This is a genomic window from Arthrobacter sp. efr-133-R2A-63, assembly GCF_030209795.1.
GTDB lineage: Bacteria > Actinomycetota > Actinomycetes > Actinomycetales > Micrococcaceae > Arthrobacter > Arthrobacter bambusae_A.
In genome coordinates, this window is the sequence record NZ_JARVRG010000017.1 from 172,203 (window position 1) to 229,398 (window position 57,196).

The 57,196-nt window shown below is 65.1% G+C and carries 51 protein-coding genes (2 of these 51 only partly in view); 25 read left to right on the plus strand and 26 right to left on the minus strand.

Annotated elements, in window-relative coordinates:
• The 5 genes in view from QRN45_RS08905 to fdxA are tightly spaced (at most 59 nt apart) and all read left to right on the plus strand, a layout consistent with a single transcriptional unit that may run on beyond the window.
• Window positions 1-96, plus strand: partial view of an enoyl-CoA hydratase-related protein gene (locus QRN45_RS08905; RefSeq protein ID WP_502870704.1) — the final stretch only. The gene continues 705 nt to the left of window position 1, outside the view; only the last 96 of its 801 coding nucleotides appear in the window; its start codon lies off the left edge, out of view; the stop codon is at window positions 94-96.
• Between the two features lie 57 nt (window positions 97-153).
• Window positions 154-1,086 carry a dihydrodipicolinate synthase family protein gene (locus QRN45_RS08910; RefSeq protein ID WP_241708537.1) on the plus strand — a complete coding sequence of 311 codons (933 nt, stop codon included), beginning with the start codon at window positions 154-156 and terminating at the stop codon, window positions 1,084-1,086.
• Window positions 1,086-1,871 carry an SDR family oxidoreductase gene (locus tag QRN45_RS08915; protein WP_284763013.1) on the plus strand — a complete coding sequence of 262 codons (786 nt, stop codon included), beginning with the start codon at window positions 1,086-1,088 and terminating at the stop codon, window positions 1,869-1,871. The genes QRN45_RS08910 and QRN45_RS08915 overlap by 1 nt, the downstream gene beginning before the upstream one ends.
• Window positions 1,872-1,930: 59 nt before the next feature.
• Entirely contained in the window at window positions 1,931-3,406 is a 1,476-nt protein-coding gene (locus tag QRN45_RS08920; RefSeq protein ID WP_284763015.1) for an aldehyde dehydrogenase family protein, read from the plus strand.
• Window positions 3,407-3,412: 6 nt separating this feature from the next.
• Window positions 3,413-3,730, plus strand: coding sequence for a ferredoxin (gene fdxA / locus QRN45_RS08925; protein WP_059389976.1), 318 nt, complete (start codon window positions 3,413-3,415; stop codon window positions 3,728-3,730).
• 2 nt (window positions 3,731-3,732) lie between these two features.
• Here fdxA and QRN45_RS08930 read toward each other — a convergent pair whose 3' ends face one another.
• The 5 genes from QRN45_RS08930 to QRN45_RS08950 form a co-directional block, all read right to left on the minus strand.
• Window positions 3,733-4,044, minus strand: a complete 312-nt coding sequence (locus tag QRN45_RS08930; RefSeq protein WP_284763016.1) for a hypothetical protein — start codon at window positions 4,042-4,044, stop codon at window positions 3,733-3,735.
• A 31-nt stretch (window positions 4,045-4,075) separates the two neighbouring features.
• On the minus strand, window positions 4,076-5,083 hold the full coding sequence (locus tag QRN45_RS08935; RefSeq protein WP_264636396.1) for an isopenicillin N synthase family dioxygenase: 1,008 nt from the start codon (window positions 5,081-5,083) through the stop codon (window positions 4,076-4,078).
• A gap of 53 nt (window positions 5,084-5,136) precedes the next feature.
• On the minus strand, window positions 5,137-5,475 hold the full coding sequence (locus QRN45_RS08940) for a VOC family protein (RefSeq protein WP_241708547.1): 339 nt from the start codon (window positions 5,473-5,475) through the stop codon (window positions 5,137-5,139).
• Between the two features lie 83 nt (window positions 5,476-5,558).
• On the minus strand, window positions 5,559-5,849 hold the full coding sequence (locus QRN45_RS08945; protein ID WP_284763017.1) for a hypothetical protein: 291 nt from the start codon (window positions 5,847-5,849) through the stop codon (window positions 5,559-5,561).
• A gap of 102 nt (window positions 5,850-5,951) precedes the next feature.
• Window positions 5,952-6,344, minus strand: a complete 393-nt coding sequence (locus QRN45_RS08950; protein ID WP_284763019.1) for a nuclear transport factor 2 family protein — start codon at window positions 6,342-6,344, stop codon at window positions 5,952-5,954.
• 220 nt (window positions 6,345-6,564) lie between these two features.
• On the opposite strand from QRN45_RS08950, the gene QRN45_RS08955 reads away from it, so the two are divergent.
• Both QRN45_RS08955 and QRN45_RS08960 read left to right on the plus strand, forming a co-directional pair.
• The gene (locus tag QRN45_RS08955) at window positions 6,565-7,248 is read left to right on the plus strand and encodes a hypothetical protein (protein WP_284763020.1); all 684 of its coding nucleotides are present in this window, start codon (window positions 6,565-6,567) and stop codon (window positions 7,246-7,248) included.
• Window positions 7,249-7,359: 111 nt separating this feature from the next.
• Window positions 7,360-7,830, plus strand: coding sequence for an Hsp20/alpha crystallin family protein (locus tag QRN45_RS08960; protein WP_284763021.1), 471 nt, complete (start codon window positions 7,360-7,362; stop codon window positions 7,828-7,830).
• 14 nt (window positions 7,831-7,844) lie between these two features.
• On the opposite strand, the gene QRN45_RS08965 is transcribed toward QRN45_RS08960, so the two are convergent.
• The 5 genes from QRN45_RS08965 to rhaI all read right to left on the minus strand — a co-directional run bounded on the left by QRN45_RS08965 (window position 7,845) and on the right by rhaI (window position 14,645).
• On the minus strand, window positions 7,845-9,329 hold the full coding sequence (locus QRN45_RS08965) for an MFS transporter (RefSeq protein WP_284763022.1): 1,485 nt from the start codon (window positions 9,327-9,329) through the stop codon (window positions 7,845-7,847).
• A gap of 168 nt (window positions 9,330-9,497) precedes the next feature.
• Complete coding sequence (locus tag QRN45_RS08970; protein ID WP_284763023.1) at window positions 9,498-9,896, minus strand: hypothetical protein; 399 nt, start codon at window positions 9,894-9,896, stop codon at window positions 9,498-9,500.
• A gap of 46 nt (window positions 9,897-9,942) precedes the next feature.
• A complete protein-coding gene (locus QRN45_RS08975) occupies window positions 9,943-11,439 on the minus strand; it encodes a rhamnulokinase (protein ID WP_284763024.1) in 1,497 nt (498 codons plus the stop codon).
• Window positions 11,436-13,475, minus strand: a complete 2,040-nt coding sequence (locus QRN45_RS08980; protein ID WP_284763025.1) for a bifunctional aldolase/short-chain dehydrogenase — start codon at window positions 13,473-13,475, stop codon at window positions 11,436-11,438. The genes QRN45_RS08975 and QRN45_RS08980 overlap by 4 nt, the downstream gene beginning before the upstream one ends.
• A 3-nt stretch (window positions 13,476-13,478) precedes the next feature.
• Window positions 13,479-14,645 (minus strand): L-rhamnose isomerase, encoded by a 1,167-nt coding sequence (gene rhaI, locus QRN45_RS08985; RefSeq protein WP_284763026.1) that lies wholly within the window; start codon window positions 14,643-14,645, stop codon window positions 13,479-13,481.
• A 198-nt stretch (window positions 14,646-14,843) separates the two neighbouring features.
• On the opposite strand from rhaI, the gene QRN45_RS08990 reads away from it, so the two are divergent.
• The gene (locus QRN45_RS08990; RefSeq protein WP_284763027.1) at window positions 14,844-15,860 is read left to right on the plus strand and encodes a LacI family DNA-binding transcriptional regulator; all 1,017 of its coding nucleotides are present in this window, start codon (window positions 14,844-14,846) and stop codon (window positions 15,858-15,860) included.
• Here the strand turns inward: QRN45_RS08990 and QRN45_RS08995 are convergent.
• Window positions 15,857-16,492, minus strand: coding sequence for a TetR/AcrR family transcriptional regulator (locus QRN45_RS08995; protein WP_284763028.1), 636 nt, complete (start codon window positions 16,490-16,492; stop codon window positions 15,857-15,859). The genes QRN45_RS08990 and QRN45_RS08995 overlap by 4 nt on opposite strands.
• Before the next feature lie 134 nt (window positions 16,493-16,626).
• On the opposite strand from QRN45_RS08995, the gene QRN45_RS09000 reads away from it, so the two are divergent.
• Genes QRN45_RS09000 through QRN45_RS09015 form a run of 4 tightly spaced genes read left to right on the plus strand, consistent with a single transcriptional unit; the run spans window position 16,627 to window position 22,071 of the window.
• Window positions 16,627-18,543, plus strand: a complete 1,917-nt coding sequence (locus tag QRN45_RS09000) for a primary-amine oxidase (protein ID WP_284763133.1) — start codon at window positions 16,627-16,629, stop codon at window positions 18,541-18,543.
• Complete coding sequence (locus tag QRN45_RS09005) at window positions 18,540-20,054, plus strand: APC family permease (RefSeq protein WP_284763029.1); 1,515 nt, start codon at window positions 18,540-18,542, stop codon at window positions 20,052-20,054. The genes QRN45_RS09000 and QRN45_RS09005 overlap by 4 nt, the downstream gene beginning before the upstream one ends.
• Before the next feature lie 18 nt (window positions 20,055-20,072).
• Entirely contained in the window at window positions 20,073-20,609 is a 537-nt protein-coding gene (locus QRN45_RS09010) for a hypothetical protein (protein WP_241708574.1), read from the plus strand.
• 52 nt (window positions 20,610-20,661) lie between these two features.
• Window positions 20,662-22,071, plus strand: coding sequence for an aldehyde dehydrogenase family protein (locus QRN45_RS09015; protein ID WP_284763134.1), 1,410 nt, complete (start codon window positions 20,662-20,664; stop codon window positions 22,069-22,071).
• Here QRN45_RS09015 and QRN45_RS09020 read toward each other — a convergent pair.
• Window positions 22,061-22,933, minus strand: a complete 873-nt coding sequence (locus QRN45_RS09020) for a low temperature requirement protein A (protein WP_284763031.1) — start codon at window positions 22,931-22,933, stop codon at window positions 22,061-22,063. The genes QRN45_RS09015 and QRN45_RS09020 overlap by 11 nt on opposite strands.
• Window positions 22,934-23,139: 206 nt before the next feature.
• On the opposite strand from QRN45_RS09020, the gene QRN45_RS09025 reads away from it, so the two are divergent.
• Complete coding sequence (locus QRN45_RS09025; RefSeq protein ID WP_241708576.1) at window positions 23,140-23,364, plus strand: hypothetical protein; 225 nt, start codon at window positions 23,140-23,142, stop codon at window positions 23,362-23,364.
• 75 nt (window positions 23,365-23,439) lie between these two features.
• Entirely contained in the window at window positions 23,440-23,631 is a 192-nt protein-coding gene (locus QRN45_RS09030) for a hypothetical protein (RefSeq protein WP_241708577.1), read from the plus strand.
• 151 nt (window positions 23,632-23,782) lie between these two features.
• Here the strand turns inward: QRN45_RS09030 and QRN45_RS09035 are convergent, their stop codons facing one another.
• Genes QRN45_RS09035 through fdh form a run of 10 tightly spaced genes read right to left on the minus strand, consistent with a single transcriptional unit; the run spans window position 23,783 to window position 33,159 of the window.
• Window positions 23,783-25,609: a complex I subunit 5 family protein gene (locus tag QRN45_RS09035; protein WP_284763034.1), complete on the minus strand. Its 1,827-nt coding sequence runs from the start codon at window positions 25,607-25,609 to the stop codon at window positions 23,783-23,785.
• 4 nt (window positions 25,610-25,613) lie between these two features.
• Window positions 25,614-25,961 (minus strand): sodium:proton antiporter, encoded by a 348-nt coding sequence (locus QRN45_RS09040; RefSeq protein ID WP_078105144.1) that lies wholly within the window; start codon window positions 25,959-25,961, stop codon window positions 25,614-25,616.
• Entirely contained in the window at window positions 25,958-26,746 is a 789-nt protein-coding gene (locus tag QRN45_RS09045) for an MnhB domain-containing protein (protein ID WP_284763036.1), read from the minus strand. Before QRN45_RS09045 ends, QRN45_RS09040 begins: the two co-directional genes overlap by 4 nt.
• Entirely contained in the window at window positions 26,743-27,036 is a 294-nt protein-coding gene (locus QRN45_RS09050; RefSeq protein ID WP_216353759.1) for a Na(+)/H(+) antiporter subunit B, read from the minus strand. Before QRN45_RS09050 ends, QRN45_RS09045 begins: the two co-directional genes overlap by 4 nt.
• Window positions 27,033-27,338 carry a monovalent cation/H(+) antiporter subunit G gene (locus tag QRN45_RS09055; RefSeq protein WP_241708581.1) on the minus strand — a complete coding sequence of 102 codons (306 nt, stop codon included), beginning with the start codon at window positions 27,336-27,338 and terminating at the stop codon, window positions 27,033-27,035. The genes QRN45_RS09050 and QRN45_RS09055 overlap by 4 nt, the downstream gene beginning before the upstream one ends.
• Entirely contained in the window at window positions 27,335-27,625 is a 291-nt protein-coding gene (locus tag QRN45_RS09060) for a monovalent cation/H+ antiporter complex subunit F (RefSeq protein ID WP_264636378.1), read from the minus strand. The genes QRN45_RS09055 and QRN45_RS09060 overlap by 4 nt, the downstream gene beginning before the upstream one ends.
• Window positions 27,626-28,168: a hypothetical protein gene (locus QRN45_RS09065; RefSeq protein WP_284763039.1), complete on the minus strand. Its 543-nt coding sequence runs from the start codon at window positions 28,166-28,168 to the stop codon at window positions 27,626-27,628.
• A 1-nt stretch (window position 28,169) separates the two neighbouring features.
• The gene (nrfD, locus tag QRN45_RS09070; protein WP_284763040.1) at window positions 28,170-29,102 is read right to left on the minus strand and encodes an NrfD/PsrC family molybdoenzyme membrane anchor subunit; all 933 of its coding nucleotides are present in this window, start codon (window positions 29,100-29,102) and stop codon (window positions 28,170-28,172) included.
• Window positions 29,099-29,917, minus strand: a complete 819-nt coding sequence (locus QRN45_RS09075) for a 4Fe-4S dicluster domain-containing protein (RefSeq protein WP_241708595.1) — start codon at window positions 29,915-29,917, stop codon at window positions 29,099-29,101. Before QRN45_RS09075 ends, nrfD begins: the two co-directional genes overlap by 4 nt.
• Window positions 29,914-33,159, minus strand: a complete 3,246-nt coding sequence (fdh, locus tag QRN45_RS09080) for a formate dehydrogenase (RefSeq protein ID WP_284763041.1) — start codon at window positions 33,157-33,159, stop codon at window positions 29,914-29,916. The genes QRN45_RS09075 and fdh overlap by 4 nt, the downstream gene beginning before the upstream one ends.
• 293 nt (window positions 33,160-33,452) lie before the next feature.
• Here fdh and QRN45_RS09085 point away from each other — a divergent pair, with 293 nt between their 5' ends.
• The 3 genes from QRN45_RS09085 (at window position 33,453) to QRN45_RS09095 (ending at window position 37,505) form a co-directional block, all read left to right on the plus strand.
• On the plus strand, window positions 33,453-34,508 hold the full coding sequence (locus QRN45_RS09085) for a zinc-dependent alcohol dehydrogenase family protein (protein ID WP_241708599.1): 1,056 nt from the start codon (window positions 33,453-33,455) through the stop codon (window positions 34,506-34,508).
• A 112-nt stretch (window positions 34,509-34,620) separates the two neighbouring features.
• A complete protein-coding gene (locus tag QRN45_RS09090; RefSeq protein ID WP_241708601.1) occupies window positions 34,621-36,489 on the plus strand; it encodes a glycoside hydrolase family 15 protein in 1,869 nt (622 codons plus the stop codon).
• Between the two features lie 17 nt (window positions 36,490-36,506).
• Entirely contained in the window at window positions 36,507-37,505 is a 999-nt protein-coding gene (locus QRN45_RS09095) for a zinc-dependent alcohol dehydrogenase family protein (RefSeq protein ID WP_284763042.1), read from the plus strand.
• Window positions 37,506-37,681: 176 nt separating this feature from the next.
• Here QRN45_RS09095 and QRN45_RS09100 read toward each other — a convergent pair whose 3' ends face one another.
• Window positions 37,682-38,044, minus strand: a complete 363-nt coding sequence (locus tag QRN45_RS09100; protein ID WP_078105154.1) for an SPW repeat protein — start codon at window positions 38,042-38,044, stop codon at window positions 37,682-37,684.
• A gap of 394 nt (window positions 38,045-38,438) precedes the next feature.
• Between QRN45_RS09100 and QRN45_RS09105 the strand changes: the two genes are divergently transcribed.
• The 4 genes from QRN45_RS09105 to QRN45_RS09120 all read left to right on the plus strand — a co-directional run bounded on the left by QRN45_RS09105 (window position 38,439) and on the right by QRN45_RS09120 (window position 43,329).
• Window positions 38,439-39,659 carry a sugar ABC transporter substrate-binding protein gene (locus QRN45_RS09105; RefSeq protein ID WP_078105155.1) on the plus strand — a complete coding sequence of 407 codons (1,221 nt, stop codon included), beginning with the start codon at window positions 38,439-38,441 and terminating at the stop codon, window positions 39,657-39,659.
• A gap of 7 nt (window positions 39,660-39,666) precedes the next feature.
• Window positions 39,667-41,784, plus strand: coding sequence for an ABC transporter permease subunit (locus QRN45_RS09110; RefSeq protein ID WP_264636371.1), 2,118 nt, complete (start codon window positions 39,667-39,669; stop codon window positions 41,782-41,784).
• Window positions 41,785-41,920: 136 nt separating this feature from the next.
• Window positions 41,921-42,397 (plus strand): SRPBCC family protein, encoded by a 477-nt coding sequence (locus QRN45_RS09115; RefSeq protein ID WP_241708609.1) that lies wholly within the window; start codon window positions 41,921-41,923, stop codon window positions 42,395-42,397.
• A 17-nt stretch (window positions 42,398-42,414) separates the two neighbouring features.
• Window positions 42,415-43,329: an SDR family oxidoreductase gene (locus tag QRN45_RS09120; RefSeq protein WP_502870705.1), complete on the plus strand. Its 915-nt coding sequence runs from the start codon at window positions 42,415-42,417 to the stop codon at window positions 43,327-43,329.
• Here QRN45_RS09120 and QRN45_RS09125 read toward each other — a convergent pair.
• Window positions 43,326-45,821 carry an ATP-dependent Clp protease ATP-binding subunit gene (locus QRN45_RS09125; protein ID WP_284763045.1) on the minus strand — a complete coding sequence of 832 codons (2,496 nt, stop codon included), beginning with the start codon at window positions 45,819-45,821 and terminating at the stop codon, window positions 43,326-43,328. The two genes, QRN45_RS09120 and QRN45_RS09125, sit on opposite strands and share 4 nt — an antisense overlap.
• Window positions 45,822-45,992: 171 nt before the next feature.
• On the opposite strand from QRN45_RS09125, the gene QRN45_RS09130 reads away from it, so the two are divergent.
• From QRN45_RS09130 to QRN45_RS09145, 4 genes are all read left to right on the plus strand, one after another.
• Window positions 45,993-46,457 carry a GatB/YqeY domain-containing protein gene (locus QRN45_RS09130; RefSeq protein WP_284763046.1) on the plus strand — a complete coding sequence of 155 codons (465 nt, stop codon included), beginning with the start codon at window positions 45,993-45,995 and terminating at the stop codon, window positions 46,455-46,457.
• 28 nt (window positions 46,458-46,485) lie between these two features.
• Entirely contained in the window at window positions 46,486-47,349 is an 864-nt protein-coding gene (locus QRN45_RS09135) for an HNH endonuclease (protein WP_284763047.1), read from the plus strand.
• 204 nt (window positions 47,350-47,553) lie between these two features.
• Complete coding sequence (locus QRN45_RS09140; protein WP_284763135.1) at window positions 47,554-47,934, plus strand: YegP family protein; 381 nt, start codon at window positions 47,554-47,556, stop codon at window positions 47,932-47,934.
• 113 nt (window positions 47,935-48,047) lie between these two features.
• The gene (locus tag QRN45_RS09145) at window positions 48,048-49,640 is read left to right on the plus strand and encodes an AMP-binding protein (protein WP_284763048.1); all 1,593 of its coding nucleotides are present in this window, start codon (window positions 48,048-48,050) and stop codon (window positions 49,638-49,640) included.
• 12 nt (window positions 49,641-49,652) lie between these two features.
• Here the strand turns inward: QRN45_RS09145 and QRN45_RS09150 are convergent, their stop codons facing one another.
• Both QRN45_RS09150 and QRN45_RS09155 read right to left on the minus strand, forming a co-directional pair.
• A complete protein-coding gene (locus QRN45_RS09150) occupies window positions 49,653-51,809 on the minus strand; it encodes a bifunctional polysaccharide deacetylase/glycosyltransferase family 2 protein (protein WP_284763049.1) in 2,157 nt (718 codons plus the stop codon).
• A 622-nt stretch (window positions 51,810-52,431) separates the two neighbouring features.
• Window positions 52,432-57,196: the 3' portion of an NAD-glutamate dehydrogenase gene (locus tag QRN45_RS09155; RefSeq protein ID WP_284763050.1), read on the minus strand. The gene runs 65 nt beyond the window's last position; the window shows 4,765 of its 4,830 coding nt (coding positions 66-4,830); its start codon lies off the right edge, out of view — the gene reads right to left on this strand; its stop codon occupies window positions 52,432-52,434.

Genomic DNA, 57,196 nt, shown 5'->3' on the forward strand with positions numbered 1-57,196 from the left:
CTGCCGGCCCTCATGGCCGCACTGGACAGCGAAGACTCCGCCGAAGGCGTGCGGGCTTTCCAGGAAAAGCGTCCGCCGGTGTGGCCGGCCCGCTGAATGCAGGACGAACAGATGCAAGACACCGAACTTCAGCAGGAACGGAAGGACAATCCAATGCGGGAATCACTGACACCCGGCGTGTGGGGCGTCGTCGCCACGCCATTCCACGGCAGCACCCTCGATCTGGACACGGACAGCCTGGCCCGGCTGGTGGAGCACTATGAAACCATCGGCGCCACGGGCCTGACTGTCCTGGGTGTCTTCGGCGAAGCCGCTGCCCTGACCGCAGCGGAGCGCATCCTGGCGCTGGAAGTGGTGGTCGAAGAGACCCGTTTGCCGCTCGTGGTGGGTGTGACCTCGCTCTTCACGGGCACTGCCGTCGAAGAAATCCGTGCTGCCCAGGCCGTCGCGGGAGACCGGCTCGCAGCCGTCATGGTGCAGGCCAATTCGGCCCGGCCGGAGGTGGTCATCGCGCACCTGAACGCCATCCACCAATCCACCGGGGCCAAAGTTGTCCTGCAGGACTACCCCGTGGCCAGCGGTGTCAGCATCAGCACGGAAGACCTTATTTACGTGGTCCAGGCCTGCAAGTTCATCGTCGCGGTAAAAGCCGAGGCCCCACCCACCAGCGTGGCCATCGCCCAACTGGCGTCCGCCGTCGACGTCTCCGTATTCGGCGGGCTGGGCGGTCAAGGGCTGTTGGATGAGCTGGTGGCCGGCGCAGCCGGCGCCATGACCGGATTCTCCTACCCGGAAGCCCTCGTTGCCTGCGTCCGTGCCTGGCAGTCGGGCGGCTACGACGCCGCCCGGGACGCGCTGCTCCCCTACCTGCCGCTCATCAACTTCGAGCAGCAGGCCCGGATCGCCTTGGCGGTCCGGAAGGAGTGCTTCCGCGAGCGGGGCTTCATCAAGGACTCCGGTGTCCGGCCGCCCGCGGCTCCTTTCCCGGAGGTCCTCAGGAACGGAATGCTGACGCATCTGGCTGAAGCCGCCCAGGCATTGAATCTCTCGCTCACCCCCGCAGCCCACACAGCAGGAGGGATCTAATGGATCTCGGAATCAGCGGAAAGACCGCATTCGTCGCCGCCTCCACAGGAGGGCTGGGACTGGCCGTCGCGCGCGGCCTCGCCGCCGAGGGCGTCCGGGTGGCCATCACGGGCCGACGTGGCGAACTGGCCGAGAAAATCGCGGCGGAGCTGCAGGCAGACGGCCACAGCGCCGTGGCCGTCGAGGCGGACCTGAGCACCCTGGACGGGGTGACGGCCGCCGTCGAACGCGCCGTGGAGCTGCTCGGTCCCATCGACATCCTCGTCCTCAACGGCCCCGGCCCCAAGCCCGGCGCTGCCGCGAGCCTTGGCTCCGACGACATCGCTGCGGCCTTCGAGTTGCTGGTGAAACCGCACCACGCCCTTGTCTCTCACATCCTGCCGGGAATGCGGGAGCGGCGCTGGGGACGGATCCTGGCCATTGGATCCAGCGGAGTCGTGGCGCCCCTGCCCAACCTCGCCGTCTCCAACACGGGCCGCGCTGCCTTGGCGGGCTACCTCAAGACCCTTGCGGCGGAAGTGGCCCTCGACGCCGTCACGGTCAACATGCTCTTGCCTGGCCGCATAGCCACCGAGCGCGTCGCCGAACTGGACCGGGCGGCGGCCAAACGCCGCGGCACCACACCGGAGGAAATCCAGCTCGAATCGCGCAAGACCATCCCTGCCCGGCGTTACGGCGAACCGGAGGAGTTCGGCGCTGCCGGCGCCTTCCTCTGCAGTGCCCGGGCTTCCTACATCACGGGCGTCGCGCTTCGCTGCGACGGAGGCCTGATCCGCAGCCTCTAGGCCCGGTCACCTCCCGACCAGCAGCCGCCCATCCCAACCGCACAAGCCAAAGGATTACCATGACTTCCACCGCCACCGAATCTGCAACGTGCACCCACAGGGATGTTGCCGCAGCGCAGCATCTGATCAACGGCGAATGGACCGGAGAGCCCGACATCCGGCGAACCAACCCGGCCCGCCCGGACGAACTCGCTGCCCTCTCCCCGCGAGGCACCGCCGACGACGTCGACGCGGCGATCACAGCCGCTGCCGCCGCGCAACCGGCGTGGGCAGCCCTTCCCGCTCCCGCCCGTGGCGCCATCCTCATGACGGCCGGCAACCTGCTCCTTGAGCGCCAAAGCGCGATCGCCGAGGACCTCGTCCGTGAGGAAGGCAAGACCCTCGCCGAAGCCAAGGGAGAGGTCAAGCGCGCCTCGGACGTGCTGCGCTTCTTCGGCTCCCTCGGCTGGGCCGCCACCGGCGAAGTACTTCCCAGTGGCCTCCCGGACACCACCATCACTACAAGGCGCGAGCCGCTCGGCGTCGTCGGGCTCATCACCCCGTGGAACTTCCCCATCGCCATCCCGGCATGGAAGGCAGCCCCCGCACTCATCAGCGGCAACGCCGTGGTCATCAAGCCGGCCGAACTTACCCCCCTCTCGGCGACTCACCTCGCCCGCGCCCTCAAGGACGCCGGGCTTCCCGCCGGAGTCTTCAACGTGGTCCACGGCAAGGGCCGCGTGGTCGGAGACGCTTTGGCACGCGATCCCCGCATCGCCGGGTTGTCCTTCACCGGGTCCACCAAGGTGGGGCTTGGACTCCAGGAAATCCTGAATGGCCGCCGGGCCCGCGTCCAGCTTGAAATGGGCGGCAAGAACGGCGTGCTGGTGCTCGACGACGCCGATCCGCAAAAGGCCGCCGCGGTCGTCGCAGCCGGCGCGTTCGGACTCACGGGCCAGGCGTGCACGGCAACCTCCCGCGTCTACGTCACCCCGGGTGTCCGCGACGCGTTCCTCGATGCCCTTGTTGCCGAGGCCGCCAACTACACCGCCGGTGACGGGCTCGACGGCGCCAAAATGGGCGCAGTGGTGAGCAGCCAGCAGTTCGAGCAGGACCAGGCCGCGGTCCGCACCGCCGTCGAACGCGGCGCCACCCTCCTCCACGGAGAGTACGACGGCGACCCTTCCGGCGCGCTGCTCTTCCCGGCCGCTGTCCTCACCGATATTCCGTTTGACGACGCCGCTGTGACGGAGGAAATCTTCGGTCCGGTCGTCGCAGTCCTGGAGGTCCCGGACTACGAGGCCGGGCTGGCCGCGATCAACGACTCGCGCTACGGACTCACTGCAGGGATCTGCACCGATTCCCTGGCCCTGTCCACGGACTTCGCCGCGCGGGCGCAGGCCGGCGTGATCAAGGTCAACCGGCCCACGGCCGGCCTGGACCTGAATGTCCCGTTCGGTGGCGTGAAGGACTCCTCCACCAACACCTTCCGCGAGCAGGGCAAGTCCGCACTGGACTTCTTCACGTGGGGCAAGACCGTTTACACCGGTGTGTAGCGCGTCATGACTTACGTGATCGCGCAGCCATGCGTCGACGTCAAGGACAAAGCCTGCATCGACGAATGCCCCGTGGACTGCATCTACGAAGGCGAACGCTCGCTCTACATCCACCCGTCCGAATGCGTGGACTGCGGCGCCTGCGATCCGGTCTGCCCGGTCGAGGCGATCTACTATTCGGACGACGTTCCGGATGAGTGGGCGGACTATGTCCGGGCCAACGTCGAGTTCTTCGAGGAACTCGGATCCCCGCAAGGAGCATCGGCGCTGGGAAACCTGGGCCGGGACCACCCTGTGGTTTCAGCGGCGCACGTCCCGGGCTGATCCTAAGCAGCCAGCCTGGCCTCGATCGCTTGTCGAAGCGATTCCAGGCTGGGCAGGCCCGAGAGGCCCCCGGCTGTGCGGTAGACCCGACACGTCATGGCTGGTTCCGCGGTGGACGGGAAGAGATCCTTCCCGTCCACCAGGAACGTGGGGGATCCGTGGAATCCGGAGGCTTCGGCCTCTTCGTCGCTCACGATCTCCCGCGCAGCAATCAGGACCGGGTCCTGTCCTTCCAATTCCACGGCCCTGGAGAACAGCTCCCGGGCGGCCGAGCCGTGCGGACAGCCCTGAATGGTGAGCAATTCGAAATCCATGGCCCCATTATCCGGCGCCGTGAAGTCAACCTCACAGCAGGTCGGCGTGGTGCTCTGCGACGACGTTCGGGTGGGCCCGAAGCCTGTACCGGAGAGCGTTGTCACCGTAGGTTTCCAGAATCGGACTGTTCGTCGGGTCAACCGACAAGCCACGTGCTTTTGCCTGGAACTCCGGGCTCACGGCAAGCTGCGGCATGGTCGCGTCAAGTGCAGGGTTGTAGAAGAAGGGAAGGGAAATCCGGTCCGTGCCGCGGAGCGGTGAAATGACGCGGTGCAGGGTCGCTTTGAGGTAGCCGTTGGTGGCCAGTTCGAGCATTTCGCCGATATTGACAACGAAGGTCCCGGGCACTTGGGGCGCGTCGATCCACTTCCCTTGGTACTCGACCTGGAGACCGCCTTTCCCTGGCTCAACCAGGAGGAGCGTGAGTACTCCCCCGTCGCGGTGCGACCCCACGCCCTGTTTGGGTTCCGGGTTCGATTCCCCCGGATAACGCACAATTTTGAGGACCGGGAAAGCCCGTGCGGCGAATGCCGCATCAAAGGTGTCCTCAGGTGCCCCGAGGGAAACTGCCAAGGCCCGCAGCAACGCCAGCGAGATGGTGCTCAGCCGTTCCGTCCACTCCGAGACAATCTCCCGCATTTCCGGCAACGCATCCGGCCACAGGTTCGGCCCCTCCAGGCGCCAATATTCGGCGACACCCGGGCCCGGTTCAACAGCATCCCGTTCGACGCCGATGTCGATCTGCTCGCGCCAGTCGATTCCGCCGTCGGTGAGCTCGCCGCCAACGCGGGTGTAGCCGCGGAACTGGGGGCTGTGCACATTCTCGATGGCGAGCTTTTCCTCTTCCGGGAGCTCGAAAAAGCGGCGCGACACATCGAGAATGGCGTCGGTCAACTCCTGCGGAATACCGTGGCCCGCCAAATAGAGGAAGCCAACTTCGTGCATCGCCTCACGCAGTTCGTCACGGAACCGGCCTGCCTCCTCCGGTCCTGCAGTCAGTCGGGAGAAATCGATCACGGGCAATGTATCGAGTGTCAATGCACTTCGTCCTTTTCATTGAGCGTCGCAAGTGTCCGCATTGTCCCGTCGCTTCAACGCGGCTGTTTCGGACGCCACACACCGAAACGGTTGCCGTGCGGGTCCAGCAGGTGCGCGAACTCGATGGCGCCGTTGTCGACGAACGGGATAGCTACGCTTGCACCGAGAGACTCGGCCTTGGCGATCGCGGCTTTAACGTCGTCGACCTGGACGTAGAAGATCGCCCACGACGTCGCCTCGAGCGAGGAGGTGTCCCACAGCCCGCCCTTGTCGCCATTCACCATCTGGTAGCTGGCAGGCGAGGACTCACCGAAAGTCCAGTCGAAAAGCGAACCGTAGAAGGCCCGCGAGCCCTCGGGATCGGGGGAACCGACTTCGAAGTAGTTCACCATGTCGACCAAAACTGTTCCTTTCCACTGCCCCCGCTGATAACCGAAGGCCGCCCGCGAGACCTGGGGGCGGCCTTTTCGAATAGCTAGGGCATCACCTTGTAGAGATCGACGACGGTCTCTTCCGGGGGTGATTCGAATCCGCCCTCGATGCCTGCCTGCATGCGGGGCATGAGAATGCCGTCGCGGAACTTCTCCCAACTTTCTTTCGACTCGTGGACGGCCATGATCGTCCAACCGCGGGCCGACGGGCCTGCGGCGTGGAAAGTCTGGCCCTCGGGCAAGAGCCCTTCTCCTGGGTGAACGGCGGCTATTGACGCCTCATATTGGTCCTTCGTGCCTCCCGGGAAGAAGTGCACGACTCCATACAGCTCCATATCTGCTCCCTGCTGGTGTTGACGGGTGTGGACATGCCAAGCAATAGACCCCGCAGCCCGGGATGTCAATGAGTTTTCAGGTGCGGGATCCGCCTCCGGGATTCAGGTCCAGAATTCGTCTGCCTTGGCTGTGTTCTCGAAGAACTCCCGGCCCTCTACAACCTTTCCGTCGCGGAGAACGAAGGAGATGGCCGTTGCAATGTCCAGGGTCTTTCCGTCGCTTTCGGCGTGGCTTTGCTGGAGCCCGATGGTGTGGTTTTCTCCGCCGACGATGTCCTGGACCGTCGCTTGGAACGTACCTTGGGAACGCGCTCCCAACTCGCCGAAATACGCCAGGATCGCGTCGCGTCCTTGCTTCGTCCCGGACAGCACGCCGCTTCCTGCTACGTGCCAGACTGCGTCTTCCGCGAACAACTCGCTGAGTGTCGCCAGATCACCGGCGTTAAACGCCTCGTATCCCCGCCGGACCAATTCAGCGTTTTCTGTAGCTCCCATGTTCGGATACCTCTCCGTCATCCTTGTCGGTCAATGGGACGGCTTAAGGCTATTCCTGGGCAGGGTGCCTGTCGATGGGAAGCCGTGAGTTCGCGGACCGCTCCAAGGGGCCCTGTCGGCAATGGCGTGGCAAGCTGGACCACAAAGGGCGGCATCGATTAGGCCTGCATGTAGTCACGAGACCCTTGAGACGCATCGGGGCCGGTGGGACGATGAAGCCGTGAATCCCTTCCTCGAATTTGTCAGCCACTTCTGGTGGCTGGTCTTCCCCCTGAGCGGATTGGCCGGCGGTTGGGCGCGGTCGTGGTCCAGGGCCAGCGAAAGGCGGCACCGCCGTCGGGTGGAGCTCTATCAGCTCAAGAACCGCGCGGCAGAAGCGGAGCACGCCAGCCAGGCCGAGGTGGTGCGGCTGCAAGAGGCACACGACGCACTGAACCGGCGGTGGCTTGACTACGAACTTGACGTCGGCAAAATCATAGACCTTCCGGTCATGTCGGATGTCCGCGAGCCGCTCACCGTGGCGTTTCTTCGGGCCAAACGGGAGGCTGACGGCCTGCGCCCGGCAACGCCGGAAGAAATCACGACGGCGGCCCGGCTGGCCGAATATCGAACGGCCGTCCGCAGCTACGAACTGGCATTCGATGTGGCGGAGCGGGAAGCCAAACGCATCAAGGACAGCAATTTCACTGAGCCCGAGCGCCAGCGGCTGGCGACCGCCAGGAAGCTGCTCAGGATCGCTTCGGACAGTGCAGCGACGCCGGCAGAGCGCCAGACAGCCTACAAGCGCGCCCGGCGCGAACTGGATGGCCTGATTGTCCTGCCCGAAGCGACCATCGCAGCGTTGGAGGAGAAGATCGCCGGGATGCTCGACGCACCCAAGGCTCCCGACTTCCACCAAAGCTGACACGCGCAATCGTCCCGAGGGGGCTACCCACGGGACGTTGCTTGGCGTAGCTTTCTTTTCATCCCGGCACTTCTGTCTTGACCCGCAGCCGGTACCTACCAGGAGGTCATCATGGACAACCTATTCGGACGCGGCGGTCGCGGCGGACTCGGTGGACTCGACGTCCCGGAGCCGCTCCGACGCTTCCTTCAAGGCGAATCCGACTCGTCGCTCCGCATCGAGCAATACCAAGAGGGGGACACGCTCGTCGTCAGGGTGGATCTGCCGGGAGTCGACCCCGAGAGCGACGTCGACATCAGCGTTGCCGACGACACCCTGCATATCCAGGCGCGACGCGAAGAGGATGCCGAACACGTGGACAAGAAGGGTTACCGTACCGAAGTCCGCTACGGCGAACGGTCCCGCAGCATCCCGCTGCCCCGCGGCGTGAGCCAGGACGGCATCATCGCAACGTACGAGGATGGCGTCCTCGAAGTACGCATCCAACTCCCCGAACAGTCAGAGCCGCAGACCACGAAAGTCCGCGTTGTCCGTAAGGGTGGCCGCGAAGCCAACCCGCCTTCGGAGGCGACGGGTTACTAGCCGGGGGCGCAAGCCTAAGGACCGTCGTCCCGCCCGTTTGGTCGGCGTACTTTCTGGAGCCGCGGGGCCGGCTCCTTGCCCTGCGGAACAGTCGCCTCCACGGGCGTGGGGGGCATTGCGAGGACGGCGACGACGGTCAGTGCGGCGCTGACAAGCACGGCGAGAAAAACCGCTGCAGAGGCGAACACGATCGCCTGCGAACTCTTTCCGCCATCCGGGCGGTCGGCGTAGATTGCGTTGGCGACCGCCCCGAAAACTGCCACACCAAGCGAACTGCCGATGGACCGGGCGAAGAGGTTGGTGCCCGTCACCACACCGCGCTCGTGCCATTCGACACTGGACTGCGCTGCGATCAAGCTCGGGGTTGCAAGGAGGCCGAGACCGAGCCCCGCCACAAAGCAGCTGCCCGCAACGAAGACGAGGTTCGGTGTGTAGGCGGTGATCGCGAGGGCCGCCGAACCGATGACGGTGACCGAGATCCCGATCAACGATGTGGTCCTGAATCCGATCCGCAGGTAGAAGCGGCCCGACTGCGAGGCGCTGATCGGCCAGCCGATTGTCAGGGCTGCCAAGGAGAGCCCCGCCGTGATGGGCGAGACTGAAAGCGCGCCCTGAAGGAACGTTGGAACGTACGACGTGAGGCCAAGCACGACCGCCCCGGCACCGAAGGAAATCAGTGCGGTCGTGGCGAGGAGGCGCCTCGAAACGACCCACGGCGGCAGGACGGGTTCAGCTGCTCGTCGCTCCACCAGGATGAACGCAACAAGCAAGACGGCACCAATGGCGAACACTGCGATGCTGATTGGAGAGTCCCAGGCCCAGGCCTGGCCACCTTCGAGGGCCCCGAGGATGGTCAAGGTCAAGGTGAACGTGAGAAGGGCGGCTCCAAGATAGTCGACGCGATGCTTTACCCGTTCGATGTTCTCGTGGAATCTTTGGACCAACATCCAGGCAGCCACGAGGCACAGCGGAATGTTGATCAGGAAGATCCCGCGCCACGCTCCAAGCGAAGAGAACACCCCGCCCAGGGTTGGGCCGACAACCGACGAGGTTGCCCACACGCTGGCGAGGTAGCCTTGCACCTTCGCGCGCTCGGCCAGGGTGTAGATATCGCCCGCGATGGTAATGGCCACAGGCAGGACGGCGCCGGCACCCAGGCCCTGCACCACGCGGAAGGCGATGAGCGCGGGCATGCTCCACGCAAGCCCGCAAAGGATGGATCCAAGCAGGAAGAGTCCGATGCCAGTGAGAATGATTGGCTTCCGGCCCGCCATGTCGGAGAGTTTCGCGTAGACCGGGACCGAGACGGCCTGTGCGAGCAGGTACGCGGAGAAGAGCCATGGGAACGAGGCGAACCCGCCGATTTCATGAACGATCGAAGGCACAGCGGTCGCCACGATGGTTGCATCGATCGCGACAAGGCCGCTTGAGAGCATCAGGGCTATGAGTATCGGGCCCCGTGTGGAACGGAAGCCTACGCCGTCGCTTTGAGTTGCCATGTCTGGGCCCGTCTTTCCCCTATGCCGCGGCGTATCCTCATCACGTTTCCGGCACCGACCTCGGCCGGCATACTTCTCTGCACCCACCATTTATCCCTGCACCCATTCAGTTAGGCGCCATCCATGGACATGAATGTCAGGGACCATTGGCCGAAGTGATCGACCCGGTCATTCGTCGCCGTCGTCATCCGCTGGCGCCGGTGGATTTGCTGCCTCACGCAGCGGTCCCACTGCCCCGTCCTTGCCGTAGTCCCCTTCGGCGTACTGTCCGATTTCCGACTCGGCTGTTCGCCCCGGAACGGCTCCTGCGTTGCCGAGGTCGGCTTCTGCGTAGCGCCCGGATTCCTTGGCCTTCTTACCCAACGGTTCGGGCAAGCCGCCTTGGCTACCTGCTGAGCCGTAGTCGCCTTCGCTGTATTGGCCCTCTTCGTCTTCGGAGTGCCGCCCGGGCTCCATTCCCGTCTTGCCGTAGTCGCCCTCGACGTACCGGCCCCGAAGTTCCGGTTCCTCGGGAGCTTCGGCTTTGTCGTCTTCAGTGGGTTCTTCGACGCCGCTGCTATCAGTCATGATCTTGCCTTTCGCGCAACGTACCTCGCGTCTCTTCGGCGCCCCTTCAGTTTATCGAGGGGCTTTGCGGGGCAACAGGGCGATGGCCATAGGGACTCTGATCTACCAGGCCCGTTTCGTAGCTTTCAAGGCCGACACTTGCCCTCACGAGTGCCCGGAGTCCGGACAGGCCTCCCGTAACCACTCCGGCCGCCCGGGCCTGGACCAGGACGTTTCCGAGCGCCGTGGCTTCCACGGGACCGGCCACAACCGTCTTGCCGGTGGCATCAGCGGTGAGTTGGCACAGGAGCCTGTTCTGCGATCCGCCGCCCACGATGTGGACCACCGACGTCTGCTTGCCGGACAGTTCTTCGGCACGCGCCAGGGTCCTCGCGTAAGCGGCCGCGAGGCTGTCCAGGATGCAGCGCACGACGGCGCCCGGACGGTCCGGGAGGACGGCACCACCGGCGCGAACCGCGGATCTGATGCGCTCAGGCATATTGTCCGGGGCGATGAACGCCGGATCGTCGGCATTGATTTGCGGGCCTCCCGTGGGCAGTGCCGCCGCGGACTCGAGGAGCGCGGCCAGATCCTGCCGGTGACCCTCGGCGGCCCAGGTGCGTTGGCATTCGCTGAGCAACCACAGGCCGCCGACGTTGCGCAGGTACCGGATGGTGCCGTCGACTCCCCGCTCGTTGCTGAAGTTGGCCAAGCGGCTTGTTTCATCCAGGACCGGGTTGCCCAATTCCACGCCCACGAGGGACCAGGTGCCGGAGGAAATGTAGGCGAAGTCCTCCTGCTGCGCGGGTACGGCTGCCACTGCCGAGGCGGTATCGTGCGATCCCACGGCAACCACGGTAGTCTCCTGCGGCAACCCCGTCCGGGCTGCCACTTCCTGTAGCAGCGTGCCTATCGTCTCGCCCGGCTGGATGATGGCCGGGAACAGGTTCTTGTGCAGCCCCAGTACCTTGAAGAATTCTGAGGCCCACTCCCCCGCGACGGCGTCAAAAAGCCCGGTGGTGGAAGCATTCGTGGCCTCGGTACGGCGTTGCCCCGTGAGCCTGAACGCGATCAAGTCCGGAATGAGCAACGCCTGGACGCCGAGCAGTTCAGGTTCGGTGGCGAGCTGGTAGAGCGTATTGAACTGCAGGAACTGCAGTCCGGTGGTCGCATAGAGCCGTGCCGGGTCCAGCACCTTGTGGACGTCCGCGACGGCGGTGCGCCCGCGCTCGTCGCGGTAGCTGAACGGCTGGGCCCGGAGGGCACCGGCGGGATCCACGAGTCCGTAGTCGACGGCCCACGTGTCGATCCCGATACTGGCGATCCGCTCCCCGCTTGCGGCGGCCGTTTCCGCGGCCGCCGCAAGTCCCGTGAGCACCTCCTCGAACAGGGCGTCGAAATCCCAGTGGAGTCCGCCGTCGAGCTCTACGACGCCGTTGGGGAAACGGTGCACTGTTTCGAGGGAGACGCGCCCGCCGGTGACCCGGCCGAGCATGACACGCCCGGACGAAGCACCGATATCGACGGCGGCGAAAACGCCGCCGTCACTGGACTGTCCCCTCATCGCAGGAAAGCGGCCGCGACGCCCGCGTCCACGGGAATGTGCAGGCCCGTGGTGTGCGAGAGCTCGTTGCTGGTGAGCACGGCGGCCGCGTTGGCCACATGCTCAGGCAGGACTTCGCGCTTGAGCAGGGTGCGCTGGGCGTAGTACTTGCCCAGTTCCTGCTCCTCGACGCCGTAGACGGCGGCGCGTTTGGCGCCCCAGCCGCCGGCGAAGATGCCGGAGCCGCGGACCACTCCGTCGGGGTTGATGCCGTTGACGCGGATACCGTACTCCCCCAGCTCAGCGGCCAGCAGACGGACCTGGTGGGCCTGGTCTGCTTTGGTGGCGGAGTAGGCGATGTTGTTCGGCCCGGCGAATACCGAGTTCTTCGAGGAAATGTAGACGATGTCCCCGCCCATGCCCTGCTCGATCATGACCTTCGCGGCGGCCTTCGAGACCAGGAACGAGCCCTTGGCCATGACGTTGTGTTGCAGGTCCCAGTCCTTCTCCGTGGTTTCCAGCAGGGGCTTGGAGATCGACAGGCCCGCGTTGTTCACCACCAGGTCCAGTCCGCCGAACGCGAGCACCGCGTCCTGGATCGCGGCTGCGACCTGGGTTTCGTCGGTGACGTCGGCCTGCACGCCGATGGCGACGTCCGCGCCGCCAAGCCCGGCCGCGACTGCCCGCGCGTTGTCCAGGTTGAGGTCGGCGATGACCACGCAGGCACCCTCCGCGGCGAGGCGGGTGGCGATCGCCTTGCCGATGCCCGACGCCGCGCCGGTCACCAAAGCGATGCGCGTGGCGTGCGATTTGGGCTTGGGCATCCGCGCGAGCTTGGCTTCTTCAAGGGCCCAGTACTCGATCCGGAACTTCTCGGATTCCTCGATCGGGGCGTAAGAGGAGATGGCCTCGGCGCCGCGCATGACGTTGATGGCGTTCAGGTAGAACTCGCCCGCCACCCGGGCGGTCTGCTTGTCCTTGCCGTAGGAGAACATTCCGACGCCGGGGACCAGGACGATGGCCGGGTCCGCGCCGCGCAAGGCGGGGCTGTCTTCGTCTGCGTGGCGGTCATAGTAGGCCTGGTAGTCCTCGCGGTACGCGGCATGCAGTTCCTTGAGGCGTGCGATGCTTTCCTCGATGCCGGCGTCGGCGGGCAGGTCCAGGACGAGGGGCTTGACTTTGGTGCGCAGGAAGTGGTCCGGGCAGGAGGTGCCCAGCGCTCCAAGGCGCGGGTGCCCGGCGCCTTCGAGGAATTCCAGGACACGCGGATCGTCGCTGAAATGACCCACCTGCGGCTTGTCGGCCGACGCGAGGCCGCGGATGGCGGGAGCCAACGCGGCCGCTTTGGCGCGACGCTCGGCTTCCGGGAGCGGGGCGTAGCCGGGGAGTTTGGCGCCGAAAGGCTCGGCTTTGCCGTTCCGGGCGATGTAGCCTTCGGCCTGCTCGATGATCCAGAGGGAGTTGGCCTCGGCTTCCTCGCTCGTTTCGCCCCACGCGGTGATGCCGTGTCCGCCCAGGATGGTGCCGATGGCTTGCGGGTTGGCTTCCTTGATCGCGGCGATGTCCAGTCCCAGCTGGAATCCGGGCCGGCGCCAGGGAACCCACACGACCTTGTTACCGAAGATCTTGGACGTCAGCGCTTCGCCGTCCACCGCCGTCGCGATCGCGATGCCCGAGTCCGGGTGCAGGTGGTCCACGTGAGCGGCGTCGACGAGTCCGTGCATGGCGGTATCGATCGACGGCGCAGCGCCACCCTTGCCGTGGAGGCAGTAATCGAAGGCGGCCACCATTTCGTCTTCGCGCTCGACGCCGGGGTAAACGGACTTGAGTGCCTGCAGCCGGTCCAGGCGCAGCACAGCCAGGTTTTCGGCCTTCAGCGTGCCCAGATCGCCGCCGGAACCCTTGACCCACAACAGCTCGACGCCCTCCCCGGTGACGGGGTCCTTGTCCGTTCCCTTCGCGGAGGTGTTCCCGCCGGCGAAGTTCGTGTTCCGCTTGTCCGCACCGAGGCGGTTGGAACGGGTGATCAGTTCTTCAACAGTCTTGTTGTTGCTCATGCTCTATGCGCCCCATCCGGCTTGCTGGCCGCCCACGCGGTCCTCGTTGATCTTCTTCTGGTAGCCGCTTGCCTTGAACGCCCTCATCGGGTCGGCGGGCAGGCCACGCTGTTCACGCCATTGCGCCAGCATCGGCCGGACGTCCGTGTAGAAGGCATCGTTGAAAATGCCGTTTGCAGCCAAGACATCCCCTTCACGCTGGGCTTCGGCCAGTGCATCGGTGTCGATGAGCAGTGCGCGGGCCGTCATCTCCTGGACGTTGAGCACGGACCGGATCTGGCCGGGGATCTTCTCCTCCAGGTTGTGGCACTGGTCAAGCATCAGGGCAACCCCTGACTCTTTCCCGAAGCCGCCGCCGCGGATGACCTCGTGCATGATGCGGAACAGCTGGAAGGGATCCGCGGCACCGACGATCAGGTCGTCGTCGGCGTAGAAGCGCGAATTGAAGTCAAAGGAACCGAGCTTCCCTAGGCGCAGGAGCTGCATGACGATGAACTCGATATTGGTTCCCGGGGCATGGTGGCCGGTGTCCAGGCAGACGAAGGCCTTCTCCCCCAGTGCCAGGGTCTGGGCGTAAGAGGTACCCCAGTCCGGAACATCGGTGTGGTAGAAAGCCGGCTCGAAGAACTTGTACTCCAGGACCAGGCGCTGGGTTTCGGCGAGCCCGGCGTAGATTTCCTGCAGGGATTCCGCGAGGCGGTCCTGGCGGCCGCGCATGTCGTCCTGGCCGGGATAGTTGGTGCCGTCGGCCAGCCAGACCTTCAGGTCCCGGGAGCCGGTGGCGTGCATGATGTCGATGCACTCCAGATGGTGGTCGACCGCCCGGCGCCGCACAGCCGCGTCCGAGGACGTCAGGGAGCCGTACTTGTACTCATCGTCCTGGAACGTGTTCGAGTTGATCGTCCCCAGCCCCACGCCAAGGCTCTCTGCATACTCGCGCAGGGCGGAGTAATCATCCACCTTGTCCCACGGGATGTGCAGTGCCACCGTGGGCGCAAGGCCCGTCAGTTCGTGGACTTTCGCGGCGTCGGCCAGCTTCTCCTGGATAGTCCGCGGGGTGCCGGACGTACCGAACACCTTGAATCGCGTGCCCGAGTTGCCATAGGCCCACGAGGGAACCTCGATGGCCAGTTCCCCGAGGCGGCCCAGGGCCGTTTCAGTGGTGTTCATGATTGCTCCTTCTGTTGCCTGTGCGTCGTCTTTGAATGGGAGGCCCAAGCCATGTTTTGAATCGATTCATTTAAGAACCTACTCACACGGTAGGGCCTGCTTCCATGGCGTGTCAATAGTCAATCCAGGAGATCGCCGGTTGAGCCACGTAACATTGACGAAACGGATTGATTCGATTCATCGATTGGGAGGTTCAGCGTGCCAACCGGACCGGGTGCGAAGCTGACGGACGTCGCCGCTCTTGCGGGAGTTTCGGTCGGCACTGTTTCGAATGTCCTCAACCGGCCGGACCAAGTGTCGTTCGACAAGAGAAGCCGGGTCCTGGCCGCGATCGACCAGTTGGGATTCGTGCGAAACGAATCAGCCCGCTCGCTACGGTCCGGATCCACGCGGAGCCTGGGCATGCTGGTGCTGGACGTCCGCAACCCCTTCTTCACCGATGTGGCCCTGGGGGCTGAAAACGTCGCCGAGGACCACAAGCACTCCCTGATCCTGGCCAACAGCGCCGAAAACGCCGGGCGTGAGCAGGCCTATCTGGACCTGTTCGAGCAGCAGCGTGTCCAAGGCGTCCTGATCACTCCGTTCGGGAACGTCCTTGAACGGCTTGAGAAAATGCGCACCCGGGGCATCCCCTCCGTACTCGTGGACAGGCTCGCAAGCACAGATGAGTTCTGCTCGGTTTCGGTGGACGACGTCGCCGGCGGGGCGACCGCCCTGGACCATCTTGTCAGCATCGGCGCAGTCCGCCCTGCATTCGTGGGAGGCCCCTTCACGCTGCAGCAGGTTGAGGACCGCTACCGGGGTGCAGCCGACGCGGCGCAACGGGCGGGCCTCCCCCTTCAATTATTCGAAACGCCCGATCTGAAATTTGAGCGCGGGCGCCAAATTGGCGATCTCATGTGGAATCTCCAGCCCGCCAAGCGGCCGGACGCCGTGTTTGCGGCGAACGACCAACTGGCGCTCGGGCTGTTGCAGTCCTTCGCGGCCAACGGGCTCCGCGTGCCCGAGGACATCGCGATCGTGGGCTTCGACGACATCGATTTCGCTTCGCAGTCGAGCATCCCGCTCAGCTCCATCAGTCAGCCAAGGCAGCTGATCGGCGAGCGCGCCGCCCAGCTGCTCTTCGACGAAATCGACGACGAGCCCGGCCACGTGCACAGCCAAGTGGTGTTCACGCCGGAACTCGTGGCGAGGCAGAGCACCCTGCGCCGCTAAGCGGATCTTTTCGGGCCGGCCGTTGGCACGAGATCGCGCTTTTCGGATGAAATGAGGGATATATAGGTCTCCAGTTGGGACCGTAGCTGATCTGCCGAGTGGTGTTCCGGCGTCAGGGTGGCCGTGATCTGGGCACCGAGCGCGAAGGTCATGATCCCGCCAACGATGTCGTCGTCGTTCAGTCCCTCCTTCAGTTCGCCGAGTTCCCTGGCTTCACGGAGCTTGTCGAACAGGGCTTCACGCCACTGCTCCATTGAGGAATCGTGCAAAGCGGCCTTCGCCGGGTCCGTCAGGGCGCGTTGCCAGAAGGCAATCGCGATGCGCGCCTCGTTGAGCCTCTCGGCGTCGAGCGGCAAAATTTCATGGCAATAGCTGCGCAATGCAGACAGGCCCCGCTGGCCGGCAGTGGAATCGCTCATGCGGGTATTCGTCTGGTTGAAGACGTGGCCGAAGGCAAACGTCAAGAGATCGTCCTTTGTGGGGAAATACGGCTTGAGCGCGCCGTTGGCAAAGCCTGCTTCCGTTGCTATCTCGCGCATGGTGGCTCCTTCGATCCCCCTGCTGGCGATGATCCGCCACGTGGCTTCGACGAGCTCCACCCTGCGCTTGTCGTGGTCTACGATCTTCGGCACGCTTTCCCCAAATCTTTTTTTCTACAACCGTTGTGACTCAGATTACACGATGCTATTCTCTACACACATAGAAAATAAATCGCCACTCACAAAGGCCTTCCATGAGCACAACTTCTTCTCCAGAAATCGCCGAAATGGCTGCGTTTGCCGGACCGTCTCCGTTTGCCTTGACGAGTGCCGAAGACATCACGGCCGTCAGGGGCGTCCTGGCCGACGCCGGACTCTTCGACGGCTCCATCCGGATCGCCTACCTTGGCCTCCTTGAGCCACCGCGGAATGCGGAGGCTGTGGACCGCAGGTTCAGGGTTTTCCTGCACAACGTTTCAACCGGTGCGGCACAGGACGTCGTGGTTTCCGTGACGCATCAGGAAGTGGTCTCGAAAGTGGAACTCGACACTTCGGTGACGGGCGAGCTTCCGGTGATCGAAGAGGAATTCGAGGTGGTTGAAGAGATCCTCGCCCAGGACGAACGATGGCTCAAGGCCTTGGCTGACCGGAACCTCGATGTCAGCAAAGTCAGGGTCGCTCCCCTGTCGGCCGGAGTCTTCGAGTACCCGGAAGAGAAGGGCCGCCGGATTCTGCGGGGTTTGGCTTTCGTCCAGGAGTTCCCCGGGGACAGTGCCTGGGCCCACCCCGTGGACGGGCTGGTTGCCTACGTCGAGGTCGTCAGCAAAACGGTGGACCAGGTCCTGGATTTCGGGCCGGTCCCGGTGCCGGAAGAACACGGCAACTTTACGGACCCTGAATTGACCGGGCCGATGCGAACCACCCAGAAGCCGATCCACATCACCCAGCCGGAAGGCCCGAGCTTCACGGTCCACGATGGAAACCACGTCGAGTGGGAGAAATGGAGCCTGGACATCGGCTTCGATGTCCGGGAAGGCGTCGTTCTCCACAATGTGGCGTTCGACGACGGCGATCGCCGTCGCAGCATCCTCAAGCGGGCTTCCATCGCCGAAATGGTGGTGCCTTACGGGGACCCCTCCCCCGTGCGCTCCTGGCAGAACTACTTCGATACCGGCGAATACCTGGTGGGCCAGTACGCCAACTCGCTCGAGCTCGGCTGCGATTGCCTCGGCGACATCACCTACCTCAGCCCGGTCGTCAGCGACGCGTTCGGCCGCCCACGGGAAATCCGCAACGGAATCTGCATGCACGAAGAGGATTGGAGCATCCTCGCCAAGCACAGCGACCTCTGGAGCGGCGTGAACTACACTCGCCGGAACCGCAGGCTCGTCATCAGTTTCTTCACGACCATCGGCAACTACGACTACGGCTTCTACTGGTACCTCTACCTCGACGGAACCATCGAGTTCGAAGCCAAGGCCACCGGCGTCGTCTTCACCAGCGCCCACCCCGGAAAGGGCTACCCGTACGCCTCGGAGCTCGCCCCCGGCCTTGGGGCTCCCTTCCACCAGCATCTTTTCAGCGCGCGACTGGATTTCGCCATCGACGGCCTGAGCAACCGGGTCGAAGAAGAGGACGCCGTCCGTGTACCCATGGGAGAAGGCAACGAGCGCGGCAACGCCTTCGCCCGCCGTCGGACGGTGCTCAAGAGCGAATCTGAGGCCGTCCGCGAGTCCGACATGGCGGCCGGACGGGCCTGGATCATCTCCAACCCCGAATCACTCAACCGCCTGGGCGACCCCGTCGGCTACAAACTCCACGGACAGGGGCATCCCATGCTCCTGGCCGACCCCGAATCGTCCATCGCCCGGCGTGCAGCATTCGCAACGAAGGATCTGTGGGTGACCCGCTACGACGAGAACGAGCGCTACCCGAGCGGCGACTTCGTCAACCAGCACTCCGGAGGGGCCGGACTGCCGTCCTACATTGCCGGCGACAGGGACATCGACGGACAGGACATCGTCGTCTGGCATACCTTCGGACTGACTCACTTCCCCCGCCCCGAGGACTGGCCCATCATGCCCGTGGACACCGTGGGCTTCAAACTGCGCCCCGAAGGCTTCTTCGATCGGAGCCCCGTCCTCGATGTCCCCGCCTCAAAGCCCGCCGAAGGCGGCCACTGCCACATGGAGGTCCAGAAATGAGCTTAACAACCGGGAAAGAGACCACTGAGGTGGATCACCCGCATCACCATCGACGCCGTCTCGGCGTCCCGGCAGTGACCTTCATGATCATTGCCGCCTCGGCTCCGCTCACGGTCCTCGCCGGCGGGGTGACGACGACGTTTGGCGTCACCGGAGTCACCGGAGTACCGCTGTCCTTCCTGCTGCTCGGCGGAACCCTCGCTGTATTCGCGGTCGGCTACGCGGCAATGAGCCGTTACGTCGTCAACGCCGGTGCCTTCTATTCCTACGTTGCCCAGGGCATCTCGCGACCGGTCGGCGTTGGTGTTTCCATGGTGGCGCTGATGGCCTACAACCTGATGCAAGTAGGCATCTACGGGCTCTTCGGCTTCACTGTCTCAAGCTTGATCAACGAACGATTCGGCGCCACTGTCCCGTGGTGGATTCCGGTGCTCGTCTGCATCGCCGTCGTCGCATTCCTCGGCGTGAACCGGGTGGACCTGTCAGCGAAGGTCCTCGGAGTGCTCGTCGGACTGGAGTTCCTCGTGGTGATCGTCTACGACGTCGCCTCCTTCATCGTGGCACCCGAGGGAGTCAGCGGCGCGCCGCTGAGCCCGCAGAGCCTCTTTGTCCCGGGCGTCGGGGCCGTCCTCTCCTTCGGCATCGCGGCGTTCATGGGATTCGAATCGGCCGCGATCTATGGCGAGGAAAGCAAGGACCCCAAGCACACCGTCGCCCGGGCCACGTATACGGCAGTGGCCATCATTGCCCTGTTCTACGCGGTGTCCTCCTGGGCCATGGCGGTCGGAACCGGTCCGTCCGCTGTGGTCCACGCCTCCGCGAAACAAGGACCGGACCTGATGTTCGGTTTCCTGAGTGACCACGCAGGTGTCCTCCTCGCCGACCTGGCCCGCTTGCTCTTCGTCACCAGCCTGTTCGCAGCCTTGGTCAGCTTCCACAACGCCGCCGCGCGCTACTTCTTCTCCCTTGGCCGGGAACAAGTCCTTCCCCGGAAGCTGGGTGCAGTACGGCGGCACAGCGGCGCCCCCTACGCCGGCTCAATCGCCCAGACGGTGATCGCCGTCGTCGTCACGGTGGCGTTCGCCATCGCCGGGACCGGATCCTCGCTCGGTGATCTCTACCCTGTCCTCACCATGTTCACGTGGCTGACCAACGACGGCGCGATGGGACTTGTCCTCTTGATGACCGTTGTCTCCCTGGCGGTCATTGGATTCTTCCGCAAGAACAGGCATGACGCCGGTTTGTGGACCCGCGTGGTCGCCCCTGCACTGGGATTCGTGCTCCTGGCGGCGATCTTCGTTCTGATTGTGGTCAACTTCAACGTACTGCTGGGCCAAAGCGAGACCAATGCGCTGACGTTCATCCTGCCGGCCACGATCATCGTGCCCGGGCTGGTGGGGATCGCCTGGGCGTTCCGCATCCGCCGGAACAACCCCGGCGTATATCGGCGGATCGGGCACGGCGAAGAGGGGCCGGCGGCTGTCCACCTCGGCGACGAAGAAGACGTGTAGCGCCGGGACCGATGACCTGTGAACACCATGCACACGATCCTTTCGATAGTCATGCTGGCCTGCTGCGCCCTCGGAATCTGGAGCCCCCTGCGCGAAGGCGTGGTCAGGAACCTCAGCCAGTGGGGACCGATGGCACTCATGCTCGTGGCGATGGCGGACACGAGTGTCGGGCCCGGCATCCTTCCGGGCGTCGTGTGGGGCCTCCTGCTGCTTCTCACTTCACCGTTACCGCTGATGCTCCTGCCCAAGGATCGCCGCGGCGGCATGGAAATACACCGTTCCTTGTCCATAGTGGCGATGTTCGCCGTTTTTGTCACAACCCTTCCCACAGCCCCATCCGGTTCTGTTCACCAAACCCATGCGCACGCGGGACTTGGTGGAGCGAACCCGGCCCTGGCAGTTGTCCTCGCGGCAGCGGTCATCGCCTACTCGATCGTCCTGGCGGTCCAATCGCTTTGCCGGAAAGGGCGCGGACACCGTCGTCACGCGTCCGCCCCGCTTGAGGCCATCTCTTCGGCTGGGGCCTTGGGCGCCATGATCCTGATGGCCGTCTGACCGCAGTGTCCAATCCTTGAAAACCATTACCAACTCAGAGTGGAGTAACCCCTTGGAAAGCTACGACGCCCTCCTCGCTTCAATCACCCCGGCCACCGGCGAAACCCGGACCATCCTCGACCCCGCCACGGGCACCGCCGTCGGCGAGGCACCGGTCCACACCGTCGAGGACCTCCAGGCGGCCATCGACGCCGCCCGGGCAGCCCAGCCGGCATGGGCTGCGGCCGGCCACGACGCCCGGTCCGCCGCGCTCCTGAAGGCCGCCGACGCCGTCGAGCGCTCCGCCGAGGAACTCGCCCGCTTGCTCTCCCGCGAGCAAGGCAAGCCCTTGAACGGCCCCAACGCCCGCTTCGAAGTCGGCGCCTGCGCCGCGTGGCTCCGCGCCGCCGCCGCCACCCCGCTCGAGGCCGAAACCGTGGTGGACGACGGCGACACCCGCGCCGAACTGCACTACCGGCCCATCGGCGTCGTCGGCGCGATCGGACCCTGGAACTGGCCCATGATGATCACTATCTGGCAGATCGCCCCCGCCCTGCGCATGGGCAACGCCGTCGTCGTCAAACCTTCCGAATACACACCCCTGTCCGTCCTGGCCCTCGCCGCCGTGATCAACGAAGAACTCCCCGAAGGCCTCCTCACCGTGGTCTCCGGCGGCCGCGACGTCGGCGAAGCGCTCGCTACCCACCCCGCCATCGGCAAGGTCATGTTCACCGGCTCCACCACCACCGGCAAAGCCATCATCCGCTCCAGCGCAGACACCGTCAAACGCCTCACCCTCGAACTCGGCGGCAACGACGCCGGCATCGTCCTGCCCGACGCCGACCCCGCCGCCATCGCCGAAGGACTCTTCTGGGGCGCCTTCATCAACACCGGCCAGACCTGCGCCGCACTCAAACGCCTCTACGTCCACGACGACATCTACGACGCCGTGTGCACGGAACTCACGGCCGTTGCGAAGGCCATGCCCATGGGCGTTGGCCTCGACGAAAACAACGTCCTCGGCCCGCTGCAGAACCGCCAGCAATACAACATCGTCGCCCGCCTCGTCGACGCCGCCCGCGACTCCGGCGCCCGGATCCTGCTCGGCGGCAACCCCGAGACCGACCAGCCCGGCAACTTCTACCCCACCACCCTCGTGGCCGACATCGACAACAACAACCCGCTCGTCGCCGAGGAGCAATTCGGCCCGGCACTGCCGATCATCCGCTACACCACCATCGACGAGGCAGTGGCGCTGGCGAACGCGCTCGACGTCGGACTCGGCGCCTCCGTCTGGTCCACGGACCTGGACGCCGCCCGCGACGTCGCCGCCCGCCTCCAAGCCGGCACCGTCTGGATCAACAAACACGGCGCCGTCGACCCCCGCATCCCCTTCGGCGGCGCCAAGCAATCCGGCTACGGCCTCGAATTCGGCGTCGAAGGCCTCAAAGCACTCGGCGTGCCGCAGGTGATCAACGGCTGACCCAACTGTCTCGCAGTTGTTGTCGTTTTGAGGGCCCAGAACGACAACAACTGTCAGCTAGTTGGGGCGTGCCGGTGGGAACTGCCCACGGCAGCACTGCGCGTGGTCGCTGACCGTAGCGCAGCGACACGATCGCATTGCACGTATAGAAGAGGGCCAGGCCGCTGCCGAGGGAAATCCCGGAACCGAACGGCAAATGCTCGTAAGGTGCTGGAACGGCTGTCGCGATCGCCCCGGCAATCGCAGTCACCCCCGGAACCAGGAGAAACGGTATGAACAACGTGGTCTGAAGGATCCCGGCGAAATCGGACCGAGCCTGGAGGCGCTCGAGCCCCGCGGTGATGGTCCCGGTGCCGTACTGGAAGAACGCACAGCCGAGGAAGGCCACTACCAGGAATCCGAGATCGCCGACCAGCCCCGCGCCCGGCCCCCAATGAGCGGACACCTCAGTGACGATCGTGAAGATGGACTCGCCGAGGACAATGATGACGAACAGGCCAAGCCGCTCGGAAGCGTGTTCGATATTGATGCCGCCGATGCTCCGGTCGGGCCAAAGGCGGGCTCCAACCACCACCATGCCAACCTCGACGACGATCGCGGCAGCCCACAGAACGACGGCGATGTGGAGCGGCAAGACGGCAGAGATGAGCCAGAGGACCGCTGTGCCGCCGTTGTAGATCCAGATCCGCCACGGAGTTTCGGACGAATTTTCGCGGTGTTGGTCGCGGTGTTGGTACAGCCACAGGACCAGCAGGACAACACGAATCGCAGCATTGGCCAGCGAAAAGGCCCACGCCCGTTCGCCAAAGGCACCGGGCGCGGCGGCGGCCATGACGCTCGCCGCAGCCATGGCAGCGAGCATCGCGACACCCAGCGCCCGGGACGGGGATCACGGGCCACCTCGTGCTTCAACGCGCCGGGAACCGACGACTTATCCATCATTGCCCCATGGTATTGGCTGCCGAGGTTGCGCCACCCGCGGTTTGGGATAGTAGCATTTGTGAGGCAGGAATACCTTATGCGGGGAGCGTCCTACGCGCAGGGAAACATCGGGGGCAAGCAGAGGTCATGGATTCGGAACCGTTACAGCCAGAAGTAAATCCGCGATTCAGTAACACCCGGAAGCAGAATACCGAGCTCGCTATCCAGCAACTCCGGGACGGCGGGTTCACCACCACCCAAATAGATGATTTCCTGGCCACGTTGCATCGCATGGAAGCCGACGATTCGATTCTTGCGCCCCTGACGAATGCCTTGCTCGCCATGAACGTCTCAGTCCAATGGCTCATGTAGCGGCGCGCCGGCGCCCTCCATCCGAACGATTTTCAACCTCTTTTGGGGAACGCTTTCGAGTGGGACGATTTTGATATGAGCGAAAACCAAGACCATAAGCTCGCGTCCCCGGCAGCCGGCTACTTTCCCAGGGAGAAGGGCATGTCCGCGGAGGAGTACGAGCACCCGACCACCCACCAGATGCGCATCGTAGGCCAGCGGCGGACGGATGCGGAAGCCAAGCTTGAGCGGCAACAGCGCGAGGCCCGGAACAAATCACACGACTAGGGGGCGCGCTTGAGGAGCCGGCGCTGAATCGCAGTCCGGCGATATTTTCGTCATCCTTGCCCCGCTGTGCTTGGCAGCTCGACTACCGCCGTTGCATCGCTCGCTCCGGGCGTCGGCAATCTTAGGCTTCCACTCCACGCCGCGGAAGATTTCAGCCGAGCACCAGGGCCCACCCTGCCGCGAGGCCCACGAGCAGCCACACGACATAGTCGCCGACGCGCCCGGAGTGCAAGCGCCGGAGGATTCTTAGCGCCGGCTGGGCCGCGTGCGCGGGGCTGCGGAGAGCGGAAGGCAGACGCCAGCCATGGAGCGCCGCGGCCGCCATGAAGACGGCGATCGTGGTCGACAGCAGCCCCAGCGCGACGCTCGTCGGCTCCCATGCGGCGCCCGTGGCTGGGTGCGACACATAAGGGGTCGGACCCTCGAGGACGGCCGACACATAGCCGGCGCGGTCCATGAACCGGGCTGCGGCCTCTTCGGCGGCATCGCCGATCGACGGAAGCACCCCCAAAGCAAGGGCGCCCGCCAGCAATCCCACAGCCGGCGCACCCATTGATATCGGGATACGGCGCAGGCCGATGGGTACTTCGATACGCTCCTCGTCCCCGCTCATCCCCTCCGCCTCGATCCCGGCGGGGCGGCCGCCGAGACCCAGGAATATCCGCCCGCAAACACGGAACACAGCGGCGGCTGTCACCGCCGACACCCCGACCATAAGGACAGGGACCCAAAGCCGCCCTGCACTCGATGAGGCATGCTCGGCGATGCCCTTGCCCAGGCCGGCGGCGAAGGGCGGCGCGCCTGCGAGCGCGGCACCGGCGATCACGAAGGCGATTCCAAGCACCGGCGAATCCTTTCCGCGTCCGCGGAGCGTGTACTCGTCGACGCTGCCGTACCTGTTCAATATGATCCCGCTCAGCAGGAACAAGGAGCCCTTGACCGCAGCGTGGCCGAGGATGTACGCGGCAACCCCTCCCAACGCATCCGGGGAAGCGGTGCCGAGAACAGCCAGGAAGACTCCCATGTGGGCAATCGTTGAGTACGCCAGCAGTCTCTTGATGTGCCGCTGAAGGAAGCACATGACGCTCCCCACGACGGCGGTCAGGATGCCAAGCACTATGAAAAGGACCTGGGCCGGGGAAGCGATCTGTGAACCGGCGAAGGCCGCCCAGTAAACCCGCGCAACGCCATAGAGGCCCAATTCGACCATCACTCCGGAAAACAGCACGCATACGGGCGAGGGTGCGACGGCGTGGGCGTCGTCGAGCCAAAAATGGAACGGGACGATCGCGGCTTTCACGAGGAACCCTGCGCACAGGAGGATGAACGCGATCGCGATCAGCGGGCTCCGGTCACCAAGCAGTGCTGTGGAGATGGCCGCCAGATTCAAGCTGCCGGTGCGTGCGTACAGGAGGCCGACGCCCATGAGCGAAAAGTAGGCGGCCAGTGAGTTCACGATGCCGAAGTTGATGGCACCGTGGACTGCGGACGGGTCTTCGGCCTTGAGCCCTGTCAGTGCGTACGCGGCCACGCCCATCAGTTCGAAGAAGACGAACATGGTGAAGACGTCGCCCGCGAACGCGAAGCCTGTCATACCGGCGAGGAAGAGCACCATCAAGCCGTGGTAGTGGACGGTGTCCGACTCGAAGTACCGCCACGAGAAGATGAGGGAAGCGACCATCAGCACCGCCGCGAGGAGGGAAATCCCGATGCTGAATTGGTCTCCGACCAGGGCGATTCCAACGGCACGGCCGCCCTGGGGCTGCCACGCACCCATCCAGTAGACAAGACGTTCGCTCCCCGCCGGAGCCATCATAAACACCTCAAGCGTTGCTGCCGCCGCGGCGGCAGCGAGGGAGATCACGTCAGCGAAACGGCGTGGAAGGCGGGACCCTAGGGACATCAGCACACACGAAGCCAGGATCAGGACGATCACGGCCGCGGGCATGAGGGCTGCGGCGGCCGTACCCGGGACCATGCGCTCAGCCCTCCAACCGACCGAGTCGGTCGGGATCGATCGCCTGATGGCGCTTGGCGATTTGAATCACGAGCGCCAGCAGCATCGACGTCACCGCTGCCGAGACGACGATGTCGGTCAGGGTCAATGCCTGGACCACAGGGTCGACGACCGGGGTGGTCTTGCCGACTTGCGCGCCGAAAATGGGTGCCACGCCCCCGTATTGAAAGCCGACGGCGACGAGCAGCACGTACGTGCCCGACTGGGCCACCGAAAGGCACACGACAGTGTGGACCAGGTTGCGGCTCGTAGCGATCCCCGCGACGCCAAGGAGCATGATGCTGACTGCGACAAAGTATGCGTAGTAGTTCACGACGCAGACCCTTCCTCGTAACCGGAGCGTGGCGTTCGCCCTGGATCGCTTACCCGCTCGGCCCGGATCGCGAGCGCTTGGTCCAGGAAGCTGGCCAGGAGGACGATGACGCTGCTGCAGACGGTCATTCCCACGGCGATGTTGAAGAGCGGCACTGTTCCCGAGGAGATGAAATCGCCGAGCTGGCCTTGCGGGATGACGTTGGCGAAGAGTGCCGAGCCGAGCGCGGCACCCGTGATCCCGAGGGCTCCGAACAAGACGACGCCCAGCGCCTCGCCCTGGTGGAACCATGCAAGCGGCCGCAGCTTGCGCAGGAGGGAGTATCGGCCGCCGACGTATAGCAAGTGGATGCCCGTTGAAAGGATGACGCCACCTTGGAAGCCGCCGCCAGGGGTGACGGCCCCGTGCGCTAGTACGTTGACGGCCAGCACGACGGTCAGCGGAAACAGGAAATAGACGAGGAGGTTCGTCGATTCGAGCACGTGGCCCGCCTCGCTGACCTCCCGCCGTCGTTCGCGGTAGACCGGCCTCAGCAACGCCGCGACGCCGATGACGGCGCAGAACAGGATCGTCTCTTCCCCGAAGGTGTCGAAGCCGCGCTGGTCGAAGTTGATGCTCGAAACGGCGTTTGCGGTGTCATGCGCGTAGGTGGCCGCAACGGCCGCGTCACGGTATGCGTGGAGGTCCCCGCCGAACTGCGGCATGCCCGTGAACGCGAGCGCCATCGAGACCGCGAAGGCGACGATGCCGACGCCAAGAACGATGAGGCGGATCCGCCGCGTCATTTCTCCTCCTGCCCGTCTGTGATCCCGCGGTGTTCGGCACGGATGACCGATACTTTCCGGATCGCGAGAACCACGATCAGGGGGACCACAGCCGTTCCAATGGCCACTTGGCTGAGCGCCACGTCGGGTGCCTGGAGGACGACAAACAAGATGGTGAGCAGCAGCCCGTAGCACGAAAGGACCACAGCCTGCTTTGAGGGATGGCGCGAGAACACGACGGCCGCGGCTCCCACAAGCACCAGGGTGAGGCTGACGCCAATCAGGAGGTTGCTCAGGACTCCGTCGTTCATTCGGGCGACCTTCCGACATCCAGTCCCCGCTCGTCGGCGAGCGACCTCCCGACCGCGATCGTCACTGCGGGACCGCCGAAAGCGGCGACCAGCGCGATCAGGATGATGGTGGCGCTACCCAGGGAGAATCCAAAATAGATCACGGCTGCGACAGAAAAAAGCGGCACTCCGAGGGTCGTCACGGGCGCCAGGAAGTGCAAGCGTGCGAGGGGCTCGCGCGCCAGTACTGCTCCCACGCAGCCGAAAGCCGCCGCCAGTACGCCCAATCCGGCAAAGATGGACTCGAAGATCATTGCAGTCATTCCTCGTCCCTTACCGCTTGCGCATCAATGCCCGGTTTCAACAGCCTGGTGTAGACGAGCGTCCCGATCGAGGCGAGCACGGCAAGCACGAGCGGGACGATCAGGTACGAAGACTGGCCGACGATGATCGAGAGGCCTATCAACACCATGATGCTCGAACCCGTGAGCAGCTGGAGTCCAACCAATCGTTGGACGTCGCTACCGCGGGCAACCAGGAACAGGCTTGGCGCCACCCCGAGGAGCAGTAACGCCAAGGTCACTGCCGACCACAAGATCGCGGTATCCATTCATAACCCTTGTCCGGTGCCTGGCGACACGTGGCGGTCGAGCCGGGGCCAGCCTTCTGCCAGGACGTGTACGTGGATCCGGTGCGCGTCCGGGTCGGAATAGAAAACCACGGATCCGGGTGTCGAGGACAAGGCGATCATGGCCGCGGCGCGCCATCCTGTTGCTTTGGGGCTAGCCGTTCCCGGCATCCGTTGGTCCTGCAAGGACTCCCCCCGGGGGCCCGCGAGCCAGCGTGCGAGACGCACGGTATCGGTTACGGCCGCGGCGGGAACAAGAGCCGCCCATCGTAGCCAGATGCCGCGCGCCGCGGCCTGGAAACCCATGGCGCGCCGGGCCGTGCGGGCAAGCACCGCGCCGAGTAACGCCGTCGACGCTGCCGCGACCGTCTCCGGAAGCGTCACGGTGCTCACCGTGACGAGCCAGGAGAGCGTTCCCCCGATCCACCAGAGAACCAGCTCCAGGACGGCCCCCGAGACCCGGCGTGCCCCGGGAAGCCCGAAAAACCTGCCGACGGGGCCGTTTCGATTTCGGTTCGCCGTCACACTATGCGCCCGCTGCTTCGCGCTGTCGGGCGGCCTCGTCGGCACGTTCCCGCTGCGGTACCACGACGTATTTGGGATCGAGGGTCGAGGCTACACCGGCTTCGAACACCCCGAAGCGAAGCAGCGCCGATCCGGCAGCGACAGCAAGTCCGCACATCGTGCTCACGAGGCGCGAATGCCGTCCGCCCAATGCGAGACCCACGGCGCCTCCCACGGTGAATGCCTTCGACAGCCGCAGTAGTGTCCCTGCGCGGCCCTGGTGCAATGTCTCGGCGGACAGCTTTCCGCTGCGTTCCATCTTCAGGCTCATCACCGTTTCCAGCACGGCACCGCCTACCGCCATGCGTCGGGCGGGAGCAGCCTCGGCCACAGGAGCCAGGGCAGCGGCAACGCCGCCAGCCGACGCCGCGGCGGAGCCTGCGAAGACGAAGGGCAGCGCCTCGTGGGCGTCGTGCCAGGTGGGTACGGCGGTATCGGCAAGCAGCACGCCGGTGTACGTGGCCACGGCAGCACCCGCCACCGCGGCACCGACTCCGCATGCGCGGCCGGCGCGAGGCAGGATGCCGAGGACATTGGATGCCGCACTCGCCCCAGCCAACGGACCATAGAGGGAAAGGATCCAGGAGCCCATGCTCATCGGCGAGGTCGGTTTCGCCACGCGCAGCATGTTCAGGAACCTCTCCGGGCGGCCAAGGTCATGCACGAGCGCCACCGCGGAGGCTGAGATCGCGGTCAGGGCCGTAAGCTTGGAGCGCCGCTCAAGGGACGGCCGGGCGCTGTACTGCGCACCGGCCGCGAGCATCGACGTCGCCCCTGCCAGGCCACCCGCGAAGATGTAGCCCGCGATGTCCACGGCGCTCCAGGTCGGTTTCTTGAGGATCGGCCGGCCATAGTAGGACGTGAACTCCTCAGTGGCAGCACGACGCGGGCTCAATTCCTGGCTCCCCAGAAAACGGCGACTGCGCCGAGCAACAGACCGGCGGCCGCACCCGCCGCACGCTTCCACATCACCGGCAGATCCCTCGTCGTCACCACGGGGTCAGGGGGCAGGCCGTAGGTCTCAGGCTCATCCAGCAACAGGAAGAATGCGCCGTCTCCGCCGACCCCGTCGTCGGGGTTGTGCCCGTACAACCTGGCGCCCTCTTCGCCCCGCTCGTGCAGCTCAGTCACGCGTGCATCGGCCCGTTCACGGAGCTCGTCGAGCTCACCGTACTGGATGGACTTCGTAGGGCAGGCTTTCGCGCAGGCAGGCTCCTCGCCGGCGCCGAGCCGGTCGTAGCACATCGTGCACTTGAATACCCTGCCGTCGCCCTGCCGCTGGTCGATCACACCGTACGGGCATGCTGAAACGCAGTAGCCGCAACCGTTGCAAATGTCCTGCTGGACGACGACGGTGCCGTGCTCGGTGCGGAAGAGGGCCCCTGTGGGGCATACGTCCAGGCAAGCGGCGTGTGTGCAGTGCTTGCACACATCCGAGGACATGAGCCACTTGACGCCATCATGCGCCGACGGGTCCGCCGCGGGAACCTGCTTCTCGATGAACGCCACATGCCGCCAGGAATCCGCACCCAACGCTGACGTGTTGTCGAACGATTCGCCTGTGAGTTCAAGCGATGTGTCCGCGGGAACGGAGTTCCACTCCTTGCACGCCACCTCACACGCCTTGCAGCCGATGCACAGGCTCGTATCGGTGAAGAAACCCTTGCGCGGGACTCCGATCGACGGCATTCCCAGTTGGGTAACGCTCATTTGGTGGCTCCTTGAACTCCGGTGTGCTCGTCAATGCCGGCCCGCAGGCGGTAAGTCTCAACAAGGGACAGCAGTGCCGGCCCGCGAGGGCGCCTGCCGGGGCGTATGTCGACGGTCAGCGCCTTGACCTCCTGGATGTGCACATTCGGATCCATGGCGATGGATGAGAGTTCGTTCATGGCATCCCCTCGTGACAGTCCGTTGGGCCCCCAGTGGTAGGGCATTCCAATCTGGTGGACAGTGCGTCCGTGCACCGTGAGCGGCTTCATCCGGTTCGTTACCAGTACGCGCGCCTCGATGGCGCCCCGGGCCGAGACGAGTGTTGCCCAGCCCTTGTGGTCCAATCCGCGCACGTCGGCCAACTCCGGCGAGACCTCGCAGAAGGGCTCCGGTTGGAGTTCCGCCAGGTAGGGCAGCCAGCGGGTCATTGTTCCCGCGGTGAAGTGCTCGGTCAGGCGGTAAGTCGTCAAGACGTAGGGGAAAACGTCGGCGCCGCGGTCCCGGCCGCTGGGGTGGTAGCGGTTTCCCTCGCGGGACATCAGCTTCCGCACCGGATTTCTTTGCTGGCTGTACAGCATGTTGTCGAAGGGCGACTCCTGAGGTTCGTAGTGAACCGGCATGGGTCCGTCCACCAGCCCCGCCGGAGTGTAGAGCCAGCCCTTCCCGTCTGCCTGCATGATGAAAGGATCGACGCCGGAAATCGCCTCCGTGCCCATGGCATCCTCATCGGGGCGGTAGGACGGCGGTTTCGTCGGCTCGAAGTCCGGCACGTCGTCGCCGGTCCATTGTCCGGCATCCTCGTCCCACCAGATGAGCTTCTTACGCTCACTCCACGGCCGGCCCTCAGGGTCGGCGGAGGCCCGGTTGTAAAGCTCCCGGCGGTTGGCGGGCCACGCCCATCCCCACTCCCTGCTCGAGATGCTCTGCTCTGTGTGAGGCTTGCGGCGCGCGGCCTGGTTGACGCCGTTGGCCCGGCACCCGCAGTAGATCCAGCAACCGCACGACGTCGATCCGTCGTCTTTCAACTCGGTGTAGGCCGAGAGCGGAGTTCCGTCGGCCTTGCTCCCGTTGATCTCGGCAAGAACGGCGTCCGAGTCAGGCTCCGCGTGGGTTCCGATCGTCGGGTAGTTCCACGTCAGGTCCAAGACCGGCTGGTCGGCCGGATCATCCGAAGCCGCGAGCATCGCACGCACGCGGTTGCCCAGGTGCCACATGAACCACAAGTCACTGCGCCGGTCCGCTTCCGGCTCCACTGCCTGTTCGCGCCACTGCAACAGCCGGTTGGTGTTGGTGAAGCTACCGGCTTTTTCCGTGTGGGCGGCAGCGGGGAAGAAAAAGACTTCGGTGGCGATGTCTTCGGTCCGCATCTGTCCGGTGGCGATCTCCGGACCGTCTTTCCACCAGGTGGCACTTTCGATGAGGGAGAAATCGCGCACCACGAGCCAGTCGAGCTTGGACATGCCTTCGCGTTGTAAATGTGCGTTGGCCGAGCCGACGGCGGGATTCTCGCCCATGAGGAAATAGCCCTTGCAGATTCCGTCCAGCTGGGCGGCAACCGTGTCATAGGTGCTGTGACTCCCCGTGATGCGGGGCAGATAGTCGAAGCAGAAGTCGTTCTCGGCAGTCGCGGCATCCCCCCACCAGGCCTTGAGCAAGCTGACGGTGTAGGCGCGCATGTTGGCCCAGAAGCCGCGCTCCGCGGAGTCGGCCTCGACGTATCCGTCCAGGTCGATGTGTTGCTGGGCGTGCGGCATCGGCAGGTACCCGGGCAACAGGTCGAAAAGCGTCGGGATGTCGCTGGAGCCCTGGATGCTCGCGTGGCCCCGCAGCGCCATGATTCCGCCCCCGGGCCGGCCGATGTTCCCGAGCAGCAACTGCAGGACCGAGGCGGCACGGATGTATTGCACGCCCGTGGTGTGTTGGGTCCAGCCGACGGCGTATGCGAAAGCGGTGGTGCGATCGCGCCCGGAATTGGCCGTGATTGTTTCGGCCACCTCGCTGACCAGATCCTGTGGCACGCCGCAGATCTGTTCGACCATCTCTGGTGTGTACCGGGCGTAATGCCGGCGGAGCGTCTGGAACACGCACCGCGGGTCCTGCAGCGTTTCGTCCCTCCGCCAGTGTCCACGCAGCGAGGGGCCGCCGGAACCGTGGGAGTGCGCGTGCCCGGACTCCCCCAGAGGGCTTCCCCCCTCCTGGGATTGCGATTCCCTCTCACCGGACGAAGCCGCAACGTTGGCGCCCTCGTACTGCCAGCTCTCGGGGTCGTAAGACGGCCCCGAGGGGTTGAACCCGGAGAACAGGCCATCGAGCTCTTCCGTGTCCTGGAAATCGTCCCGCAGGATCGTGGCCGCGTTCGTGTAGTTGACAACATACTCGCGGAAGTACGCCTCGTGGGTGAGCACCCAGTTGATCAAACCGCCAAGGAACGCGATATCGGTGCCGGCGCGGATCGGCACGAAGGTATCGGCCAGGGCACTCGTCCGGGAGAAGCGCGGGTCCACGTGGATGATTTTCGCACCGCGTTCCTTGGCTTCCATCACCCACTGGAAGCCCACAGGATGGGCTTCAGCGAAGTTGGAGCCCTGGATGACGATGCAGTCCGCCCGTTGAAGGTCCTGCAGGTAGGTCGTCGACCCGCCGCGCCCGAAGCTCGTGCCGAGGCCGGCGACGGTGGAGCTGTGGCATACCCTCGCCTGGTTTTCGACTTGGACTATTCCCAGCGACGTGAACAACTTCTTGATGAGGTAGTTCTCTTCGTTGTCCAGCGTCGCACCGCCCAGGCTCGCGATTCCGAGGGTGCGGCGGGTACGCACGCCGTCGCTTTCCCACTCCCACGTCCGACGCCGTGTATCGACAACCCGCTGAGCGACCATGTCCATCGCCGTATCAAGATCCAGCCGTTCCCAGCCGGCACCGTGGGGACGGCGGTAGAGCACGTGCTTCTCCCGTGATTCGCCGGTGGTCAGCTGCAGCGACGCAGACCCTTTGGGGCACAAGCGGCCGCGGCTGATGGGCGAGTCCGGGTTGCCCTCGATCTGGATGACCTTCCCGTCTTTGACGTAGACGTTTTGTGCACAGCCAACGGCGCAATACGGGCAAACCGAGGGAACAACCCGGTCCGCAGTTGCAATCCGGGCGGTGAGTCTTTCGGTCGCCGGCGACTTGGCAGCGTGATGGCGACCGGTGGGATCGTGTTCGAGGAGCTGACGCAGAACGGGCCATTGCAACGGATTCGCCATCGGGCACCTCCAGGTCGTCGGGCTGCCGCCGCATGACCTCGGTCACACGGGTGTCACGAGGACGATAGTAGCCCGGTCATCTTCGGGTGGGAACCCACCGGCTTGATCAAAAGCACCTGGGGCTTGTTCGCCAAAGCGCGGGCAATCACAACCCGCTGCTTCTGTCCTCCGGTACCGATTGAACCCGGTAGCGATGGAGAGCGGCACGACGCCTGGCTACCGGCCAGTACAGGACCATGGGCGCGGCGGGATAGACTCGATTCAAGCCCAACAACCACCATTTGAGGAGCCCCATGCGCGCCACCATCATCCACGGTCCCGGCGACATCCGTGTTGAAGACCGTAACTACCCCACGGTCCAGCTGCCCACCGACGTCGTCGTCAAAGTCACTGCCTCCTGCGTCTGCGGATCGGACCTGTGGCCGTACCGCGGCGTCAAGCCCACCCACCAGCCTTCGGCCATTGGACACGAATTCATCGGCACGGTGGAAAGCATCGGCGACGACGTCACCACCCTGGCGGTAGGCGACTTCGTCATTGCTCCCTTCCTGGTCAGTTGTGGCGCGTGCCCGCAGTGCTTGGGCGGCGTCACGGTTGCCTGCGACCATTTGGCGGGTTGGGGCGGCAAAGACGACAGCGGGCACGCGATCGACGGCGGCCAGGGCCAGGCGGTGCGCGTACCGCTCGCCGAATCCACCCTCGTCAAGGTCCCCGGCGTCACGGAACCAGACGACGCGCTCCGCGCGAGCTTGCTGACGCTCTCCGACGTGATGGCCACCGGCCACCACGCAGCCCTTGCGGCGAAGGTCGGCCCCGGCAGGACCGTCGTCGTGGTCGGCGACGGCGCGGTGGGACTCTGCGGCGTGCTCGCAGCGAAGCGGCTCGGAGCCGAACGAATCATCGCGATGTCCCGGCACGCCGACCGACAGGCGATTGCCCTCGAGTTCGGGGCCACGGACATCGTCTCCGAGCGCGGCGAGGAAGGCGTAGCCAAGGTCCGCGAGTTGCTCGGAGGGGTCCTGGCCGACTCGGTGCTGGAGTGCGTCGGAACCAAGGAATCCATGGAACAGGCATTGCACAGTGTCCGCCCGGGCGGTGCCCTCGGCTTCGTTGGTGTCCCGACGGGCGGAGCCGAAGCCCCGCTGCGCTACTTGTTCGACACGAACATCTCGATCGCCGGCGGCATGGCACCGGCGCGCACGTACATCCCCGAACTGCTCGCGGACGTGCTTGACGGCAAGATCAATCCGGGCCGCGTCTTCGACACCGTGATGCCGCTCGAGGAAGCACCCGAGGCCTACCGCGCCATGGACGAACGGCGCTCCATCAAGGTCCTCCTCACGCCCTGAGGTCGCGGCCTGAACCCGCGGTTTCTTGGTGCCGGCGGACTGTGGCGTGCGCGCGGGATCGGCGAGAGAATCCATATAGGAAGCCTCGCCTGAACCCAAAGGAGTGAACACGATGATCACTGGTGCCGAGGCACGCCCGGTGGTTAGGCAGGATGGATATTTGCCCATCGAGGATCATGGACTCATTGGCGACGGGTCCACGTGCGCCTTGGTGGGGCGGGACGGCGCAATGACCTGGCTTTGCCTGCCGGAATTCGACAGTCCCCCGTTCCTGGCCGGCATCCTTGACGCCGAGTCGGGCGGCCGTTTCGAAATAGCCCCTCTCCGCACTCTGGCATCCTCCCAGCGCTATACCGAGGATTCCTGCGTGCTGGTCACGTCCCTCGTATCCGATCGCGGCGTGCTGCAGGTGACGGACGGACTGACGCTGCGTGCCGGCGCCGAGCTATCGGAGCCGGTGCCGGCTGGCCGTTCCGAACTCCTGCGGCACGCGAGGGCCGTGGGCGGGGACGTCCCGCTGCGCATCAGCCTGGTACCGAAGGCCGGTGTCACTTTTGACACCTTGGCCACCGGCTGGCGGTTTGATTGGCGGAAGGACGGAGTCCAGGAGGTCTACCTGTGGTCTTCAGTTGAACTCATGCCCGACGGTCGCGGCCTATCCGCCGAGATGACGCTTCGCGCGGGAGAAACGCTGACCATGGTCCTGCATTGGTCGGGTCGGTTCCGGCTCCGTCAGCATCCGGAGAGCAAAAAGCTCATTGACCAGACCGTCTATGCCTGGCGCCGGTGGGCATCAAACCTGGATTGCGAAGGCTCCCAAGCGGAGCTGATGAAGCGTTCGGCCCTGACGCTGAAGATGCTGGATCACGCCGAGACGGGAGCCATCCTCGCGGCCGCCACCTCGTCCCTGCCTGAGTGGCCCGGCACGTCGCGGAACTGGGACTACCGGTACACGTGGGTGCGCGACGCGTCCTTCTCCAACTACGTGTTCCGGCGCATTGGCGATCCCAGTGATGCGGACGTCTTCCTGGCCTGGGTCCTGACCAACGTTGAGCGGGACGGTATCCCGCACGTCATGTACGCCCTCGACGGCTCCCAGCCGCCCGACGAGGTGCAGGACCCGCAGCTGCGGGGATACCGGGACTCGGCCCCGGTGAGGTGGGGAAACGGTGCCCGGCACCAACTCCAGCACGATGTGTACGGAGAAATCGTCGACATCGCCTACCAGTGGTCCGGCAGCGGGAAGCGGGTCGATGAGCGGCTCTGGGCGGCATTGGTCCCGATCGTGGAAATGGCCATCAGGAGTTGGCGGGTTCCGGACTCCGGGCCGTGGGAAATCAGGGACAAGAGCAGACCCTTCACCTACTCGGCGGCACTGTGCTACGTCGCGATCGACCGCGCCATCCAGATCGCGCGCAGGGACGGGCTTCCCTACCCCAAGCGCCGGTGGGAGGCCACGGCCCGGCGGATCCGGCAGGCTGCCTTGACGCAATCCTGGGACCCCCGGCGTCGCACCTTTACCGAGAATCTGGGCGGCAGCGGCGGCCTGGACGCGTCCTTGTTGACCCTACCCGTCCGCAACGTCATCGAATTCGACGATCCGCGGATGGTGTCCACCACAAAAGCGATAGCGGCAGAGCTCGACGCCGGCAACGGGCTTTTGTTCCGCTACCTGCCAGAGGTTTCTCCCGACGGTTTGCCCGGAAGCGAAGGGGCGTTCCTCCTCTGCAGCTTCTGGCTGGTGGACAACCTGGCCGGTCAAGGGCGGGTGGATGAAGCCCATGAACTCTACGAATCCCTCTGCAGACGCGCGAATCCGCTGGGCCTGCTGCCTGAGCAGATCCACCCGGACACCGGCGAGTTCCTCGGGAACTTCCCGCAGGCGTTCAGCCATGTGGGCGTGCTGGCCAGCGGCCTGCGCCTGCTGAAAGCGGAGCGGCGGGCCGCCAACGGGGACCCCGCCGCGCGGAATCAGAGTTAGCAGCGAGGGAGAACACGATGCGTGCATGGTGGGTCCGGGAACCAGGCCCGATGGAATCCCGGCCGCTGGTTTGGGGCGAACGGGCCGATCCGCGCCCGGGGCGGCGGGAACTCCTCGTCAGTGTCCGCGCCTGCGGTGTCTGCCGCACGGATCTGCACCTCGCCGAAGGCGACCTTGCGCCGCGGAGGCCGAACGTCGTACCGGGCCACGAAGCGGTGGGAACAGTCAGCGAGACCGGCGACGGGTGTGTGAGGTTCCGGCGCGGTGACAGGGTCGGAGTCGCATGGCTCGGGGGAACCTGCGGGAGCTGCGCGTATTGCCGCCGCGGCGACGAGAACCTCTGCCTCTCCCCTGTCTTCACCGGATGGGACAGGGACGGCGGCTATGCCGAACAACTCACGGTATCCGAAGATTTCGCCTATGCCATCCCGCCCCGGTTTTCGGACGAGCAGGCGGCCCCTCTATTGTGCTCCGGCATCATCGGGTACCGTGCGCTCAAACGGGCCGAGCTTCCGCCAGGTGGCCGGCTGGGCATCTATGGTTTCGGAGGCTCTGCCCATCTCACGGCACAGATGGCGCGCCACCAAGGGGCGCAGGTCTACGTGATGACCCGTTCGGAGTCCGCCCGTGAGCTGGCACGTGAACTGGGAGCGGTGTTTGTGGGCGACGCGTACGATTCCCCGCCGGTCCCACTCGACTCGGCAATACTTTTTGCTCCCGTGGGTGACCTTGTTCCTGTGGCACTCAAGGCGCTGGACCGGGGCGGGAGCCTTGCCATTGCGGGGATCCACCTCAGCGACATACCGCCTTTGAACTACTCCGCGGATCTCTTCCATGAGCGGCAGCTCCGTAGTGTTACCGCCAATACCCGGTCAGACGGCGAAGAGTTCTGGTCCCTCGCCGCGGACATCCCGCTGGCCCCCACCACGACGGCGTATCCGTTAGCCGAAGCCGACACGGCGTTGCAGGACCTGGCCAACGACCGGATAACCGGCGCTGCCGTCCTCATGGTCTGAGCCGCAGCTCCCTGGTCGGGCGGCCGTTTTGACGGCGGCATTCGCGGCGCCCGCCGTCGGGATACCTGCGCAGAGCAGCAAGCGGCCGGCGGGTCCGATGACGGCCCGCCGGCCGATGTTCCCGCTGTTCGGCGTTTCAGCACTTCAGCGTTTCAGCACCTGAGCGTTTCACCACGTCAGTGCGAAGGGCTGACCATGTGATGCCGGTGTTCCTCGGTGCTGGGTTTGATCGCCATCGCGGTGACGACGAGCGCCACCAGACCGGTGATCCAGGACGTCCAGGCGACGCCGGTTTGCATGGCATAGGAACCGAACCACGGAGACAGGAACAACAGGGCGCCAAAGGCTGCCTGGATCCACTCCATGACCGGGGTTCCGGGCATGGCCAGATTGATGACGCCGCTGATGACCAGCAATGCGCCGAACACGAGCATCAAGGCAGTCGAGCCGCCGGCCGCCTTGGTCCAGATGACCGATAGAACAGCGTAGAGCCCGGCAACTACCGTGACCCAATCCTGCCATCGCGTCCATTTCTTCATTGAACCCACCTCTGTGATGTGGACTGCATCCCGGGGTATCGGGCAGGTACTCCGGTATTGATGTAACAAAATCCGAGCCCGGCTGCTTCCCGGCATCCCGTCGTCGAATCCTGCCCCGCACGAAGCCTTGCTAAGCGCAGACTTCCGGTCTACAACGTAGTCATAGAGCAACATCGACGAACATGCCCGGCGTCGCCGCCATGTCCGTCCGGAGAGGACCCCGTGATATCGAGTCGCTGGTCATAAAGTCGCAGTCAGCCGAGTGCTGGCTCTTCGACGTCCGTTGGTGAGAACCGCCGTGGCCTCCGGCGTGGACCTGCGTCCGGCGCCAACGCCCAGGTTCCGGCCCGACCCCGCCAGGTCGCCTGCTGTCGAAACCAATGGAAGGAAAGAAATGTTAAACATGAAGGTCCCGGCACGAGGCGCCGGAACCGCCTTCATCGCAACCCTCGCTATCACGGCACTCGCCGCATGCTCGAGCACGAGCACATCGTCCACGTCGAGCGCCACGAGCTCCGGAGGAGCGGTGCCGCAGATCTCTGCGGATGCGTTCACAGCCGATTTCTCGGCCATGAAACAACTCACGTCCCTCGCATCCCAAGGCAAAGGGATGGTCGGGGTGCTGCTGCCGGACACCACCACCTCCGCGCGATACGTCACCTTCGATGCCCCCTACCTGAAGAAGGCATTCGAAGCCGCGGGACTCGACTCTTCCAAGTTCAAAATCGACAACGCTCAAGGCAGCGCAAGCACCATGCAGACGCAAGCCGAGGCTGACATCACGGCCGGGGCGTCCGTGCTGCTGGTCGACGCCCTCGACTCCGGATCGGGCGCAGCCATCGAGGCGGCCGCCAGCGCGCGCGGCGTCAAGGTGATCGACTATGACCGGCTCGTCAAAGGCGGGGCCAAGGACCGCACCTACGTAAGCTTCGACAACGTCAAGGTTGGCCAGCTGATCGGACAGGGCGAAGTCACGTGCATCGCGGACTGGAAAGTCACCAAACCAAACATCCTGGTCATGGATGGCGATCCGACCGACAACAACGCGAAACTGTTCGCCGAAGGCTATAACGGCGTGCTCAAGCCGCACTTCGACAATGGCGAGTACGTCAACGTAGGAGAGCCGGCAGGCACGTGGACGCCGTCGGTGGCACAGACCACGTTCGCCCAGCAATACACCGCCCACCCGAACATCAACGCGGTGGTCACGCCGAACGACGACAACGCCAACGCTGTGATCGCCTACCTGCAGAGCAAGCAGATCCCCGCCAAGACCTTCCCGACGACGGGACAGGATGCGTCGTTGTCCGGCCTGCAGAACATCCTGAAGGGCTACCAGTGCGGAACGGTGTACAAGCCGATCTACTTTGAGGCCCAGGCGGCCGCCGCAGCAGCCCTCTACCTGCGGGCGGGCGTGACCGTTCCATCGACCCTCGTGAACGGCAAGACCACAGACGACACCGCGAAGTCCGACGTCGCATCGGTCCTGCTGACCCCGCTGTGGGTGACCACGAAGAACATGGCGGACACGGTGGTCAAGGACGGTGCCGTGGCGACTTCTTCGCTGTGCATCTCGCAAGTGAAGGACGCGTGCACGGCGGCAGGTATCCAGTAGTTCGACGATGAGCGAGTTGGTAGCGCCGGGCCCCGCCGACGTCGGGCCCCTGCTTCGGCTGGAGGGCATCGACAAGAACTTCGGGCCGGTGCAGGCACTGGTCGACATCACCCTCGAGGTGCCGACCGGCAAGGTGACCGCCCTTGCCGGCGACAACGGCGCGGGCAAATCGGTGTTGATCAAATGCGTGGCCGGCATTCACGCTCCCGACGACGGGCAGCTGTTTTGGGAAAACCAACCCGTCCGGTTGAACTCGCCGCACGAAGCCGCAGCGCTCGGCATCGAGACCGTGTACCAGGACCTTGCACTGTGCGACAACCTCGACATCGTGCAGAATCTGTTCCTCGGCCGCGAACGCCTTCGCCATCTTCTCCTTGATGAAGAGAGCATGGAGATCGCGGCCCGGGAGACGCTCGCGAGCCTGGCCGTGACCACCGTGCGGTCGATCCGGCAACCCGTCGCGTCCCTGTCCGGCGGGCAACGCCAGTCCGTCGCCATCGCGAAGTCGGTGCTGTGGAACTCGAAGCTGGTCATCATGGACGAGCCCACCGCGGCACTCGGCGTCGCCCAGACGGAGGTTGTCCTTCACCTGATCCGCCAGCTCGCCGATCGCGGCGTCGCCGTCATCGTCGTCTCGCACAATATGAACGACGTGTTCGAAGTCGCGGACCGCATCGCCGTGCTCAGGCTCGGGCAGCTTGTGGCCATCCGACCTGTCGCGGAGATGGACCGGCAGATCGTGGTCGACCTGATGACCACGGGGTTCTCCGATCGGGCACGGCCGGAACTTGCGCCTCCATCGCCGTCGAACCGTCAGCTGACCGCCGCCAAGGGGCCCCTCCCCTCCGCGGCGGCGGTGCTCCAGGACGAGCCGACCACGGCTGCGGCCAAGCGGAAGGCCGCATTGGCGTTGAACCCGGACATCACCGCGACCTCGCTGCCCGATTACTTCCGCGCGGCGTTCGCTCGGGTCCGGGGCGGCGAGAGCGGAGTGCTGCCGGTTCTCGCGGGCCTGTTGCTGATCTCCGTGCTGTTCCAATCCCTGAACCCGAATTTCCTGACTCCCGGCAACTTGGTGAACCTGCTCATCCAAGGTTCGGTTTTCATGCTCTTGGCGATGGGCCAGGTTTTCGTGCTCCTGCTCGGCGAAATCGACCTGTCCATCGGGTATGTCGGCGGGGTGGGCGGCGTCATCATGGCCGAACTCGTCCAGGAGTCCACAGGCTGGCCCTGGTGGGCGGCGATCGCCGTCGGCTTGCTGAGCTGCGCCGGGATCGGACTGCTCCACGGGACGATCATCACCCGGCTCGGCCTGCCGTCGTTCGTCGTGACCCTCGGCGGCCAACTCGGCTGGCTTGGGGTGATGCTCATCATCCTCGGCAGCGGCGGCGTGGTGCCCATCAATGACACCGTCATCAACAACATCGCGAGCGGCAACCTCAGCCCGGTCACCAGCTGGATCCTCATGTTCGTCGTCGTCGGGGCGTTCAGCGCGTGGACATGGCTGCGGGACGCCCGCAGGCGCAATACCGGGCTCGTCGCGCCGCCTGCCAGCGTGAGCGCCTTGAAGATCGCAGCGGCGCTCGCCGCGGGCGTGGCCATCGTGTGGCTCTGCAATACCGACCGGGGCACCCTCGTGGAAATCAGCGGCGTGCCGTGGGTGCTCCTGGTGGTGCTCGGGGTCCTCGCCGCCTGGACGCTGTTGCTCGGGCGTACCCGGTTCGGCCGCTACGTCTACGCGATTGGCGGCAACGCCGAGGCCGCGCGGCGGGGAGGCGTGAACCTTGCGCGCATCCGTACCCTCGCCTTCATGCTCGCTTCCTTCACGGCGGGAATCGGCGGAATCGTCTACGCGTCGCGGCTCCGCTCCGTCTCGACGTCATACGACGGCGGCACGCTGGTGCTTTACGCGGTGGCGGCCGCAGTGATCGGCGGGACCAGCCTGTTCGGCGGGCGCGGCAAAGTGCTGCACGGGGTCCTGGGCGGGCTGGTGATCGCGACGATCGATAACGGCATGGGCCTGCAGGGCTACAGCGCACCGGCCAAGTACGTCGTCACCGCGCTGGTGCTCGTCGCGGCAGTGACGATCGACGCCGTCGCGCGCCGCGGGCGCTCCAGGACGTAACTGCCAAACCGGCTTGTGCCTGGCAACACTGGACGTGGATGGTCAGCAGGCTTAATGTTCAAGGGTGGCAGGCTTCCTCGAGGGACCGTTGGCCACCCCTGCGGCCTGTCCATGCAAGTCCAACGGAGGAGGAAAGATGCGAAAGGTTGAAGAAGCCATTGACGTGGATGTCCCTGTCCGTGCCGCTTACAACCAGTGGACGCAGTTTGAGTCGTTTCCCCGATTCATGTCCGGTGTGGAATCCGTAACCCAGTTGAGCGACACGACCAACCATTGGGTCACCAGGATAGGGGGCGTGGAACGGGAGTTCGACACGGAAATCGTCGACCAGGAACCCGACGACCGGATTGCTTGGCGCAGCATTGACGGTAAATCGCACGCCGGCATCATCAGGTTTTCGCCGCTGGACGCCAACCACACCCACGTCAAGGTCCATTTCGAGTGGGCGCCCGAAACCTTCATGGAGAAGGCCGGAGCCGCGCTCCAAGTAGACGAGATGCAGGTGAAGGCGGACCTGAAGAAGTTCAAGGAATTCATCGAGGCGCGTGGAGCCGAAACCGGAGGGTGGCGCGGCCAGGTGGAGGATCAAGGCCCCACAGGCACGCAACCGTGACGCCCTCCGAGTCAACGATGACCGACCTGGGACCAGTGCTTGTGGTCGGCGGTACCGGGATGCTCGGCAGCCAGGTGGTGTCCCGGCTGCTGGCGGGAGGTAAACAAGTCCGCGCCTTGGTGCGGCCCGGTTCGGATGCGGGCCGCCTCGAAGAACTGGGGGCCACGATCGTACGTGGCGACATGATGGACCCGGAATCGCTTGCGCACGCCATGGACGGCGTCGACGCGGTGATCACCTCAGCGGCCGGATACACCCACCATCGGGAGGGCGACACCCCTCTCACCGACACGGTGGGCAACATCAACCTCGTCGATGCGGCCAGCCGCGCCGGTACTCGCCGATTTGTCCTCACCAGCATCCTCACCTGCGATCAGACTCCGGATGTCCCGCACTTCTGGCACAAGAAGCTGACCGAGGACCGTCTGGAAGAACTCGGGGTCCCGTTCGTAGCCCTGCGTCCGGGCGCTTTCCTTGAGCAGATCACCCGCTTCGGCGACCCGTTCAGCGAGGGGCGGCTCATGTGGTTCGGGTCGTCCACGGTCCCCCTGACATACGTTCTTGCCAGTGACCTCGCCGGATACCTTGCAGCCGCAGTCGACGCAGGCGGCGTCGAGGGCCAACGCATCGACATCGGCTGGAACCGGCCGGTAACCATGCAGGACATCGCCGATATCTCCGGTCGGATGCTCGGCCGCCAGATCGAGCTCGTCCTGAACCCGGTCAGCCAGATGGGACCGGACTTCGGGGCGATGATGGAGTGGTTCCAGACCGGCCGCTATGTCGCCGACACCTCACGCCAGCGCGATGTCTTCGGCCCACCGCCGACCGCGGAGGACGCCGTCGCACGCTTGCTCGCGGGCCTCGGGCACAAGGTTGACTGGGAAAGGCCCGACGGCGGCAGGACGGGGCAGTCGGTCGACTCGTCCTAGCCCACGGCGGGCAGCGCATCCGGGATGCGTGGCTTGGCGTTGCCGGCGAACGTGAATTTGGCGTCGTCGCCTTCGCCGTCCACGTCGACCACCACGATGTCACCCGGGTGCAGTTCGCCGAAGAGGATCTTCTCGGAGAGCTGGTCCTCGATCTCGCGCTGGATGGTCCGGCGCAGCGGCCGCGCACCCATGGCGGGGTTGTATCCGCGGGTGGCCAGGAGGACCTTGGCGGCGTCCGTGAGCTCGATGCCCATGTCCTTGTCGGCCAAATGCTGCTCCAGCCGACGGATCATGAGGTCAACAATCTCGATGATCTCGTCCTGCGTGAGCTGCGGGAAGACAATCACGTCGTCAACACGGTTGAGGAACTCGGGACGGAATTGCTGCTTGAGCTCCTCGGTGACCCGGGCCCGCATCCGGTTGTAGCCGGTGGTGGTGTCCGTGCCGGACTGGAAGCCCGTCGCGACGCTCTTGGAGATGTCGCGGGTGCCCAGGTTGGTGGTCATGATGATCACCGTGTTCTTGAAGTCCACCACCCGGCCGTGGCTATCCGTCAGGCGGCCGTCCTCGAGGATCTGCAGCAGCGAGTTGAACAAGTCGGAGTGCGCCTTCTCCACTTCGTCGAACAGGACCACGGAGAACGGACGACGGCGGACCTTCTCGGTCAGCTGCCCGCCCTCGTCGTAGCCGACGTAGCCCGGAGGGGCACCGAAGAGACGCGACACGGAATGCTTCTCGGAGTACTCGGACATGTCCAGCGTGATGAGGGCCTCTTCGTCAGCGAAGAGGAACTCGGCCAGGGCCTTGGCGAGCTCGGTCTTGCCGACGCCGGTGGGGCCGGCGAAGATGAACGAGCCACCCGGACGCCTGGGGTCCTTCAGGCCCGCACGGGTGCGGCGAATGGCACGCGACACCGAGTTGATCGCCTCATTCTGCCCGATAACGCGCTTGTGGAGTTCCTCCTCCATCTTGAGGAGACGGCTGGATTCTTCCTCGGTGAGCTTGAAGACCGGGATGCCGGTGGAGTTCGCGAGAACTTCGGCGATCAGCTCCTCGTCTACCTCGGAGTGGCCTTCCGTGCCCCCGGACTTCCATCTCAGTTCCTTTTCCCTGCGTTCGGCGACGAGCTTTTGCTCCTTCATCCGCAGCGACGCGGCACCCTCGAAGTCCTGGGCGTCGATGGCCGATTCCTTCTCCATCTTCACCTCGGCGATGCGTGCGTCCATCGCTTTCAGCTCCGGCGGACGGGTCATCCGGCGGATGCGCAGCCGGGCGCCGGCTTCGTCGATCAGGTCGATCGCCTTGTCCGGCAGGAAGCGGTCCGAAACGTAACGCTCCGAGAGGCTCGCCGCGGCCGCCAGGGCGCCGTCGGTGATGGTCACCCGGTGGTGCGCCTCGTAACGGTCACGCAGGCCCTTGAGAATCTCGACCGTGTCGGCCACTGACGGTTCCTGGACCTGGATCGGCTGGAAGCGGCGCTCCAACGCGGCGTCCTTCTCGATGTGCTTGCGGTACTCGTCCAGTGTGGTGGCACCAATGGTCTGGAGTTCACCACGGGCCAGCAACGGCTTGAGGATGGACGCGGCATCGATCGCACCCTCGGCAGCGCCGGCACCCACGAGCGTGTGGATCTCGTCGATGAAGAGGATGATGTCGCCACGGGTGCGGATTTCCTTGAGGACCTTCTTCAGGCGCTCTTCGAAATCACCACGGTAGCGGGAACCAGCCACCACGGACCCCAAATCGAGCGTGTAAAGCTGCTTGTCTTTCAGGCTCTGGGGCACGTTGCCCCGGACGATCGCCTGGGCAAGGCCCTCGACGACGGCGGTCTTGCCCACGCCGGGCTCACCGATCAGCACGGGGTTGTTCTTGGTCCGGCGGGAGAGGACCTGCATGACGCGTTCCATCTCCAGCTCGCGGCCGATCACCGGATCGAGCTTGTTCTCCCGAGCGGCCTGGGTCAGGTTGCGGCCGAACTGGTCCAGCACCACCGAACCGGCCGGGGCCACCTCGGCCTGGCTCGGTCCTGCGACCATTCCGCTGGGGTCCTTACTCTCATAGCCGGAAAGCAAATGGATGACCTGCTGACGGACGCGGCCGAGATCGGCGCCAAGCTTGACGAGGACCTGCGCGGCAACGCCTTCACCCTCACGGATGAGGCCGAGCAGGATGTGCTCGGTGCCGATGTAGTTGTGGCCGAGCTGCAGGGCTTCCCGGAGTGCGAGTTCAAGCACCTTCTTGGCGCGCGGGGTGAACGGGATGTGGCCCGAAGGGGCCTGCCGGCCCTGGCCGATGATCTCCTGCACCTGCTCGCGGACGCCATCGAGCGAAATGCTCATGGACTCCAACGCCTTGGCGGCAACCCCCTCACCCTCCTGGATCAGACCCAAAAGGATGTGCTCGGTACCGATGTAGTTATGGTTGAGCATGCGTGCCTCTTCTTGGGCAAGCACAACAACGCGACGGGCACGGTCCGTAAATCTCTCAAACATTTCGCCACACTCCTGGCAGCCGCCTACCTTGATGCTACGTCGCGGAAGGCCTTCTTGGGGGATCGCCGGAGACAGAATTTTAGATACCGGGCCGGTTGCCTGCACGGCTCTTCTGCACAGACGGTCCAGACCGTGAAGAATGAAAACAATCACCAAGTAGAGGGAATTACCATGAGCACCTTGAAGCAACGCCTGCATGCTGACGTCGTCGTCCACATGAAGGACCGCAACAAAATTGCCCTCACGACGGTCCGCAACGTCCTGGGCGAAATCGAGACGCGTGAGAAGTCCGGCAAGACACCCATCGAGTTGGACGACACCCAGGTGACGGCGCTGCTGCAAAAGGAAGCCGCCAAGCGCCGGGACACGGCCCGCATTTACACGGAGGCCGGGGAGGCCGAACGCGCCGCGGCGGAAATCGCCGAGGCCGAAGTCATCGAGGCCTACTTGCCTACAATGCTGACATCCGGCGAAGTCGAGGACATCGTCGACGAGGCAATCGCCGCGTTGAAGGCCGGTGGCACTGAACTCTCGGTCAGGCAGATGGGGGCCGTGATGAAGCCCGTCACGGCAAAGGTCGCCGGCCGCTTCGACGGCAAGGCCGTCAGCGAAATCGTCCGAAACCGACTCGCATAATTTCACTGGCACGCAGGGAGGAGCAGCCATGGTGGCCATCATCCTGGGATGGAATCCACGGCTTGGGAACGACTGGAACTACGAGGCTGTAATCGAGCAGGTCGCCGAAACAGGGCAATTCCTGGAGCGGTGGAACGTCGGGCGGCACCGGAAGATCCAGCCTGGCAACCAGGCATGGCTTCTCCTGCAAGGCGAGGGCCAGCACGGACGCGGGCTGATCGGACACGGTGTGGTGATGTCCGAAAGCTACGAGGCGCCACAACGCACGGGGCCGAAGAGCAGTGCGCGGTACGTCAGCGTGTCCTTCGATGCCGTGCTCCCCCTGGGCAGCCAAATACCATCCAGTGTCCTCACCAGTGAAGTGCCGGATGTGGCCTGGAATACCTTGCGCGGTTCCGGGCGGTCACTTCCGGCAGAGTCGGAACCCGGACTTCAGCGCTTGTGGCGAGAGCACGGGCCGGCAGCCTCGGAACCGTGCCGGATCGTCCCCGGAACCTACCCGGAGGAAGCCGTCAGCCGGATCGATACGAACCGCTACGAACGGGACCCTGAAGCGCGTCGCGTCTGCTTGGCTTTCCACGGAACGTCCTGTGCCGCGTGCTCTTTCTCCTTCGAAGTAAGCTACGGCGATATCGGCAAGGACTACATCCACGTCCACCACGTGGTTCCCGTTTCACAGCTTGGCGGCAATTACCGGCTGGATCCCATAGCGGACCTCGTGCCGCTGTGTGCCAATTGCCACGCCATGGCGCACCGGGGCGTGGGCAATCCCCGCACTGTGGCGGAGTTGCGGCGGGCGATCGCCGCCGCCGGACACTTGCCGGGCCAGATTGTAGACGACAGGGCCTTGACCGCACAGGACGACGCGCACAGGATCCTCGAGCAGCATTGAACGTCGTTCCGTCCCGAGCACTAGCCAGCCAGGGTTCTTCACCGTATTTTGGTTAACTACACCGTGTGGCGAGCACCATGCACTGTGAGTCAGATGATCCATTTGCCGGCTGAAAGACCGGGGCGCAACGTCGCGCCCCGGTCCCGGCGAAACCTACCGGGCGTCACGCGCCGCCCGCTGTTCGGGAGGATACGCATGACCGGGATGTTTGAACTCTTCATCGACGAGGACACGAGCTTCAGATTCAGGCTCAAGGCTCCGGACGGAACGGTGGTAGCCGTCTCCAAGTCCTTTCCGGACAAGCGGGCCGCAGTGTGCGGCATCAGTGACGTACGCGAATATGCAGGAATGGGCCTGATCACCGATCTATGCCCCGAAGTCCCACTTCGCGGACCATCAACCACGCCACCGGTTCCCGTCGTACGGCAACCCAGTCCTGCCCCCATGCCGCCTAAGCCACCGATGCCGCCTCTTCCGGTTCCCCCACGGCACCATAAACCACTCCCCCAAAGAGACCGGAGCGGCCATCCTTGGCACACTCCCGCCTTGGTCGACGCGTCCCGCGCAGACTTGGTTGAGGCGTAGACCCTTCCGCTGAAGGGGCATCCGGCCCCGGCAGGCCTTGTCCCGGCCCCGCACCGCCGGGTGTAATGGACCCACGACGGCGACTCCCGGCGTCGTGCGTCGAAGGAGCCGCCATGTTCACCAGCCCGTACGCTGATGTCGAGATCCCCGAAGTCACCATTTATGAGTACCTGTTCGGTGGTCTGGGCGACGAGGACCTTGACCGGATTGCACTTGTGGACGGCACGTCCGGCGCGGAAATGAGCTACCGGCAACTCGTCAGCCGAATCGATGCCACCGCAGGCTGGCTCGCAAGCCACGGGGCCGGTCCCGGGACCACCGTGGGCCTTTTCTGCCCCAACGTGCCGGCGTTCGCCGTCGTCTTCCACGGTGTCCTCCGTGCGGGCGCCGCCGTCACCACGGTCAACGCGCTGTATACCGCCGATGAGGTAGGCAGCCAGCTCAGCGACGCGGGCGCCTCCTGGCTCTTCACCGTCTCGCCGTTCCTCGAGCGTGCGCACGCCGCGGCGGTGGCTGCCGGCATTCCGGCGGAACGGCTCGTGGTGCTCGACGGCGGCGACCTCACCACTGCCGCGGGGCATCCCTCGCTCGCGGACGGGCTGGAAGCCGGCCTTCCCGCGCCGACGCTCAGCGTCGATCCGCACGCCGCCGCCGTCGTGCCCTACTCGTCCGGCACGAGCGGCACGCCGAAAGGCGTCCTGTTGAGCCAGTACAACCTCGTGGCGAACGTCGCCCAGTCGAGCGCCTTCTTCCGGGTGACTCCCGACGACGTGCTGCTTGCCGTCCTGCCTTTCTTCCATATCTACGGGCTAACGGTGCTGCTTAATCTCGCCCTCGGCGAGCGGGCCAGGCTCGTCACGATGCCGAAGTTCGACCTCGCCGAGTTTCTCCGCATCGCACAGGACCACCGCTGTACCTACCTCTTCATCGCGCCGCCCATCGCCGTCGCACTGGCGAAGCATCCGCTGGTAGACCAATACGATCTTTCCTCCGTCCGCGCGGTGCTTTCGGGAGCGGCGCCCCTCGACGGTGAGCTGGGGCACGCCGTCGCGAAGAGGCTCGGCTGCACGATGCTCCAGGGTTACGGGATGACCGAGCTGAGCCCTGTATCCCATGCCATTCCGCGTGACGGCGCCGAGCGCGTCCCCCTCGACTCGGTGGGCTACACCGTGCCGAACACGGAGTGCAAGCTCCTCGATCCCGCCACGGACGAGGAGATCGACGTCCCGGCCGAGGGACCGAGCGCCCCGGGACAGCTCCTCGTCCGCGGCCCGCAGGTCATGCTCGGCTACCTGAACCGGCCCGACGCGACCGCTGCGACGATCGACCCGGATGGATTCCTCCGCACGGGCGACATCGCGACCGTCACGGCTGACGGCATCGTGACGATCGTCGACCGGCTCAAGGAGCTGATCAAGTACAAGGGCTACCAGATCGCGCCCGCTGAGCTCGAAGCCCTCCTGCTCACCCACCCGCGTATCGCGGACGCCGCGGTCATCGGCATCCACGCGGACGACGGCGAAGAGGTACCGAAGGCGTTCGTCGTCAGGCAGGCGGGAGCCGAGCTCGGGGACGGGGACGTCATGGAGTTTGTCGCCGGTCACGTGGCGCCGTTCAAGCGCGTGCGATCGGTCGAGTTCGTCGAGGTGATTCCGAAGTCGGCGTCGGGGAAGATCCTTCGGCGGGAGCTGCGCGCGAAGGGCTAGGAGGTTACCGCTTTATGCGGTCGGCGGCACGCGCAGGCTTCCATACCTCTCCATCCGATGCCATCGCAGGTGCACGCCCGCCAAGGCCGTGACTACCGACTGGATGACGACGAGGTACATGAGCTGCCGATAGACGAACTGCTGAAGTGGAAGGGTCCACAGTGGGCGAAGCGACTCATTGTCGAGCCGGAACGCATAGGCCGCCATGAGGAATTGAACCAGGAGGAACACAAGCCAGAGCGCCGCGATCCGGACCGGATCAAGGAAGATCAGGCCGTAGATGGCAAAGACATCCACTACCGGTGCGAACAACGGCAGCAGGACCTGCAGGACGAGCAGGTAGCCAAGCCCGCGTCGGCCGAGCTTGCCGGCCGCGCCGCCCTGCAGAACCGCGCCACGGTGCTTCCACATCGCCTGAAGCGTGCCGTAGCACCATCGGTACCGCTGTTTCCACAGCGCCCCGAGGCTTGCGGGTGCTTCGGTCCAGGCCCTGGCATCGTCTTGGTACACGACGCGCCAGCCGTCGCGGCACAGCGACATGGTCAGGTCCGTGTCCTCGGCAAGGGTGTCGTCACTGACTCCGCCCACCCGGAAGAGTGCATCGCGGCGGAAGGCGCCAATCGCCCCTGGGACGGTGGGCATGCACTCGGCGATGTCGAACAGCCTGCGGTCCAGGTTGAAGCCGACAACGTATTCGATGTGCTGCCAGGCGCCGAGGATCCCTCCGCGGTTGGCGACTTTGGTATTACCGGAAATTGCGCCCACCCGAGGGTCGGCGAAAGGCTGAATGAGGGCGTGGACCGTTTCCGGCTCGAAGACTGTGTCGCCGTCGACCATGACCACAAGTTCGTGGCTGGCGGCGGCAAGCCCGGCATTCAAGGCCGACGGTTTGCCGCCGTTCTCTTTCCGGATCAGTGTGACGCCCGGCAGGCCGAGCCTTTCCACGATGTCCGCGGTATCGTCGGTCGACCCGTCGTCAACCACGATGATCTCCACCGGATGGCTCGAGGCGAAGATCGATCGGACTGCGGCTTCGATGCCGGCCGCCTCGTTGTACGCGGGGACGATGACGCTGACCGGCTCGATAACCTCAGGCCGGACCGGCACGTCCACCCGGCGCCGACTGCGGCCGGCCGCTACCGAGCGTCGCGCCGCTCTCCGGTGGCGCGCCGCGAACACCACCACGAGGACGGCCCGGACCACCGTCACCACTCCGGCCGCAACGAGCGCCCACGAGATGGCGGTGATGAAGAAGTCGCTGAGCCGGATTCCCCATATCAACGCGGATCCGCTGGCCTGCTCCCCCGCGGAGGCATCGCGCATGCTCGCGATTCCGACGGCGTCTCCCGCGGTCGTGACCCGGAACCCTTGATCCGCGAACTTCGTGAGGACGGAGTCGAGGGCGGCGACCGTCTGTTCCCTGTCTCCACCGCCGTCGTGCATGAGGAGCACCTGGCCCTGCGGGCCTGAGGGCGTGAGATTCTTCTCGATCGTCGCGACGCCGGGCCGCTGCCAGTCCTCGCTGTCCCGGGTAGTGAGGACCGTGAGGTAGCCCTGATTGGCGGCCGCGCGCATTGCCGTCCAGGTGCCGTCCCTGACGGCGTCGTTCTCGGAGCTGTACGGCGGCCGCAGGAGCGTTGCCGCGCGGCCCGTGATTCCGGCGATGACCTGCTGGTCGCCCTGCACTTCAAGCTGCTGGCGCCACGCCGGGGCGCTTCCCAGGTCCCCATGAGTCAACGTGTGCACGCCGATCTCGTTACCGTCCGCCAGGATGCGGCGCACAAGGTCTGGATTGTCGATGGCGGCCGAACCGACCACGAAAAACGTGGCATGGACATGGTGCTTGCGGAGAACGTCGAGAATCCGGGGCGTCCAGACCGGGTCCGGACCGTCGTCAAAGGTCAAGGCGAGTGTGCGGTCCGGTGGACTGACCGTACGGACGGTCCCGCCGCGGGAATCGACCACCGGGCCGCCGTGCGAGACCGCGTCCGGGACAGACCCGGCAGACCCGCCGGCAGCGACGGAGTCATCGCCGATCCCTGCCAAGTGATGCATGTACCCCTGCACGACGAGGGCAGCAGCCAGCGCCAACAGGACAGCCACAAGGATGAACCAGTGTGCCTTGACGCTGACCGGAGCATTGCGCTTGCTTAAGCGGCGCGCACTCACGGGTGCGTAGGCGTGAACGGTCTCGTGGCCTGGCCCGGAGCCGTCCCGCTCTTGCCCGGGCTCGTCGGCGACGTGACGGGCGCGGGAGTGGTAATCGGGGCGAAACGGGCAGCCTGCTGCGTGGTCGCACCGGTAGGCGCTGGTGCCACGGGCACGGGCACGGACGACGGCGAAGTCACCAGAGCCTCAAGCGTCGTCGGCGCCAAAGGGGCAGGCAACCGAGCACCCCCGGTTGGGAGCCCGGCTCCGGCAGAAGGCGGTGCTGGTGGGGATGACGGAAGATCCCGGGCCACTGGGGCAACCGGAACAGGCGCCGGGGGCTTCGCTGCGGTCGGTAGGGGCAGGTATGGCGCGGCAACGTTAGGCCCTCCCATGAACGCAACGAGAAGGAGGAGCACATACCCTGCCACGAGCCCGAGGGCTCCGAGCCCAATTAGCTTGAGCCTGCGCAGGCGCCGGCCTGATGCGTCGACGAAGACGGGCCCACGCGGCGCGGGCCCCGATTGATCGGGCGTTTCATTTAAAGCTGCCATCGCGCACCAACCTTAGAGGATTCGCATTGCCTACCCCAAAAACGTCATGTGCGAAGTCGTTCCGCTGGCAGTGTATTCAAAGGAGCCTCCTAGCGCTTCGCCAGCGTGCGCAGGAGTTTCAGGGCCACGGAGATCGACGCGAGGTCCACCTGCCCGGGTTTGGTGACCTCCACGAAGGTGTCCTTGATCCTCCCCAGTTGCTCTTGGCGTCCGCTCTCCCACTCCACAATGCGGTCCACGGCGGAGGCGCCGGAGTCGCCGCTTGCCCGGGTGGCCCGCATGACGGAAACGGTGATGTCGACGACGGCGGAATAGGCGTCGTCGCGCAAGGCCGCACGAGCCAAGGCTTCCCACCGGCTCTGCCTTGGCAGGTCAGTGATGCGCAGCAACAGCGTTCCCACGCCGATCCAATGAATGACCGTGTGGTACATGTCGGCGATCGTGGTGAGTGGCTCCTCCACCTGCTCCGCCACGAGCGAGATGTCCAGGAGGGAGAAGCTCTCCAACAAATCGGAGGCCCGCCGCCCCAGATCACCCGGCATCCCGGCGTCGTTCCAATGCGTTAACCTCTGCTCCGCGCGGTCAAGGTCCGAGCCGCGGAGAAATTCGGTGGTCCGGGTCCGCAGCAGGTCCAGGGTCGGCCCGATCCTCCGCAGGGCTTCGTCGATGGTTTGGTCCCGGTGATCGTGTGTCACGTACCACCGGGTTGCGCGGTCGAGGAGCCTGCGCAGTGGAAGGGCAACCGCGGCTCTGTGTTCGCCGGGAAACCCGGGAGGCAGGCTGGCGACCCTGTCCACGAAGCGCTGCAGCCCATAAGCCTCGCGAACAACGACGAAGGCCCTCGCCACGGCCGCGGCGGCGGCCGTGGTTTCCTCGATGGCGCGGAAAGCGAAGGTGATCCCTCCAAGGTTGATCATGTCGTTGGCCACCACCGTGCAGATGATCTGCCGACGCAGGGGGTGGGAGTCCAGCTCAGCATCAAAGCGCTCGGACAATTGGCGTGGAAAGTAGCCACGAAGGACCCGCTTGAACCAAGGATCATCGGCGAGGTCGCTCGCGGTGAGCTCCCTGGCCAGCTCGATCTTCGCGTACGCTGCCAGCACCGACAGCTCCGGCGAGGTCAATCCGGTGCCGGCCCTTAGCCTGTCCTGGAGTTGTTCCGTGCTCGGCAGGGCCTCGAGGCCGCGGTCCAGGTCCGCCGCGTCTTCCAGCCAGTCCATGATCCGCTCAAAGCCGGGATTCAACTCGAGCGCCAGGTGCCGGTCGTTGAAGAGGAGGACGTTCTGGTCAACGTTGTTTGCCAGGACCAGGCGGCTTACCTCGTCGGTCAGGGAATGCAGGAAGCCTGCCCGTTCGTCGGGGCCAATCTTCTGCGCAGCAATCATCCGGTCAACGAAGATCTTGATGTTGACCTCGTGGTCCGAGCAGTCCACACCGGCGGAATTGTCGATCGCATCGGTGTTGAGGAGGACGCCGGCGAGGGCTGCCTCTATCCGGCCGCGCTGCGTGAAGCCCAGGTTCCCGCCTTCCGCCACGATCTGGGCCCTCAGCTCGTTGCCATTGACCCTGATGGCGTCGTTGGCCTTGTCTCCGACGTCTGTCTGGCTTTCCGTGGAGGCTTTGACGTAGGTTCCGATGCCGCCGTTGTAGAGCAGGTCCACGGGTGCCCGGAGAATCGCCTGCATCAGCGCGTGGGGCGGCAGCGAGGACGTCCCCGGCTCCAGGCCGAGGGCAGTCCGGACCTGCTCGGTGATCCCGATGGCCTTGGACCGGCGGGAGTGGACGCCCCCGCCGGCGCTGATCAGCGAAGGATCGTAGTCGGCCCAGGACGAACGCGGAAGACGGAAGAGACGCTTGCGTTCTTCGAAGGAAGCTGCCGCATCGGGGTCCGGGTCAAGGAAGATGTCCCGATGGTCGAAGGCCGCCACCAGACGGATGTGCGGCGAGAGCAGCATCGCGTTACCGAACACGTCGCCGCTCATGTCGCCGATGCCGCCCACGGTGAAGCCCCCGGTCTGTGAATCCATGCCGAGCTCGCTGAAATGGTTCTTCGCGGATTCCCACGCCCCACGGGCCGTGATGCCCATCTGCTTGTGGTCGTATCCCACGGATCCCCCGGACGCGAACGCGTCGCCGAGCCAAAAACCGTACTCCTGGGCGACCGAATTGGCTGCGTCCGAAAATGACGCTGTTCCCTTGTCCGCTGCAACCACCAAGTAGTAATCATCGCCGTCATGGCGTACCACGCCGGCCGGTGGCACCACTGACTCTCCCCGGTCTGTGGTGAGCAGATTGTCCGTGAGGTCCAGAAGGCCCTTGACGAAGATTCGGTAGCAATCCAGGCCTTCAGTGAGCCAGGCTTCGCGGTCCGCGCCGGGGTCCGGCAACCGTTTGGGATAGAAGCCTCCTTTTGCCCCTGTGGGCACAATGACGGAGTTCTTCACGTTTTGTGCCTTGACCAGTCCCAGTACCTCTGTCCGGAAATCCTCGCTTCGGTCAGACCACCGCAAACCCCCGCGTGCCAACGTCCCGAATCGCAAGTGAACGCCTTCCACCCGCGGCGAGTACACCCAGATCTCGAACTTCGGCCGTGGAAACGGCGCACCGGCGATCGCGGCCGGATTGAGTTTGAAGCTCAAGTGGGCCTTGTCCAGGAAGTAGTTGGTCCGCGTTGTGGCTTCCACGAGGTTCATGAATGTGCGCAGCAGACGGTCTGCGTCGAGGACCGGGATGTCATCGATCGCGGCCAACAATTCCCTCTTCGCGTCTGCGGTGTCCCTGTCGCGGTCGGCTTCGTCCAGCCCGGGATCGAACTTCGCGTGGAACAGCGCCAGGAGGGCGCGGGTCGCCCGGACGTTGGCGACGAGCGTCTCGGCGATGAATCCGTACGAGTTGGTGGTCCCCAACTGCTGGAGGTACTTCGCGTAGCCTCTCAGGATGACGGCCTGCCGCCACGCAAACCGTTCCCGGATGACGAGGGCGTCGATCCGGTCGGATTCGATGTCCCCCCGCATGGCGGCCGCGAAGGCATCCGCGAGCAGTCCGCTGGTTTCCTCAGGGTCAACGCCGCCGGGATACTTCACGCCGAGGTCGTAGAGAAACAGCTCCCGGCCACTCCGCCGAAGCTCGAATGGCCGCTGGTCCAGCACTTCAAGCCCGAAGTTGTGCAGGAAGGGCAGGATCTGCGTGAGGCTCCTGGGCCGTGTCAGGTAAAGGCGGATCCGGGCGTCCTCAACGAGCGTGGTCGGCGCGTCCTTCCTGACATATACGGTGAGCAACGGATCCCCGTATGGCCTGCCGCCCGCGCCGTCCAGGTCGAACGTCTCGAAATTGATGATGTCCCCGACGGCGGCCTCCGCCTCGTGGACCGCGCGATAACCAGGCGGAAAGGCGTCCGGCCAAAGCCCGGCGAGCCTTGCGGATTCCGCCGCCGGGAAGCGGTCGCGGATTGCGTCCTCGAGCGCGTCCGACCATGAACGCGTGGCAGCTATGAGTCGCCGCTCCAGCCGGGAGGCGTCGACGACGTCGGTGCCGCCCGCCCGGACGTCCCGCGCCGCCGCGCCCACATGGATCCGGAAGAACACCCGGGCCATGGCTGACCCGGTCAGTCGGACCTCGAAGTCGACAGAGTCCGCCTCGAACGACCTCTTGAGTTCTTCTTGCATCAATAGTCGGACCGCCGTGCTGTAGCGGCGGCGCGGGAAGAGGACGAGGGCGGACACGAACCGTCCATGGCTGTCCGGACGAAGGAATACGCGGATCCGCTGCAGCACCTCGGCATGAAGGATTTCGTCCGCGAGGCCCGCGAGCTCAGCCGCCTCGATGTGGAACAGCTCGTCCCTCGGAAAGGTCTCCAGGACAGCCGTCAAGTCCGTGGCCTGGTGCGACCGGGGCGGAAACCCCAGGTCCACGCTGACTGCCTGGACTTTCTCGCGGATGACCGGAATCCGCAGGACCGACTGGTGCGCGGCGCCGGACGTGAACAACCCCAAGAAGCGCCGTTCGCCTGTGACCTGGCCGGCGGTATCGAACATCGGCACGCGCACTTCGTCCAGGTAGGACCGCCTCAGGACTGTGGACCGCACTTCCGAGGTGGAAAGGGCGAGGGCTTGGGACCCGCGGATGTTGGGTAAGCCGGGCCAGTCGCCTCCGCCGGCGTCCCTTGGCGGCCGCCTCAACAGACCCAGCCCGGAGCCTTGCCGTTCGGAGAGACCTTCCTGGCCGCCCGCCGTCGTGTGTTCTTCTTCGGCGTAACCAAGGAACAGGAAGTTTCCGTCGTCGAGCCAAAGAAGCAGCTCACTGAGCTGTTCAGGGGGCGGCACCACGTCGCGCGGGAATCCGTCCACGGAGGCTACCGCTTCCGCGACCTTGCCGCGGATGGCGGCCGCGTCTTCGGCGGCAACCCGAACATCATCCAGCACTCTTCGCAGGTTTTCCGTCAGTTCACTGACGGCCGCCGCGTCCGGCAGCCGGCCGATCTCCACAGCAATCCAGACCTCTGTTTCCCCGGCCTCCGGTGGGGCTTCGCCTTCCACGGACGTTCCAAGCCGGACGTCCAGCAGCTCGCGGCTCACCGGGTCGCGAAGCACCCGAAAGCTACGATGAACAAGCAGGGTGATCGGCGTGTCGCCGCGGGTGAGCTCCGCCGTGACGGAGTGGACAAGATACGGGATGTCCTCTGCCACCACGGCAATGACGCTCGCATCCAATTCGGTCAGGATCCCGACGACGGCCTGCCCGGGCGGGCGCGGGGACGACACTTTCAGATGGTGCGCAGCCCGCGCGCGGAGCGTCTCGGAACCGTAGCTCCGCAGATCCTCCGGGGGCACCTGGGCAAAGTATTCGGCCAGGAAA

Bases quoted from the DNA above. Each gene is read 5' to 3' on its own strand.
- QRN45_RS08910 (WP_241708537.1), top strand. From the start codon at position 154: ATGCGGGAATCACTGACACCCGGCGTGTGGGGCGTCGTCGCCACGCCA.
- QRN45_RS08915 (WP_284763013.1), top strand. From the start codon at position 1,086: ATGGATCTCGGAATCAGCGGAAAGACCGCATTCGTCGCCGCCTCCACA.
- QRN45_RS08920 (WP_284763015.1), top strand. From the start codon at position 1,931: ATGACTTCCACCGCCACCGAATCTGCAACGTGCACCCACAGGGATGTT.
- fdxA (WP_059389976.1), top strand. From the start codon at position 3,413: ATGACTTACGTGATCGCGCAGCCATGCGTCGACGTCAAGGACAAAGCC.
- QRN45_RS08930 (WP_284763016.1), bottom strand. From the start codon at position 4,044: ATGGATTTCGAATTGCTCACCATTCAGGGCTGTCCGCACGGCTCGGCC.
- QRN45_RS08940 (WP_241708547.1), bottom strand. From the start codon at position 5,475: ATGGTGAACTACTTCGAAGTCGGTTCCCCCGATCCCGAGGGCTCGCGG.
- QRN45_RS08945 (WP_284763017.1), bottom strand. From the start codon at position 5,849: ATGGAGCTGTATGGAGTCGTGCACTTCTTCCCGGGAGGCACGAAGGAC.
- QRN45_RS08950 (WP_284763019.1), bottom strand. From the start codon at position 6,344: ATGGGAGCTACAGAAAACGCTGAATTGGTCCGGCGGGGATACGAGGCG.
- QRN45_RS08960 (WP_284763021.1), top strand. From the start codon at position 7,360: ATGGACAACCTATTCGGACGCGGCGGTCGCGGCGGACTCGGTGGACTC.
- QRN45_RS08965 (WP_284763022.1), bottom strand. From the start codon at position 9,329: ATGGCAACTCAAAGCGACGGCGTAGGCTTCCGTTCCACACGGGGCCCG.
- QRN45_RS08970 (WP_284763023.1), bottom strand. From the start codon at position 9,896: ATGACTGATAGCAGCGGCGTCGAAGAACCCACTGAAGACGACAAAGCC.
- QRN45_RS08975 (WP_284763024.1), bottom strand. From the start codon at position 11,439: ATGAGGGGACAGTCCAGTGACGGCGGCGTTTTCGCCGCCGTCGATATC.
- QRN45_RS08980 (WP_284763025.1), bottom strand. From the start codon at position 13,475: ATGAGCAACAACAAGACTGTTGAAGAACTGATCACCCGTTCCAACCGC.
- rhaI (WP_284763026.1), bottom strand. From the start codon at position 14,645: ATGAACACCACTGAAACGGCCCTGGGCCGCCTCGGGGAACTGGCCATC.
- QRN45_RS09000 (WP_284763133.1), top strand. From the start codon at position 16,627: ATGGCTGCGTTTGCCGGACCGTCTCCGTTTGCCTTGACGAGTGCCGAA.
- QRN45_RS09005 (WP_284763029.1), top strand. From the start codon at position 18,540: ATGAGCTTAACAACCGGGAAAGAGACCACTGAGGTGGATCACCCGCAT.
- QRN45_RS09020 (WP_284763031.1), bottom strand. From the start codon at position 22,933: ATGCTCGCTGCCATGGCTGCGGCGAGCGTCATGGCCGCCGCCGCGCCC.
- QRN45_RS09025 (WP_241708576.1), top strand. From the start codon at position 23,140: ATGGATTCGGAACCGTTACAGCCAGAAGTAAATCCGCGATTCAGTAAC.
- QRN45_RS09030 (WP_241708577.1), top strand. From the start codon at position 23,440: ATGAGCGAAAACCAAGACCATAAGCTCGCGTCCCCGGCAGCCGGCTAC.
- QRN45_RS09035 (WP_284763034.1), bottom strand. From the start codon at position 25,609: ATGGTCCCGGGTACGGCCGCCGCAGCCCTCATGCCCGCGGCCGTGATC.
- QRN45_RS09045 (WP_284763036.1), bottom strand. From the start codon at position 26,746: ATGACGCGGCGGATCCGCCTCATCGTTCTTGGCGTCGGCATCGTCGCC.
- QRN45_RS09050 (WP_216353759.1), bottom strand. From the start codon at position 27,036: ATGAACGACGGAGTCCTGAGCAACCTCCTGATTGGCGTCAGCCTCACC.
- QRN45_RS09055 (WP_241708581.1), bottom strand. From the start codon at position 27,338: ATGACTGCAATGATCTTCGAGTCCATCTTTGCCGGATTGGGCGTACTG.
- QRN45_RS09060 (WP_264636378.1), bottom strand. From the start codon at position 27,625: ATGGATACCGCGATCTTGTGGTCGGCAGTGACCTTGGCGTTACTGCTC.
- QRN45_RS09075 (WP_241708595.1), bottom strand. From the start codon at position 29,917: ATGAGCGTTACCCAACTGGGAATGCCGTCGATCGGAGTCCCGCGCAAG.
- fdh (WP_284763041.1), bottom strand. From the start codon at position 33,159: ATGGCGAATCCGTTGCAATGGCCCGTTCTGCGTCAGCTCCTCGAACAC.
- QRN45_RS09085 (WP_241708599.1), top strand. From the start codon at position 33,453: ATGCGCGCCACCATCATCCACGGTCCCGGCGACATCCGTGTTGAAGAC.
- QRN45_RS09090 (WP_241708601.1), top strand. From the start codon at position 34,621: ATGATCACTGGTGCCGAGGCACGCCCGGTGGTTAGGCAGGATGGATAT.
- QRN45_RS09095 (WP_284763042.1), top strand. From the start codon at position 36,507: ATGCGTGCATGGTGGGTCCGGGAACCAGGCCCGATGGAATCCCGGCCG.
- QRN45_RS09100 (WP_078105154.1), bottom strand. From the start codon at position 38,044: ATGAAGAAATGGACGCGATGGCAGGATTGGGTCACGGTAGTTGCCGGG.
- QRN45_RS09105 (WP_078105155.1), top strand. From the start codon at position 38,439: ATGTTAAACATGAAGGTCCCGGCACGAGGCGCCGGAACCGCCTTCATC.
- QRN45_RS09110 (WP_264636371.1), top strand. From the start codon at position 39,667: ATGAGCGAGTTGGTAGCGCCGGGCCCCGCCGACGTCGGGCCCCTGCTT.
- QRN45_RS09115 (WP_241708609.1), top strand. From the start codon at position 41,921: ATGCGAAAGGTTGAAGAAGCCATTGACGTGGATGTCCCTGTCCGTGCC.
- QRN45_RS09120 (WP_502870705.1), top strand. From the start codon at position 42,415: ATGACCGACCTGGGACCAGTGCTTGTGGTCGGCGGTACCGGGATGCTC.
- QRN45_RS09125 (WP_284763045.1), bottom strand. From the start codon at position 45,821: ATGTTTGAGAGATTTACGGACCGTGCCCGTCGCGTTGTTGTGCTTGCC.
- QRN45_RS09130 (WP_284763046.1), top strand. From the start codon at position 45,993: ATGAGCACCTTGAAGCAACGCCTGCATGCTGACGTCGTCGTCCACATG.
- QRN45_RS09135 (WP_284763047.1), top strand. From the start codon at position 46,486: ATGGTGGCCATCATCCTGGGATGGAATCCACGGCTTGGGAACGACTGG.
- QRN45_RS09140 (WP_284763135.1), top strand. From the start codon at position 47,554: ATGTTTGAACTCTTCATCGACGAGGACACGAGCTTCAGATTCAGGCTC.
- QRN45_RS09145 (WP_284763048.1), top strand. From the start codon at position 48,048: ATGTTCACCAGCCCGTACGCTGATGTCGAGATCCCCGAAGTCACCATT.